The 55089-nt window shown below is 62.8% G+C and carries 57 protein-coding genes, 1 tRNA gene and 1 riboswitch (1 of these 59 only partly in view); of the genes, 29 read left to right on the top strand and 29 right to left on the bottom strand.

Annotated features, from left to right (window positions below):
• Together NKI69_RS30950 and NKI69_RS30945 are read right to left on the bottom strand one after the other, a co-directional pair.
• Nucleotides 1-53, bottom strand: a tRNA-Arg gene (locus NKI69_RS30950) (it extends 24 nt beyond the left edge of the window).
• A gap of 83 nt (nt 54-136) precedes the next feature.
• A complete protein-coding gene (locus tag NKI69_RS30945) occupies nt 137-1300 on the bottom strand; it encodes a M20 aminoacylase family protein (protein WP_352723216.1) in 1164 nt (387 codons plus the stop codon).
• Between the two features lie 211 nt (nt 1301-1511).
• On the opposite strand from NKI69_RS30945, the gene NKI69_RS30940 reads away from it, so the two are divergent.
• Nucleotides 1512-2675, top strand: coding sequence for a D-alanyl-D-alanine carboxypeptidase family protein (locus NKI69_RS30940; protein WP_352723214.1), 1164 nt, complete (start codon nt 1512-1514; stop codon nt 2673-2675).
• A gap of 3 nt (nt 2676-2678) precedes the next feature.
• Complete coding sequence (locus NKI69_RS30935) at nt 2679-3794, top strand: CobW family GTP-binding protein (protein WP_352723213.1); 1116 nt, start codon at nt 2679-2681, stop codon at nt 3792-3794.
• 3 nt (nt 3795-3797) lie between these two features.
• On the opposite strand, the gene NKI69_RS30930 is transcribed toward NKI69_RS30935, so the two are convergent.
• From NKI69_RS30930 to NKI69_RS30910, 5 genes are all read right to left on the bottom strand, one after another.
• On the bottom strand, nt 3798-4040 hold the full coding sequence (locus NKI69_RS30930; RefSeq protein WP_023811061.1) for a sulfurtransferase TusA family protein: 243 nt from the start codon (nt 4038-4040) through the stop codon (nt 3798-3800).
• A gap of 8 nt (nt 4041-4048) precedes the next feature.
• Complete coding sequence (locus NKI69_RS30925; RefSeq protein ID WP_127295953.1) at nt 4049-5347, bottom strand: L,D-transpeptidase family protein; 1299 nt, start codon at nt 5345-5347, stop codon at nt 4049-4051.
• Nucleotides 5348-5564: 217 nt separating this feature from the next.
• Nucleotides 5565-6515 carry an acetyl-CoA carboxylase carboxyltransferase subunit alpha gene (locus tag NKI69_RS30920; protein WP_023811063.1) on the bottom strand — a complete coding sequence of 317 codons (951 nt, stop codon included), beginning with the start codon at nt 6513-6515 and terminating at the stop codon, nt 5565-5567.
• Between the two features lie 99 nt (nt 6516-6614).
• A complete protein-coding gene (locus NKI69_RS30915; RefSeq protein WP_352723211.1) occupies nt 6615-7532 on the bottom strand; it encodes a site-specific tyrosine recombinase XerD in 918 nt (305 codons plus the stop codon).
• Nucleotides 7533-7548: 16 nt separating this feature from the next.
• A complete protein-coding gene (locus NKI69_RS30910; protein WP_013529356.1) occupies nt 7549-7701 on the bottom strand; it encodes a hypothetical protein in 153 nt (50 codons plus the stop codon).
• 210 nt (nt 7702-7911) lie between these two features.
• Here NKI69_RS30910 and NKI69_RS30905 point away from each other — a divergent pair, with 210 nt between their 5' ends.
• Genes NKI69_RS30905 through NKI69_RS30895 form a run of 3 tightly spaced genes read left to right on the top strand, consistent with a single transcriptional unit; the run spans nt 7912 to nt 10552 of the window.
• The gene (locus tag NKI69_RS30905) at nt 7912-8523 is read left to right on the top strand and encodes a shikimate kinase (RefSeq protein ID WP_352554450.1); all 612 of its coding nucleotides are present in this window, start codon (nt 7912-7914) and stop codon (nt 8521-8523) included.
• The gene (gene aroB, locus NKI69_RS30900; RefSeq protein ID WP_352723209.1) at nt 8520-9659 is read left to right on the top strand and encodes a 3-dehydroquinate synthase; all 1140 of its coding nucleotides are present in this window, start codon (nt 8520-8522) and stop codon (nt 9657-9659) included. The genes NKI69_RS30905 and aroB overlap by 4 nt, the downstream gene beginning before the upstream one ends.
• Nucleotides 9656-10552: an HlyC/CorC family transporter gene (locus tag NKI69_RS30895; RefSeq protein ID WP_023811067.1), complete on the top strand. Its 897-nt coding sequence runs from the start codon at nt 9656-9658 to the stop codon at nt 10550-10552. Before aroB ends, NKI69_RS30895 begins: the two co-directional genes overlap by 4 nt.
• A gap of 24 nt (nt 10553-10576) precedes the next feature.
• Here NKI69_RS30895 and NKI69_RS30890 read toward each other — a convergent pair whose 3' ends face one another.
• The 3 genes from NKI69_RS30890 to NKI69_RS30880 are packed head-to-tail and all read right to left on the bottom strand — an operon-like array spanning nt 10577 to nt 15405.
• A complete protein-coding gene (locus NKI69_RS30890) occupies nt 10577-12118 on the bottom strand; it encodes a SpoVR family protein (protein ID WP_023811068.1) in 1542 nt (513 codons plus the stop codon).
• 9 nt (nt 12119-12127) lie between these two features.
• Nucleotides 12128-13438, bottom strand: a complete 1311-nt coding sequence (locus NKI69_RS30885) for a YeaH/YhbH family protein (protein ID WP_352441756.1) — start codon at nt 13436-13438, stop codon at nt 12128-12130.
• Between the two features lie 17 nt (nt 13439-13455).
• Nucleotides 13456-15405, bottom strand: coding sequence for a PrkA family serine protein kinase (locus NKI69_RS30880; RefSeq protein ID WP_352723208.1), 1950 nt, complete (start codon nt 15403-15405; stop codon nt 13456-13458).
• 241 nt (nt 15406-15646) lie between these two features.
• Between NKI69_RS30880 and NKI69_RS30875 the strand changes: the two genes are divergently transcribed.
• Together NKI69_RS30875 and NKI69_RS30870 are read left to right on the top strand one after the other, a co-directional pair.
• Entirely contained in the window at nt 15647-16453 is an 807-nt protein-coding gene (locus tag NKI69_RS30875) for an alpha/beta hydrolase (protein ID WP_352554447.1), read from the top strand.
• A 100-nt stretch (nt 16454-16553) separates the two neighbouring features.
• A complete protein-coding gene (locus NKI69_RS30870) occupies nt 16554-18107 on the top strand; it encodes an acetolactate synthase large subunit (protein WP_352723205.1) in 1554 nt (517 codons plus the stop codon).
• Between the two features lie 30 nt (nt 18108-18137).
• Here NKI69_RS30870 and NKI69_RS30865 read toward each other — a convergent pair whose 3' ends face one another.
• Nucleotides 18138-18440: a BolA family protein gene (locus tag NKI69_RS30865; RefSeq protein ID WP_352723204.1), complete on the bottom strand. Its 303-nt coding sequence runs from the start codon at nt 18438-18440 to the stop codon at nt 18138-18140.
• Nucleotides 18441-18621: 181 nt separating this feature from the next.
• Here NKI69_RS30865 and NKI69_RS30860 point away from each other — a divergent pair, with 181 nt between their 5' ends.
• The 4 genes from NKI69_RS30860 to NKI69_RS30845 all read left to right on the top strand — a co-directional run bounded on the left by NKI69_RS30860 (nt 18622) and on the right by NKI69_RS30845 (nt 23299).
• Nucleotides 18622-19251, top strand: coding sequence for a J domain-containing protein (locus tag NKI69_RS30860; RefSeq protein WP_032909134.1), 630 nt, complete (start codon nt 18622-18624; stop codon nt 19249-19251).
• A 123-nt stretch (nt 19252-19374) separates the two neighbouring features.
• Complete coding sequence (gene cobS, locus NKI69_RS30855; protein WP_023811073.1) at nt 19375-20361, top strand: cobaltochelatase subunit CobS; 987 nt, start codon at nt 19375-19377, stop codon at nt 20359-20361.
• An 11-nt stretch (nt 20362-20372) separates the two neighbouring features.
• Nucleotides 20373-22274: a cobaltochelatase subunit CobT gene (cobT, locus tag NKI69_RS30850; RefSeq protein WP_352441752.1), complete on the top strand. Its 1902-nt coding sequence runs from the start codon at nt 20373-20375 to the stop codon at nt 22272-22274.
• Complete coding sequence (locus NKI69_RS30845; RefSeq protein ID WP_352723202.1) at nt 22271-23299, top strand: esterase-like activity of phytase family protein; 1029 nt, start codon at nt 22271-22273, stop codon at nt 23297-23299. Before cobT ends, NKI69_RS30845 begins: the two co-directional genes overlap by 4 nt.
• An 11-nt stretch (nt 23300-23310) precedes the next feature.
• Here the strand turns inward: NKI69_RS30845 and NKI69_RS30840 are convergent, their stop codons facing one another.
• The 3 genes from NKI69_RS30840 to rpmB all read right to left on the bottom strand — a co-directional run bounded on the left by NKI69_RS30840 (nt 23311) and on the right by rpmB (nt 25201).
• A complete protein-coding gene (locus NKI69_RS30840; RefSeq protein ID WP_352723199.1) occupies nt 23311-23982 on the bottom strand; it encodes a spermidine synthase in 672 nt (223 codons plus the stop codon).
• A 59-nt stretch (nt 23983-24041) separates the two neighbouring features.
• Complete coding sequence (locus NKI69_RS30835; RefSeq protein ID WP_352723198.1) at nt 24042-24722, bottom strand: queuosine precursor transporter; 681 nt, start codon at nt 24720-24722, stop codon at nt 24042-24044.
• Nucleotides 24723-24904: 182 nt separating this feature from the next.
• Nucleotides 24905-25201 (bottom strand): 50S ribosomal protein L28, encoded by a 297-nt coding sequence (rpmB, locus tag NKI69_RS30830; protein ID WP_013529373.1) that lies wholly within the window; start codon nt 25199-25201, stop codon nt 24905-24907.
• Nucleotides 25202-25474: 273 nt separating this feature from the next.
• On the opposite strand from rpmB, the gene NKI69_RS30825 reads away from it, so the two are divergent.
• The 3 genes from NKI69_RS30825 to NKI69_RS30815 are packed head-to-tail and all read left to right on the top strand — an operon-like array spanning nt 25475 to nt 27925.
• The gene (locus NKI69_RS30825; RefSeq protein ID WP_023811078.1) at nt 25475-26263 is read left to right on the top strand and encodes a DUF3108 domain-containing protein; all 789 of its coding nucleotides are present in this window, start codon (nt 25475-25477) and stop codon (nt 26261-26263) included.
• A 34-nt stretch (nt 26264-26297) separates the two neighbouring features.
• Nucleotides 26298-27254 (top strand): aromatic amino acid exporter YddG, encoded by a 957-nt coding sequence (gene yddG, locus NKI69_RS30820; protein ID WP_352723197.1) that lies wholly within the window; start codon nt 26298-26300, stop codon nt 27252-27254.
• Nucleotides 27251-27925 (top strand): lysoplasmalogenase family protein, encoded by a 675-nt coding sequence (locus NKI69_RS30815; RefSeq protein ID WP_352723196.1) that lies wholly within the window; start codon nt 27251-27253, stop codon nt 27923-27925. Before yddG ends, NKI69_RS30815 begins: the two co-directional genes overlap by 4 nt.
• A 13-nt stretch (nt 27926-27938) precedes the next feature.
• On the opposite strand, the gene NKI69_RS30810 is transcribed toward NKI69_RS30815, so the two are convergent.
• Together NKI69_RS30810 and gloB are read right to left on the bottom strand one after the other, a co-directional pair.
• Nucleotides 27939-28367, bottom strand: a complete 429-nt coding sequence (locus NKI69_RS30810; protein ID WP_352675467.1) for a cupin domain-containing protein — start codon at nt 28365-28367, stop codon at nt 27939-27941.
• 19 nt (nt 28368-28386) lie between these two features.
• Nucleotides 28387-29154: a hydroxyacylglutathione hydrolase gene (gene gloB / locus NKI69_RS30805; RefSeq protein WP_352723194.1), complete on the bottom strand. Its 768-nt coding sequence runs from the start codon at nt 29152-29154 to the stop codon at nt 28387-28389.
• A 196-nt stretch (nt 29155-29350) separates the two neighbouring features.
• Between gloB and NKI69_RS30800 the strand changes: the two genes are divergently transcribed.
• The 3 genes from NKI69_RS30800 to NKI69_RS30790 all read left to right on the top strand — a co-directional run bounded on the left by NKI69_RS30800 (nt 29351) and on the right by NKI69_RS30790 (nt 32981).
• The gene (locus NKI69_RS30800; protein ID WP_352723193.1) at nt 29351-30133 is read left to right on the top strand and encodes a class I SAM-dependent methyltransferase; all 783 of its coding nucleotides are present in this window, start codon (nt 29351-29353) and stop codon (nt 30131-30133) included.
• 132 nt (nt 30134-30265) lie between these two features.
• Nucleotides 30266-32092, top strand: coding sequence for an ABC transporter ATP-binding protein/permease (locus tag NKI69_RS30795; RefSeq protein ID WP_352723192.1), 1827 nt, complete (start codon nt 30266-30268; stop codon nt 32090-32092).
• Between the two features lie 85 nt (nt 32093-32177).
• On the top strand, nt 32178-32981 hold the full coding sequence (locus tag NKI69_RS30790; protein WP_023811084.1) for a DUF1194 domain-containing protein: 804 nt from the start codon (nt 32178-32180) through the stop codon (nt 32979-32981).
• A 70-nt stretch (nt 32982-33051) separates the two neighbouring features.
• On the opposite strand, the gene NKI69_RS30785 is transcribed toward NKI69_RS30790, so the two are convergent.
• A complete protein-coding gene (locus NKI69_RS30785) occupies nt 33052-33984 on the bottom strand; it encodes a glycosyltransferase family 2 protein (protein WP_023811085.1) in 933 nt (310 codons plus the stop codon).
• A 368-nt stretch (nt 33985-34352) separates the two neighbouring features.
• Between NKI69_RS30785 and NKI69_RS30780 the strand changes: the two genes are divergently transcribed.
• A complete protein-coding gene (locus tag NKI69_RS30780) occupies nt 34353-34703 on the top strand; it encodes a DUF1330 domain-containing protein (RefSeq protein WP_023811086.1) in 351 nt (116 codons plus the stop codon).
• A gap of 30 nt (nt 34704-34733) precedes the next feature.
• Here NKI69_RS30780 and NKI69_RS30775 read toward each other — a convergent pair whose 3' ends face one another.
• The 4 genes from NKI69_RS30775 to metX all read right to left on the bottom strand — a co-directional run bounded on the left by NKI69_RS30775 (nt 34734) and on the right by metX (nt 38550).
• A complete protein-coding gene (locus NKI69_RS30775) occupies nt 34734-35741 on the bottom strand; it encodes a glycosyltransferase family 2 protein (RefSeq protein ID WP_245273210.1) in 1008 nt (335 codons plus the stop codon).
• A 163-nt stretch (nt 35742-35904) separates the two neighbouring features.
• Nucleotides 35905-36759, bottom strand: a complete 855-nt coding sequence (locus NKI69_RS30770; protein ID WP_352723189.1) for a Stf0 family sulfotransferase — start codon at nt 36757-36759, stop codon at nt 35905-35907.
• The gene (gene metW / locus NKI69_RS30765) at nt 36708-37322 is read right to left on the bottom strand and encodes a methionine biosynthesis protein MetW (protein ID WP_352441742.1); all 615 of its coding nucleotides are present in this window, start codon (nt 37320-37322) and stop codon (nt 36708-36710) included. The genes NKI69_RS30770 and metW overlap by 52 nt, the downstream gene beginning before the upstream one ends.
• 58 nt (nt 37323-37380) lie before the next feature.
• Nucleotides 37381-38550 carry a homoserine O-acetyltransferase MetX gene (gene metX / locus NKI69_RS30760; protein WP_023811090.1) on the bottom strand — a complete coding sequence of 390 codons (1170 nt, stop codon included), beginning with the start codon at nt 38548-38550 and terminating at the stop codon, nt 37381-37383.
• A gap of 114 nt (nt 38551-38664) precedes the next feature.
• Nucleotides 38665-38742: riboswitch (SAM riboswitch) on the bottom strand.
• Between the two features lie 136 nt (nt 38743-38878).
• Between metX and hisC the strand changes: the two genes are divergently transcribed.
• Nucleotides 38879-39988 (top strand): histidinol-phosphate transaminase, encoded by a 1110-nt coding sequence (gene hisC, locus NKI69_RS30755; protein ID WP_023811091.1) that lies wholly within the window; start codon nt 38879-38881, stop codon nt 39986-39988.
• A 6-nt stretch (nt 39989-39994) separates the two neighbouring features.
• Nucleotides 39995-40930 carry a prephenate/arogenate dehydrogenase family protein gene (locus tag NKI69_RS30750; RefSeq protein WP_023811092.1) on the top strand — a complete coding sequence of 312 codons (936 nt, stop codon included), beginning with the start codon at nt 39995-39997 and terminating at the stop codon, nt 40928-40930.
• Nucleotides 40931-40937: 7 nt separating this feature from the next.
• On the opposite strand, the gene NKI69_RS30745 is transcribed toward NKI69_RS30750, so the two are convergent.
• Nucleotides 40938-41861, bottom strand: a complete 924-nt coding sequence (locus NKI69_RS30745) for a sugar kinase (RefSeq protein WP_023811093.1) — start codon at nt 41859-41861, stop codon at nt 40938-40940.
• Between the two features lie 7 nt (nt 41862-41868).
• On the bottom strand, nt 41869-42867 hold the full coding sequence (locus NKI69_RS30740) for a DUF2125 domain-containing protein (protein ID WP_023811094.1): 999 nt from the start codon (nt 42865-42867) through the stop codon (nt 41869-41871).
• A 141-nt stretch (nt 42868-43008) separates the two neighbouring features.
• On the opposite strand from NKI69_RS30740, the gene NKI69_RS30735 reads away from it, so the two are divergent.
• The 3 genes from NKI69_RS30735 (at nt 43009) to NKI69_RS30725 (ending at nt 45317) form a co-directional block, all read left to right on the top strand.
• A complete protein-coding gene (locus NKI69_RS30735) occupies nt 43009-43530 on the top strand; it encodes a gamma-glutamylcyclotransferase (protein WP_352723187.1) in 522 nt (173 codons plus the stop codon).
• A gap of 121 nt (nt 43531-43651) precedes the next feature.
• Entirely contained in the window at nt 43652-44599 is a 948-nt protein-coding gene (locus NKI69_RS30730) for an aldo/keto reductase (RefSeq protein ID WP_352723186.1), read from the top strand.
• Between the two features lie 91 nt (nt 44600-44690).
• A complete protein-coding gene (locus NKI69_RS30725; protein ID WP_352723184.1) occupies nt 44691-45317 on the top strand; it encodes a LysE family translocator in 627 nt (208 codons plus the stop codon).
• A gap of 25 nt (nt 45318-45342) precedes the next feature.
• On the opposite strand, the gene NKI69_RS30720 is transcribed toward NKI69_RS30725, so the two are convergent.
• On the bottom strand, nt 45343-46143 hold the full coding sequence (locus tag NKI69_RS30720) for a lysophospholipid acyltransferase family protein (RefSeq protein ID WP_023811098.1): 801 nt from the start codon (nt 46141-46143) through the stop codon (nt 45343-45345).
• Nucleotides 46144-46262: 119 nt separating this feature from the next.
• Nucleotides 46263-47165 carry a LysR family transcriptional regulator gene (locus NKI69_RS30715; RefSeq protein WP_352723182.1) on the bottom strand — a complete coding sequence of 301 codons (903 nt, stop codon included), beginning with the start codon at nt 47163-47165 and terminating at the stop codon, nt 46263-46265.
• 116 nt (nt 47166-47281) lie between these two features.
• Here NKI69_RS30715 and NKI69_RS30710 point away from each other — a divergent pair, with 116 nt between their 5' ends.
• Both NKI69_RS30710 and NKI69_RS30705 read left to right on the top strand, forming a co-directional pair.
• Nucleotides 47282-47752 (top strand): nuclear transport factor 2 family protein, encoded by a 471-nt coding sequence (locus NKI69_RS30710; RefSeq protein WP_352631955.1) that lies wholly within the window; start codon nt 47282-47284, stop codon nt 47750-47752.
• 21 nt (nt 47753-47773) lie between these two features.
• Nucleotides 47774-48406, top strand: a complete 633-nt coding sequence (locus NKI69_RS30705; protein WP_352612748.1) for a pyridoxamine 5'-phosphate oxidase family protein — start codon at nt 47774-47776, stop codon at nt 48404-48406.
• Here NKI69_RS30705 and NKI69_RS30700 read toward each other — a convergent pair whose 3' ends face one another.
• The 3 genes from NKI69_RS30700 to ftsE form a co-directional block, all read right to left on the bottom strand.
• Nucleotides 48407-49132: a YdcF family protein gene (locus tag NKI69_RS30700; RefSeq protein WP_128304658.1), complete on the bottom strand. Its 726-nt coding sequence runs from the start codon at nt 49130-49132 to the stop codon at nt 48407-48409.
• 133 nt (nt 49133-49265) lie between these two features.
• Entirely contained in the window at nt 49266-50261 is a 996-nt protein-coding gene (locus tag NKI69_RS30695) for a cell division protein FtsX (protein WP_352723179.1), read from the bottom strand.
• A complete protein-coding gene (gene ftsE, locus NKI69_RS30690) occupies nt 50254-50913 on the bottom strand; it encodes a cell division ATP-binding protein FtsE (protein WP_010911739.1) in 660 nt (219 codons plus the stop codon). Before ftsE ends, NKI69_RS30695 begins: the two co-directional genes overlap by 8 nt.
• Before the next feature lie 192 nt (nt 50914-51105).
• Between ftsE and NKI69_RS30685 the strand changes: the two genes are divergently transcribed.
• From NKI69_RS30685 to NKI69_RS30675, 3 genes are all read left to right on the top strand, one after another.
• Entirely contained in the window at nt 51106-51750 is a 645-nt protein-coding gene (locus NKI69_RS30685) for a hypothetical protein (protein WP_352723178.1), read from the top strand.
• Nucleotides 51751-51773: 23 nt separating this feature from the next.
• A complete protein-coding gene (gene hpt, locus NKI69_RS30680) occupies nt 51774-52316 on the top strand; it encodes a hypoxanthine phosphoribosyltransferase (protein ID WP_023811104.1) in 543 nt (180 codons plus the stop codon).
• 198 nt (nt 52317-52514) lie between these two features.
• Nucleotides 52515-52886 (top strand): response regulator, encoded by a 372-nt coding sequence (locus tag NKI69_RS30675; protein WP_023811105.1) that lies wholly within the window; start codon nt 52515-52517, stop codon nt 52884-52886.
• Here the strand turns inward: NKI69_RS30675 and NKI69_RS30670 are convergent, their stop codons facing one another.
• Nucleotides 52887-53834, bottom strand: a complete 948-nt coding sequence (locus tag NKI69_RS30670; RefSeq protein ID WP_023811106.1) for a DMT family transporter — start codon at nt 53832-53834, stop codon at nt 52887-52889. It abuts the gene before it with no gap.
• 221 nt (nt 53835-54055) lie between these two features.
• Here NKI69_RS30670 and NKI69_RS30665 point away from each other — a divergent pair, with 221 nt between their 5' ends.
• A complete protein-coding gene (locus NKI69_RS30665) occupies nt 54056-54937 on the top strand; it encodes a LysR family transcriptional regulator (protein WP_127269182.1) in 882 nt (293 codons plus the stop codon).
• Nucleotides 54938-55089: the final 152 nt, after the last annotated feature.

The raw sequence follows: 55089 nt of genomic DNA, 5'->3' as shown, positions 1-55089 counted from the left end.
CTGTGACCTACAGATTAGGAATCTGCCGCTCTATCCTACTGAGCTACGGGACCACGCGGCCAGACACATAGCCGCTTCGGATCGTTTCGCCAAGAGGCCGGCCGAAGGCAATTCGGCCGACTTTGCGCTGCCGTCGTCAGGCGGCCAGCGCGGTTTCCGCCAGTTTCACCCAGTAGCTCATGCCGTGCGGGATGACCTCGTCGTTGAAGTCGTAGGCCGGGTTGTGGAGACCGGCGGTGTCGCCATTGCCGATGAAGATGAAGGCGCCGGGGCGGGCTTCGAGCATGTAGGAGAAATCCTCGCCGCCCATCACGGGCTGGATGCCGCGGTGGACATGGGCGTCGCCGGCGACACTCATCGCGACATCACCGGCAAACACCGTCTCTTCCGCGTGGTTGAAGGTCACGGGGTAATTTGCCTGGTAGTCGACCTCGATCTTTGCCCCGAACGCGGTCGCCAGCCCGTCGCAGATGCTGCGGATGCGCTCTTCGGACTTCTTCGCGATCTCCTTGCGCAAGGTGCGCACGGTGCCGGCTATTTCAGCGGTTTCGGGGATGATGTTGTAGGCGTCACCGGCGTGGAACTTGGTCACCGACACGACCACGGCCTCGACCGGATCGGTGCTGCGCGAGGCGATCGTCTGCAAGGCGCCGACCAGTTGGCTGGTGATGACGATCGGGTCGATCGTGCCGTGCGGCATCGCCGCGTGGCCGCCCTTGCCGCGCACGGTGATGGTGAACTCGGCGGTCGCCGCCATGATCGGACCCGGGCGAATGGCGAACTGCCCGACAGGCAGGCCCGGCATGTTGTGCATGCCGAACACCCTGGAGATGTCGAAACGCTCCATCATGCCGTCCTTGACCATCTCGTTGCCGCCGCCGCCGCCCTCTTCGGCCGGCTGGAAGATCACCGCCACGGAGCCGGTGAAGTTGCGCGTCTCGGCGAGATATTTGGCCGCGCCCAGCAGCATTGCCGTGTGGCCGTCATGGCCGCAGGCATGCATCTTGCCGGGGATGGTCGAGGCGTAGGGCTTGCCCGATATCTCGTTGAGCGGCAGCGCGTCCATGTCGGCGCGCAGGCCGATGGTCGGGCCTTCGCCCTGGCGGCCGCGGATGACGCCGACGACGCCGGTCTTGCCGAGCCCGGTGACCACATCGTCACAGCCGAAAGCCTTCAGCTTCTCGGTGACGAAGGCGGCGGTCTTGAAGACGTCGAAGTTCAGTTCTGGCGTCTGGTGCAGATGCTGGCGCCAGCCGGCAACTTCGTCCTGCATTTCGGCGGCACGGTTCAGGATTGGCATGATGGTTCCATCTCGCTGTTGGGACAGCGGCGTTGGCCGCTGCCTTGCAATTGTGATCGCCAGGCACTTTGCCATCTTGGCGTCACATAGAGTAAATAGCACCGCAACAATGGGTCCGGTTTTTGAGGGTCGGACCATATGCTGGCGATCGCGTAACGAAATCTTACGGAGCCAGGGGCGACTACGGCAAGAGGCGATTTCGGATTTGATCATGCGGTACAGGCATTTCCTCAAACTATTCTCGGCTGGCACAATCGCGCTGTCGGTCCTGGCCGGGCCGGCGCTGGCCAATCCGGTGGTCGTGTTCGACCTCGGCAGCGGCAAGATCCTGCAACATCAGGACGCGTTCAAGCGCTGGTATCCGGCGTCGCTGAGCAAGCTGATGACCGCTTATGTCACCTTTCGGGCGATCGCCGCCGGCGAGGTTCAGCTTGATTCGCCGATCAAGGTGACCAAGCACTCCGCCGGGGAGCCGCCAAGCAAGATGGGCTTCAAGCCGGGCTCGGTGATGCGGCTCGACAACGCACTGAAGATGATGCTGGTCAAATCGGCCAACGACATCGCCATGGCGGTGGGCGAAAATGTCGGCGGTTCGCAGGCGGCCTTTGCCGACCGGATGAACGCCGAGGCGACCCGGCTCGGCATGAACGGCACGCATTTCGTTAATCCGAATGGGCTTTTTTCGCCGGATCAGTACACGACGGCGCGCGACCTCGCCGTGCTGGTGATGGCGATCCGCCGCGAATTTCCGCAATATGCGCCGTGGTTCTCGATCGAGGGTCTTGCCGTCGGCAAGAAGGCGATCCCCAACTACAATCTCTTGATCGGCCGCTATCCCGGCGCCGATGGCATGAAGACCGGCTTTGTCTGCCCTTCCGGCTTCAACATGATCGGTTCGGCGACCCGCAACGGGCGCACGCTGGTCGCGGTGGTGCTTGGCGAGAAATCGGCCGTCACACGTGCCGAGACCGCCGCGAGATTGCTCGATCAAGGTTTTGACGCGCCGGCCGCCGGCTCGGCCACCGTCACCACGCTGGCGCCCTATGGCGACACTGTCTCGCCCAACGACATGCAGGACGAGGTCTGCAAGAAGAAGGCGCCTGCGGAGCAGTCCGAGGCGCCGCCGGTTGCCGCCAAGAACGTGCCGAAATCGCCCTATCAGGAAAAGCTCGACCATGTGCCGACGCTGATTGCCGTCGGCCTTGGCGGCGCCACCGGTCCGGCGCCGAAGGCCATCCTCGACCAGGGCGGCCAGGAATATGCCGATGTGCCGATCCCGAGCTGGCGGCCCGACAGGCCGGCACCGGCCGGCACCGGTCCGAAGATTGCCGGCTCCGCCGCACAGGGCGACCAGCCGGCCAAGGTCGCGAACTAGCCAATGGCGAGCGGCTTCCCGATCCCCGTCTCGGTGCTGACCGGTTTCCTCGGCGCCGGCAAGACGACGCTGCTCAACCGGCTGCTCAAGGATCCGGCGCTGGCCGATACGGCGGTGATCATCAACGAGTTCGGCGAGGTGGCGATCGACCATCTGCTGGTTGAGCAGTCTTCCGACGGCATCATCCAGCTGTCGGACGGCTGCCTGTGCTGCACGGTGCGCGGCGAACTGGTCGACACGCTGGCCGATCTGGTCGACCGGCTGCAGACCGGCCGCATCGCCCGTCTGGCCCGCGTCATCGTCGAAACCACCGGCCTTGCCGACCCGGCGCCGGTGCTGCAGTCGATCATGGCGCATCCGGCGCTGATCCAGGCCTTCCGGCTCGACGGCGTCATCACTCTGGTCGATGCCGTCAACGGCAACGCCACGCTCGACGCCCATGTCGAGGCGGTGAATCAGGCTGCCGTCGCCGATCGCATCGTGCTCAGCAAAGCCGATCTGGTCGCCGATCCCAATGAGTTGGAAATGCTTCGGGCGCGCCTGCGGCAGATCAATCCGGGCGCCGAACTGCTCGATGCCGGCGACACGGAGACAGGCGTGGCGGCGCTGTTCGACTGCGGCCTTTACAACCCGGCAACCAAATCCGCCGATGTGCGGCGCTGGCTGGGCGAGGAAGCGGCGCGCGATCACGACCACCACCATCATGATGGGCATGATCATGCACATGGCCATGACTACGGTCATCGCCACGATCAGCGCGTGCGTTCCTATTCGCTGGTGCATGACGGCCCGGTGCCGTTTTCGGCGATCGAGATGTTCCTCGACCTGCTGCGCTCGACCCATGGCGAGCGCCTGCTGCGCATGAAAGGCGTTATCGAGTTGCAGGAGGACCCGTTGCGACCGCTGGTGATCCATGGCGTGCAGAAGATTCTGCATCCGCCGGTGCAATTGCCGTCCTGGCCGGATGGCCAACGCGGCACGCGGCTGGTGCTGATCACGCTCGATATGCCCGAAGATTATATTCGCAGGCTGTTCGCCGCCTTCACCAACCGGCCGTCGATCGACACGCCCGACCGCGCCGCGCTGGAAAACAACCCGCTGGCGATTGCCGGGCGTTGAACTCTACGATTGCTGTTCGCCGCGCTCGATCAGAAAGCGATGGCCGCCGGAGACCGCCGCCGTTTCAATCAACTGGTGGCCGCTCTCCGAACAGAATGCCGGAATGTCGATGACGGCGAGCGGGTCCGTGGTTTCGAGCCACAGCCGGCTGCCCGGTTGCATCCCGGCCAAGCGCTTCTTGGCCTTGAGCACGGGCAAGGGGCAGTTCAGCCCCTTGAGGTCATAAATAGCGGCGCGATCATCCACGGGCGAAATCAACCGCCGAACATGCCGAGCAGCTTGTTCTTCAGCTTCGTCACGCGGCTCTCGTCGGCACTCGCCGCTTGCGTCTCAGCCATCGGTGCCGCTTCCGAAGGGGCCGCGATGGTCGCGGTGGCGACAGGGGCTTCCTTGGCGGCCTTTTCGGCCTCCTTTTCGGCCAGAGCCTGAGCCTTGGCGGCTTCCTTGGCTTGCTTGGCCGCCTCTATGGCGGCCAGCCTCTGCTCCTCGGCCTTCTGCTTGGCCGCCTTTTCGGCGTCGAGGGCCGCCATCTTGCGGCCAGCGGGCGAATCGATGCGGCCCATGCGTGCCGTCTCGGTGACCGAGCCGTCATTGTTGAGCGACGGCGGATCGATCGGCACGCGTTCGCCGCGTGCGCGGCGCTTGGACCAGTCGGAGACGATGCTGGCTTCCTTGATACCGGCGATGGTCGGCTTGGGCGCCGGCACGCTGGCCTTGACCGCGCCGCTGAATGCCGCGTCGTAGGTGCTCATGTAGGAATTGTAGGCGCTCTTCAGCGAATCAGGCTGCGTCGTCGCCGGGCAAGCGCCGGTCGGGTCGAATGTCTGACCGTCGGCGGCAACCTGGTTGAAGACATAACGCTTCTCGCAGACATCGACCTTCGGCGGCACCTTGGTGATCTCGAAATTGTCGTAGCCGACCTTCAGCATCTTCCAGAAGTCGTAATTGGGGTCGTTGCGGTAGCGCGCCATGTTGGCGGCAGTCATGCGGAACGGAAACGCCTGGATCTGGAACTCGGTCTGGCCGCCCTGGAAAGCATCGCGGCCGAAGGCATAGATCTGCTCGATCTGCGCATCGGTCATCGAATAGCAGCCCGACGACGAACAGGCGCCGTGCACCATCAAATTGGAGCCGGTACGGCCATTGGCGCGGTCATAGGCGTTGGGATAGCCGATGTTGAAGGACAAATGGTAGTTCGAGCGCGGATTCATCTGCGCCGGGCGCACCGTGTAGAAGCCTTCCGGCGCCTGGCGGTCGCCTTCTGTGTATTTCGGCCCGAGCTTGCCCGACCATTTGCAGATGTCGTAGCTGGCGACCATGTCGTAGCGGCCGTTGGTCTTGGCCTTCCAGATCTCGAGCTTGCCTTCTTCCTTGAAGATACGAGCCATCACCGACGAGGTGCGGACCATGCCCTTGGCTCTCATGTCGGCGAGGATCTTGTCGGGCAGCGGCTTGTTGGCCTCCGGCGCGAAATCCTTCATCGACGAATTGTTGCAGCCGGCAACGCCGAGGGCGGCGATCAGGATTCCGGTGCGGGCAAGCTTGATAAACATGGCTGCGGATATCGTCTTTTCTCTGGCGCCAGGACGTTTCCTGCCCCGGCTGCTGCACTGCGCATCGACGGACCCTAAGCCCGTTAACCCTAACAAATTCCTTACCGCAAGTGCCGACGCATCCCCCTGCGGCAGTCTCATTGAGCCGAATGCAGCGGCATTTTTGTGGCAAAAATGCTCCGCTCCGCCACATTGTGGCCGCCAAGGCTGCATGCGGTCAGAGACTGCGGCCCATGGCCAGGTATTTTTCGCGGCGCTGCTCGCGGAAATCGGTGTTGGCGCCGGCAAAGTCCTTCATCGTCCTGGCGATGAGGTCTCCGGTCGCGCCGATCACGGTTTCGGCGCCGCGATGCGCGCCGCCGAGCGGCTCGGGGATAATGGCGTCGATGATCTTCAGCTCCAGAAGGTCCTGCGCGGTGATCTTCATGTTGGTTGCCGCATCCTTCGATCGCGTCGTGTCGCGCCACAGGATAGAGGCGGCGCCTTCCGGCGAAATCACCGAATAGATGGCGTGTTCGAGCATGTAGACGCGGTTGGCGGTGGCGATGGCAATGGCTCCGCCCGAACCACCTTCGCCGATAACCACCGAGATCGACGGTACTTTCAGGCCGAGGCAGGTCGAGGTTGAACGGGCGATAGCCTCCGCCTGGCCGCGCTCTTCAGCGTTGACACCGGGATAGGCGCCAGCCGTGTCGACCAGCGTCAGCAGCGGGATCTTGAAGCGGTCGGCCAGTTCCATCAGCCGTACCGCCTTGCGGTAGCCCTCCGGGCGAACCGATCCGAAATTGTGCTTCAGGCGGCTGGCTGTGTCGGAACCTTTTTCCTGGCCGATGATGGCAATGGGTTCGCCGCGGAAACGGGCGAAACCGCCGACGATCGCCTGGTCCTCACCGAAATTGCGGTCGCCGGCCAGCGGCGTGAAATCGGTGAACAGGCCCTTGATATAGTCGACGCAATGCGGCCTGTCGGGATGGCGCGCCACCTGCACCTTCTGCCACGGCGTCAGCGCCTTGTAGGCGTCGCGCAGCGCGTCGCGGGAGCGCTTCTCGAGACGGCTGATCTCGTCGCCGACATCGACCGCCTCGCCGTTCTCGGCAAGCTTCTTCAGCTCGAGGATCTTGCCCTCGAGGTCCTGCACCGGCTTTTCGAAATCGAGGTAGTTGTACATGCGTGAGCGGACCGATACGTCGGAAGGCAATGGCTGACGGAACCCTTGAATCCAAGGCTCCGGGCGGTGAAATGTCGTCCTCACATAGCGATATGAGGCCTAGTCGGCAAGCGGATGATGATCGTTGACCAGCCGCACCAGCCGCTCTTCCAGCACATGGGTGTAAATCTGTGTCGTCGATATGTCGGCATGGCCAAGCAATTGCTGCACGACCCTGAGATCGGCGCCGTTCTGCAGGAGATGGCTGGCGAAAGCATGGCGCAGTACATGCGGCGAGATCTTCGCCGAGGCGATGCCGGCCCTTGCCGCCAGCCCCTTCAGGTCACGCGCGAAGACCTGGCGCGAGAGATAGCCGCTGTCGGAGGCGGCCGGAAACAGGAACGGACTGTCGGCAAAGGCGGGCACCCTGGCGCGGGCGGCAAGCCAGGTCTTCATCGCCGTGCGCGCCTTGGCGGAGAGCGGCACCATGCGCTCCTTGTCGCCCTTGCCGCGCACCATGAAGAAACGGTCGTCGCGCTGCGCCACCGTCACCGGCAGGCCGACCAGCTCCGAAACGCGCAGGCCGGTGGCGTAAAGCACCTCGACCAGCGCATGCAGGCGCAGTGACGCCAGACTGTCCCCATCGCCCGACGAGACACCGCCGGCCTCAAGCGCCGCACGGTCGATCAGCCGGCCGGTGTCGGCCTCGCTCATCGTCTTGGGCAGCGGGCGGCCCTTTCTCGGACTGTCCAGCGTGCCGGTCGGGTCATCGCCGCGCAGGCCTTCGGCGTAGAGGAATTTGAAGAACTGGCGGATCGCCGACAGTTTGCGCGCCTGCGAGGTGGCTGCAAAGCCGCGGGCGGCAATGTCGTCGAGATAGGCGCGGATATCGGCGGCGGCGGCACCGGCCAGCCCGCCATCGATCGCGCCAGAAGCGTCCTCGAGGTCGCGGCGGTAGGAGGAAAGCGTGTTTTCGGCCGCGCCCCGCTCGGCGCTCATCATTTCCAGAAAGGCTTCGATGCGGGCGGCGCTGTTCATTCAATTTTCTTCGGGTTCAGCTTTTCTTGGGGTTCAGCTTTTCCGGAGGGATGCGCACGCTCATTTCCCCCTTCTTTGGCTCGACGAACATCACCAGTGCGAACATCGTACCATAGGCAATGCCAGCCAGAATCGCTGTTACCACGACAAAGCGAAACAGTGTCGGCATCAATTTTCGCCCGTCTTCTTGTTCTGCATTTCCAAACCCTGTCCCCTTATGGGACGCCAATCCGGCCAATTCAAGGAAGAAGCTGGGGCCTGTTAGCAACTTCTCATGCAGACCCTGCCGGTCCATATCGGGTTCAAGGCACTTGCCACGCTTGACGCAAACGGGCTTTTCATGTCGATACGCCGGCAAAGAGGGCCTTCGAACAATCCAATGAACGCGCTGCCAGCAAATCCTCCAGACGAGACCCACGCCGCGTTGCTTGGCCGGCTGGGCAGCCGTTCCGTCGTCTTCGTCGGACTGATGGGCGCCGGCAAGACGGCGATTGGCCGCAAGGTGGCGACGATGCTGGCGCTGCCCTTCATCGACAGCGACCAGGAGATCGAAAGCGTCTCGCGCATGACCGTTCCGGAACTTTTCGAGCGCTATGGCGAGACCGAATTCCGGGCGCTGGAGCAACGCGTCATCCTGCGCGTGCTGGAAAACGGCCCGCAGGTGCTGTCGACCGGCGGCGGCGCCTTCATGAACGCGCAGACGCGCGAGGCGATTGCAGCGCACGGCGTGTCGGTATGGCTGAAGGCCGAGCTCGACCTTCTGATGGACCGCGTCTCCAAGAAGCAGAACCGGCCGCTCCTGAAAAGCGCCGACCCGCGCGCCGTGCTGGAGCGACTGATGGGCGAGCGCTATCCGATCTACGCGACATCGGACGTCACCGTGCCGACCCGCGACGACCGCAAGGAAGTCATCGCGACCGAGGTGGTGGACGCGCTGTGCCGGCATTTCGGCATCGATGAGACGACGGCGGCGGGCGAGGTGGAATCGTGAGCATCGCACCCGTTGTCGTCGAAGTAGGCCTTGGCGATCGGACCTATGACATTCTGATCGGCTCGGGGTTGTTGGCCCGCGCGGGCGCGGAGATTGCGCGCCGGCTGCCGGGCACGCGCGCCGCGGTCGTCACCGACGCCAATGTCGCGGCAGCGCATCTCGCTGCCCTTCAGGCCAGCCTCGAAACGGGCGGCATCCAGACCGCCGTGATCACGTTGCCGCCCGGCGAGAAGACCAAGAGTTTTGCTCATCTCGAAGAGGTGGTCGACGGTGTGCTGGCTGCGAAACTGGAGCGCGGCGACATCGTCATCGCCTTCGGCGGCGGCGTTATTGGCGACCTTGCCGGCTTTGCCGCCGGCATTGTGCGGCGCGGGATGAATTTCGTGCAGATCCCGACCTCGCTGCTGGCTCAGGTCGATTCCTCGGTCGGCGGCAAGACCGGCATCAACAGCCCACGCGGCAAGAACCTTGTCGGCGTCTTCCATCAGCCGAAACTGGTGTTGGCCGACACCGGGGTGCTCGACACGCTGCCGATCCGCGAATTCCGCGCCGGCTATGCCGAACTCGCCAAATACGGGCTCATCAACCGGCCGGAATTTTTCGCCTGGCTGGAAGAGAACTGGGCAAAGGTGTTCGCCGGCGGGCCGGAGAGGACGCAGGCGATTGCCGAAGCCTGCCGCGCCAAGGCGGACGTGGTTGCGCGCGACGAATTCGAGACCGGCGACCGCGCGTTGCTCAATCTCGGCCACACATTCGGCCACGCGCTGGAAGCCGCCACCCAATATGACGGAAGCCGCCTCGTCCATGGCGAAGGCGTCGCAATCGGCATGGCGCTGGCCTACCGGTTCTCGTCACGGCTCAATCTGGCCAGCCCCGACGATGCCGCGCGCGTCGAGTCGCATCTGCGCGCCGTCGGCCTGCCTTGGCGGATAGCCGACATCCCGGGCGAATTGCCTGACGCCGAGGCTCTGCTGGCCTTCATCACCCAGGACAAGAAGGTGTCACGCGGCGCGCTGACCTTCATCCTGACGCGCGGCATCGGCCAGGCTTTCATTGCCAAAGATGTTCCGGCATCGGAAGTGCTGTCGTTTCTGACAGAAAACCATCCTGACCAGCAGAAGATGCGGCCGAGATGACCAACGAGCCCGGCTGGATCGTCGTTGCCGTCCTTGCCATCCTCATCGCGCTGCTCGTTGCCGTGCGCACGCGCCTGCTTGCCATGTTCGGATACGAGCTTTCGCGCATCGAGCCGCAGCGTTCCAGCCAGGACGAATTGCGCGGTGCGGTCGACGATTTCCGCCGCGACGGCCAAGTGGTGCGCGAGGATCGCGACCGCGTCGGCGGGCTGTTCGATCTCGCCGAGCTGGAAGTCTCCGACGTCATGGTCCACCGCACCAACATGCGCTCGGTCAATGCGGACAATGCGCCGGAAGCGGTGGTGCGCGAGATTTTGCAAAGCCCGCACACCCGCATGCCGCTGTGGAAAGGCTCGCTCGACAACATCGTCGGCGTGCTGCATGCAAAGGATCTGCTGCGCGCCTTGAACGAAGTCGGCAACGATTTCTCCCGGATCGACGTGATGAAGATCGCCTCGAAACCCTGGTTCGTGCCCGACACCACGACCTTGCAGGAACAGCTCAACGCCTTCCTTCGCCGCAAGGCGCATTTCGCCGTCGTGGTCGACGAATATGGCGAGGTCGAAGGGCTGGTGACGCTGGAGGACATTATCGAGGAGATCGTCGGCGAGATCGCCGACGAGCATGATGTCGACATACAGGGCGTCAAGCAGGAGGCCGACGGCTCCGTCGTCGTCGACGGTACGGTGCCCATCCGTGACCTCAACCGGGCTCTCGACTGGAACCTGCCGGATGAGGAGGCCACCACCATTGCCGGCCTCGTCATCCACGAGACGCAATCGATCCCCGAGGAGAAGCAGGCTTTTACGTTCCACGGCAAGCGCTTCGTCGTCATGAAACGCGACAAGAACCGGATCGCAAGGCTGAGGATCAGGCCAGCCGGCGACACCTGATACGCGCAGGGAGGCCGGGGCACGTCATCCGGCGATCTGGCTGGTCGAGCGTTCGTGGATCGTCGCGCCGGTCTCGGCATCTATGGCCGCCAAGCTGACTTCATAGCCCCAAAGCCTGCGAATGTGACGAAGCGTGGCGTCGCGGCTGGCATCCTCGAGAAGGATGCCGTCATTGACCTTGTGCTGCAGCCGCAAATGGCGGTCGCCGAGCAGATCGACATCCACCACCTGAATGTCCGGCCGGTTCGCGCCGAGATCGTAACTGTTGGCGAGCGCGTCGCGTATCTTGCGGTAGCCGCGCTCGTCGTGGATCGAGGTGACCTGACAATGCGGTTGGTCGGCAGCGTCGCCGAGCACAAAAAACCGCCATTTCCGGATCATGGCCGGACTGAGGTACTGGCGGATAAACGATTCGTCGCGATGATCGGCCCATGCGTCAAGCAGGACCTCGCGCCAGTTGCCCTGGCCGGCGATGTCGGGAAACCAATCGCGGTCCTCGGCCGTGGGTTTGGTCGAGATGCGCTGAATGTCCTGCATCATGTCGAGGCCGAGAGCATAGGGGTTGATGCCTGAAAAGCGCGGATCGTCGAAGGCCGGCTGAAAGACCACGTTGGAATGATTGCGCAGGATTTCGAGCATGGCGCCTTCGCTGATCTGGCCGCGGTCGAACAGCATGTTCATCAGCGTATAGTGCACGAAAGTGGCACAGCCTTCGTTCATCACCTGTGTTTGCCGTTGCGGGTAAAAATATTGCGCGATGACGCGGACGATCCTGATGATCTCACGCTGCCAGGGCTCCAGGACCGGGCTGTTCTTTTCCAGGAAATAGAGCAGGTTTTCCTCAGGCAGGTTGAGCGATTTCTTCCGCTCCGGGTCCTGGCCCTTTTCGTTGGTCGCTTGCTGGGAAGGCGGCAGCGTACGCCACAAGTCGTTGTAGGAGCGCTCCTCGTATTCGAGACGCTCGCGAATTCCTTCGCGTTGCCGTTCGGACGACAGCCTCGGCGGCCGGTGATAGCGAAACACGCCCTGATCCATCAGCGCGTGAGCGGAATCGAGAACAGCCTCGACGGCGGCGAGGCCGTGCCGCTCCTCGCAACGGACTATGTAGCCCTTGGCGAAGTCCAGGTAGCCGAGGATCGCACCCGCATCCGTCCACTGTTTGAACAGCTGATTGTTCTTGAAGAAATGATTGTGCCCGAGCGCTGCATGGGCCGTCACCAAGGCCTGCAGGGCCATGGTGTTTTCCTCCATCAGATAGACGATGCAGGGATTGGAATTGATGACCAGTTCATAGGCAAGCCCTCGCCCGCCTTTGCGATAGAGCAGATCCTGGTGGAGGAAATGTTTGCCGAAAGACCAGTGACGGTACATCAATGGCATGCCGATGGACGAATAGGCGTCGAGCATTTGTTGCGACGAGATGATCTCCATCTGAACGGGATAGGTGTCCAGATGAAGCTCTTCGACCGCAAGTGCCTCGATCGCGTCATAGGCCCGCGACAATGTTTTGAAATCCCAGTCTGACCCTGAGAAAAGCAGACTGGATTTGCTCGCTTGTCTGGCCATCGGGAACCCTCACGCTCTCTTGAGGGAGGCCGGCTGCCTGCCGAAGAGCTGGCGAAAGACCGGGTAGATATCGGCGGGTGTGGCGATGCGGCTCATCTGGAAGTTCGGCCACTTCTGGTCGATGGCGTTATAGGCACGCCACAGCGACGTCCCGTTTTCGGTCGAGCCGAAAATATGGGCTTCACGCTCGTCGATGATCTCGACATAGGCAAAATATTGGCACAGCCGCATGAGTTCGCCGTTGAGCAGCGAAATGCATCGCTCTGAATCGCCGGCGAAATTGTCGCCGTCCGAGGCCTGGGCGGCATAGATGTTCCAGTCGTGGGCCGGGTAACGGCTGGCGATAATACGGTGCATTTCCTCCAGCGCGGTGGAAACGACGGTGCCGCCGCTTTGGGTGTTGTAGAAAAATGTCTCCTCGTCGACCTCCTGAGCCAGGTGCGTGTGGCGGATGAAGACAATCTCGATGCGGTCGTAGCGTCGTTTCAAGAACAGGTGCAGCAGCACGAAGAAACGCTTGGCCAGATCCTTCTCGCGCTCGCCCATGGACCCGGACACGTCCATCAGACAGAACATGACGGCATTGGCGTTCGGCACCGGCCGGGAATCGAAGCGGTTGAAGCGGATGTCGACCGGATCGACATAGGCAATCCGGCGGCGGCGTCGTTCCAGCCGGTCAAGCTCTTCGCGCAATGCCGCGATACGCTGGCGCGCGTCGACGCTGGATGGCGCCGACTCGAGCGAGGCGATTTCCTCGAGGAGGACATCCAGTTCGACCTGCTTGGGGCGCCTCAGCGCAATGCGGCGGCCGTGGCTGTTGCGCATCGTGCGGCCGACATTGATGTTGGTCGGCGAACCGGTGGCGGCGAAGCCGGCTCTGCGCGGCTTGAAGGCAAGGATCTCCTTGAGGTTGAGCTTGACCATGTCCGGGAGCTCGAGATCCTCGAAGAACAGATCGAGCACTTCCTCGCGCGACAGTACGAAACGAAAGTCGTCCTCTGATGCCTTGTTTCCCGGGGACGATGCTCCCCCGCCGCCTCCGCCGGGCTTGGGGATCAGGTCTCCGGCGGAGAAATGCCTGTTGCCCGGCAAGATGTGCTGACGCCTGCCGGTGTCGCCGGCGTTGTTGAAGCTCGGCTCGCTTGTGCCTCTTTCGGGCATGCGCACGGCGTGCTCGGAATCCGCGTCGGCAATCCTGCCGGTGCGGATCTGGTCGCGTATGCTCCGCTTCAATTCCTCGCGCGCGCGTCGGAGGAAGCGCTGGCGATTGCCGAGACTCTTGTCTTTCGGGTTCAGGCGGCGGTCGATGAAGATCGGCATGGAACCATCCGGGTTCTCTAACCCGCCCTGTTCACCCGCATGTACCAGTCCACAAGGCGACGAACCTGCCGCTCGGTGTAGCCGCGCTCGACCATCCGCTGCACGAATTCATTGTGCCGCTTTTCCGTGACGCTGTCCTGCTTGGAGCCGAAACTGATCACCGGCAGGAGGTCCTCGACCTGGCCGAACATGCGTTTCTCGATGACTTCCCGCAGCTTTTCGTAACTTGTCCACGCCGGGTTGCGGCCATGGTTTCTTGCACGGGCGCGCAGCGTGAATTTCACCACCTCGTTGCGGAAGTCCTTGGGATTGGCGATGCCGGCCGGTTTTTCGACCTGCGAAAGCTCGTTGTCCAAAACCTCGCGGTTGAGGATCTGGCCGGTGTCGGGATCCTTGTAGTCCTGGTCTTCGATCCAGGCGTCGGCATAGGCGATGTAGCGGTCGAAAAGATTCTGGCCGTACTCGCTGTACGATTCCAGATAGGCTTTCTGGATCTCATGGCCGATGAATTCGGCATACCGCGCGGCCAGCTCGGACTTGATGAACTCCAGATAGGCGGCTTCCGTCTCCTTCGGAAACTGTTCGCGCTTGATTGCCTCCTCCAGGATGTACATGAGATGCACGGGGTCGGCGGCCACCTCTTCGGTGTCATAGTTGAAGGTCTGCGACAGGATCTTGAAGGCAAAGCGCGTGCTGACGCCGGCCATGCCCTCGTCGACGCCCGCGGCGTCCCGATATTCCTGAACCGACTTGGCCTTGGGGTCGACTTCCTTGAGGTTCTCGCCATCATAGGCGCGCATCTTGGTGTAGAGCGGCGAATTGTCGTGCTCGGCCAACCGGGTCGAGACGGTAAACCGGCTGAGGATGTCCAGCACCTCTGGAGCGCAGGGACTGGCGGCCAATTCGCTCTCCCGCAGCAGTTTCTCGTAGATCTGCCGCTCTTCGGTTATCCGCAGGCAATACGGCACCTTGACCACGAGGATGCGATCGAGAAAAGCCTCATTGTTCTTGTTGTTCTTGAACTGCAGCCATTCCGACTCGTTGGAATGAGCCACGATGATCCCCTGATAGGGAAAGGCGCCGAAATTTTCGGTGCCGTTGTAGCTGCCTTCCTGGGTGGCGGTCAGCAGCGGATGCAGGACCTTGATAGGCGCCTTGAACATTTCGACGAATTCAAGCAGGCCCTGGGTGGTCCGGTTCAGTCCGCCACTATAGGAATAGGCGTCCGGATCGGATTGGCTGAAATTTTCCAATTGCCGGATATCTACCTTGCCAACCAGGGCCGAAACGTCCTGATTGTTCTCGTCGCCGGGTTCGGTCTTGGCGATGCCGATCTGGCGCAGTCGCGAAGGCATCAGCTTGACGACGCTGAACTTGGAAATGTCGCCGGAAAGTTCGTCGAGGCGCTTGGCCGCCCATGGCGAAATGAGTCCGTTCAACCGGCGTCGGGCAATGCCGTATTTTTCCTCCAGCAGGTCGCCCATGCGATCAGGATGGAAAAGACCAAGCGGCGATTCGAAAACCGGGCTGACCTGGTTGCCGACCTTCAGCGTATAGATCGGGCGCTGTTCCATCAACTTCTTCAGCCGCTCGGCAAGGGAGGATTTGCCGCCGCCCACCGGGCCGAGCAAATAGAGGATTTGCTTGCGCTCCTCGAGCCCCTGCGACGCATAGCGAAAATAGCCGGCGATGCGCTCGATTGTGTCCTCCATGCCATAGAAATCGGCAAAGGAAGGATACACTTTCAGGGTCCGGTTGGAGAAAATGCGGCCGAGCCGCTCATCCTTGCTGGTGTCGACCAGGTTCGGCTCGCCGATCGCCTCGACCATCCGTTCAGGCGCTGAGGCATACATCGACTTGTCCTCGCGGCAGGCAAGGAGATATTGCTGGATGCTGATCTCTTCCTGCGTCGCGTTGGTGTAAATTTCCGAAAACAGATCGAAGACGTCAGACTGGTTCTCTCGCATGATGCTTTTGCCCTCGGAGCCGCTGTGGCTTCCATTCGGCTCACCTCGCATTCAACTGTCGGGGGGTACCGTTTGTTCCCTTCATGTGAAGAGGTGGCTACGATCATAAGGATTTGAGGCCACTCCGGGATCAAGGCGCTCGGTGCGGAGCGGTATTCAGCGCGGGTAGCGGGTGTGTGGCGAATCCCTGACTGGACGGCTGGGGCCGCCGCGTGCAGTCTTGCCTCGTCAGGAGACAGTGATGATCGATCGACGAAGCCTGATCATGGCCTCGGTGGCGGCGATGCTGCCATTGGAAGCATCGGCCGCGTCGGAAACACGCCGACCCACGCCAAAAACCTTAGACTACGGGCCGGCCAAGCTCGACATCTATGCGCCCGATGGTGCAATGGACCTGCCGGTCGTGTTTTTCGTTCATGGCGGCACCTGGCAGTTTGGCAAACGCAGTCAGGTCGACGCCAAACCGGCCTTCCTGCTCGCCAACGGCTTCTGCTTCGTCTCTATCGATTACCGCATGTTGCCGCAGGCCGATGTCGCCACCCAGGCCGGTGACGTCGAAAAGGCCTACGCCTACATCAGGGCCAACATCGCCCGGCATGGCGGCGATCCCAACCGCATCGTCGGCATGGGCCATTCGGCCGGCTGCCATCTGATTGCGCTGACCGGCATGCGCGGCGGGTTGCCCGGCATAGCTGCGCTCATTCTCGACGATACCAGGGCCTATGATCTTGCAGCACTTGCCAAGAAGGGCGGCATGGTGCGGGCCTATGCCCGCGTCTTTTCCGATCCCGCGCAATGGGCGGCACTGTCGCCGGCCAGCCATGTCGACGGCCGCAGGCACCCGCCGACTTTCATTGCCTATTCGCGCGCCCCTGGCCGCGGCGAGGACTCCAAGGCCTTTGCCGAGCGCCTGCGCGCGACCGGCACCAAGGTCACGCTGTTCGACGGCAGCGCCTACACGCATATGTCGATCAATCGGGATTTCGGCGAGGATGGCGACGCGCTGACCGCGGCCGCTCTGGCATTCCTGAAATCGACGGTTGGCTGATCTTTACGGCACTGGATCAGATCAAAAGTGGCGGCGGGACATTGCTGTGCGGGCGCGCCAGGGTGCAAGTGCTCTTCGATCGTGAGCGGGAGGGAATTGCATGAACGGTGCCGATGTCCTGTGTGACGTGCTTCTGGCCAACGATGTGACGGTCTGCTTCGCCAATCCCGGCACCTCCGAAATGCACTTCGTTGCAGCACTTGACCGCAAGCCGAAAATGCGTTGCGTGCTCGGGCTGTTCGAGGGGGTGGTGACCGGGGCCGCCGATGGCTATGCGCGGATGACCGATCGGCCGGCCGCGACGCTGCTGCATACCGGTCCCGGCCTGGCCAACGGACTCGCCAACATGCACAATGCCCGGCGTGCCTTCAGCCCGATGATCAACATCGTCGGCGACCACGCCTCTTACCATCTGCCGCTCGATGCCCCGCTCACCAGCGATATCGAAAGCCTTGCGGCGCCGATGTCCAACTGGGTCGGCCGCGTCAAGGGCCCGGCCGATATCGCGCCGGCAGCTGAAGCAGCCTTTCGCGCCTCGCTGACACCACCCGGCGTCGCGACGATGATCCTGCCGGCGGATGCCGCCTGGGGCGAAGTCGACGCGGTTTCGGTCGGCAAGGTGAAGCTGGTGCCAGCGCCGGCCGTCGATATGGACGCCGTGCGCAAGGTCGCCGCGGCGATCCGTGCCGCTCCGGGCCGGGCAGGCATGATCGTTCGCGGAAAGGCCGCACGCGCCGATGCGCTCGCCATCGCCGGGCAAATCTCGACGGGCAGCGACGTCCGGCTGTTCGGCGAGGTTCTGATCGCACGGATGCAACGCGGGCGCGGGCGTGTCGCGCCGGCCCGCATCCCCTATCCGGTCGACGCGGCGATGGCTGTGCTCAGGGATGTCGATGTTCTGATCCTGGTCGGCGCGAAGGAGCCGGTTGCCTTCTTCGCCTATCCGGGAAAACCGGGACGGCTCGTTCGGGAAGGCTGCGAGGTGCTGACACTGGCCGCCCATGGCGAAGATCTGCATGCGGCGCTGGAGGCGCTTCGCGGCGAACTTGGCATCAAGCCGCCGAAACGACAGGTCGTCGCGGCCGCTTTTCCCGACGAGGCAACGCCGAGCGGCAAGCTGACGGAAGATGCGATCGCGCTGTCGGTGGCGCGCAAACTGCCGGCCGATGCGATCATTTGCGATGAAGCGGTCACCTCGGCCAGGCGTTTCTTCGCGCTGTCGGCCTTTGCAGCGCCGCACGACTACATGATGGGCACGGGCGGATCGATCGGCGGCGGCATCCCGATGGCGACCGGGGCGGCAATCGCCTGTCCGGACCGCAAGGTGATCAATCTCGAGGCCGATGGCAGCGGGATGTACACGGTGCAGGGATTGTGGACGCAGGCGCGGGAAAAGCTCGACGTGGTGACGATCGTGTTTTCCAACCGAACCTATGCGATCCTGCATGGCGAGATGAAGAATGTCGGCGTCGGCGCCATCGGCGAGAACGCCAGGCGCATGCTCGACCTCGACTATCCCTCGCTCGACTGGGTGTCGCTGGCCAAAGGCATGGGCGTGGAGGCGGCCCGCGCCGATACGTGCGAGCGCTTCGAGGCGCTGCTGGACAGCGCGCTGTCACGGCGCGGGCCGTTCCTCATCGAAGCGGTGCTCTGAGCGCGGCGAAAAACGATAGGCGGAACCGAGCTACCAGCGGGTCTTTTCGCCGGGAGCCGCCGGTTCGATCGCCAGCGCGTGCACGCCGGCCTTCAATTCATCGGCAAGCAATTCATTGACGGCGCGGTGACGGTCGATGCGGCTCATGCCGGCAAAGGCAGAAGCGACGACGCGGACGCGAAAATGCGTCTCGCCGGTGCCGTCGTAAGTGCCGTTGTGGTCGGAGCCGTGATGGTGGTGACCGGCATGGAGATGGCTCTCGTTGATGATAACCAGCCTGTCCGGCGAAAATGCCTTATTGAGCTTGTCTTCCATGGTCGCCTCTATGGACATCGCCATCTCCCTTCACCAAATATCGCTGGCGTCTCGGCCTGGAAACCGAAAATCGGTTTCGCGAGGGGCCGCCGCCGTGCAACAAAATCCGCCATTCGCCTGCTTTATGCCGCGATTCAGCGGTTAGGGCGATGATCGCGAAAATGTCAATTCTTGTTTCGCATCTGCGAACGCCCCATAAATGGGTAAGATGAAGCCGTACCCCAAATATTTCGAGAAGATTCGCGTCCGCCCCGACAAGGACGCGGAGCTGAAGTCGCACTCGCCGATCTGCCAGTGGGACGGCTGCAAGGAAGCGGGCACCCATCGTGCGCCGGTCGGGCGCATGAAGGAGGGCGAGTATTTCCATTTCTGCTTCGATCATGTGCGCGAGTACAACAAGGGCTTCAACTACTTTTCCGGCGTGCCGGACACCGAGGTCGCGCGCTTCCAGAAGGAAGCCATGACCGGGCACCGGCCGACCTGGAAGATGGGCGCCAACGGGGCCTCGACGCGGTCGTCGCCCGATATGGCCCAGATGCGTTCCGGCCGGGCCGGCTACTATAACCGCATGCGCGACCCGTTCGACCTGTTCAAGGGACCGAAGGATCCGCGCGAGGCGCGCGAGCGCAAGGCCAAGCCGCTTGAGGCCAAGGCGCTGGAAACGCTTGGCCTTGATACAAAGGCGACTGGCAAGGAGATCAAGGCGCGCTATAAGGAACTGGTGAAACAGCACCATCCGGATGCGAATGGTGGCGACAGAGGTTCGGAAGACCGGTTCCGCGATGTGCTGCAGGCGTATCGCGTGCTCAAACAGGCGGGCCTGTGCTGAGCGGCCATACGGTTCGTGTCGTTTTCCAACTTTCATAAGGTTGGAAAAGGCTCTAAGACCGCCCCCGGACAAAATCGATTGCCGGCGAAATCAGACGTTTCGCCCGTGGAGACGTTGAGAGATATGAACAAGGTCGATCGTGACATCGCCAACCTGCCCGACACGACGGTGTCGGTGAAGGAGAAATTCGGCTTCGAGTCCAAGATGGTGGTGCCGGCCTATTCGGTGACATCGGAGCATGTCCCCGACATCGACCCGGACTATCTCTTCGACAAGAACACGACGATGGCGATCCTTGCGGGCTTTGCCTACAACCGCCGCGTCATGGTGTCGGGCTATCACGGCACCGGCAAGTCGACCCATATCGAACAGGTTGCCGCCCGCCTTAACTGGCCTTGCGTGCGCGTCAACCTCGACAGCCATGTCAGCCGTATCGATCTCGTCGGCAAGGACGCGATCGTGGTCAAGGACGGCCTGCAGATCACCGAATTCCGCGACGGCATCCTGCCCTGGGCCTACCAGCACAATGTCGCGCTGTGCTTCGACGAGTACGACGCCGGCCGTCCGGATGTGATGTTCGTCATCCAGCGCGTGCTGGAATCGTCGGGCCGGCTGACGCTGCTCGACCAGAGCCGGGTCATCCGCCCGCATCCGGCCTTCCGGTTGTTCTCGACCGCCAACACGGTCGGCCTCGGCGACACCACTGGCCTCTATCACGGCACCCAGCAGATCAACCAGGCGCAGATGGACCGCTGGTCGATCGTCACCACGCTGAACTATTTGCCGCACGACAACGAAGTCGCCATCGTGCTGGCCAAGGCCAAGCACTATCGCGACAGCAAGGGCAAGGACATCGTCAACAAGATGGTGCGCGTCGCCGACATGACGCGTTCGGCCTTCATCAACGGCGATCTGTCGACCGTGATGAGCCCGCGCACCGTGATCACCTGGGCCGAGAATGCCGAGATATTCGGCAATATCGGCATGGCGTTCCGGCTGACCTTCCTCAACAAGTGCGATGAACTGGAACGCTCGGTGGTGGCCGAGTTCTACCAGCGCGCCTTTGGCGAGGATCTGCCCGAGAGCGCCGCCAACGTGGTGCTGGGCTAAGCAGAGTCTCGATGGCGGGTCCGGGCGACAACACGCGCAACAAGTCGAAGACGGGGTCTGAAGCCGACAGCTTCAAGCGCGCCGTCACCGTCTGCATGCGGGCCATTGCCGGCGACAAGGAGCTGGAGGTCGGCTTCGCCAAGGACCGGCCGGCGCTCGCCGGCAGCCGTGCGCGTCTGCCAGAATTGCCGAAGAAGGCGTCGAAGACCGATATCGCGATCACCCGCGGCCTCGGCGATTCCATGGCGCTGAAGCGCGCCTGCCACGATGTGCGCATCCACACCAAGCTGGCGCCGGAAGGCAAGGCGGCCCGCGCCATCTATGACGCGGTCGAACAGGCTCGCGTCGAGGCGATAGGCTCACGCGCCATGCAAGGCGTCGCCGACAATATCGGCTCGATGCTGGAGGACAAATACGCCAAGGCCAATCTCGTCGACGTCAAGGACAAGGCCGACGCGCCGATCGAGGAAGCACTCGCCCTGATGGTGCGCGAGAAGCTCACCGGCCGTCCGATCCCGAAAAGCGGCGAGCGGCTGGTCGAACTCTGGCGCCCTTGGGTCGAGGAAAAGGCCAAGGCCGATCTCGACGGGTTGTCGGCCAAGCTCGGCGACCAGCAGGCGTTCGCCCGGGTCGTGCGCGAGATGCTCGCCTCCATGGAAATGGCCGAGGAGCTCGGCGACGACCAGGAGACGGAAGATTCCGAGGACAATGACGACAACCAGCCGCAAGGCGAGGAGCAGAGCGAGGAGGGCGGCGAAGAGGATTCCGGCTCCGAGCAGTCGCAGTCCGAGGACGCCGAAGCTTCGGCCGATGACGAACAGTCGGCCGAGACCGAAGCCTCCGACGCCACCGCGGACGACCTGTCCGACGATGACGACGCCGATGCCGAAACGCCCGGCGAGGCGCGCCGCAACGACAATCCCTTCACCAATCTGCCGAAGGAAATCGACTACAAGGTCTTCACCACGGCTTTCGACGAGACGGTCGGGGCCGAGGAGCTGTGCGAAGAAGAAGAGCTCGACCGGCTGCGCGCCTTCCTCGACAAGCAGCTGGCCAATCTGTCCGGCGTCGTCGGGCGGTTGGCCAACCGGCTGCAGCGTCGCCTGATGGCACAACAGAACCGCTCCTGGGATTTCGACCTTGAAGAGGGTTACCTCGACCCGGCAAGGCTGGTGCGGGTCGTCATCGACCCGATGCAGCCACTGTCGTTCAAGCAGGAGCGCGACACCAAATTCCGCGACACGGTGGTGACGCTGGTGCTCGACAATTCCGGCTCGATGCGCGGCCGGCCGATCACGGTCGCGGCAACCTGCGCCGACATCTTGGCGCGCACGCTGGAGCGTTGCGGCGTCTCGGTCGAGATCCTTGGCTTCACCACACGGGCGTGGAAGGGCGGGCAGGCGCGCGAGAAATGGCTGAAGGACGGCAAGCCGCCGAATCCCGGCCGGCTCAACGATCTGCGCCACATCATCTACAAGTCCGCCGACCATCCGTGGCGGCGGGCACGGCGCAATCTCGGCCTAATGATGCGCGAAGGCCTGCTCAAGGAAAATATCGACGGCGAGGCGCTGCTGTGGGCGCACAACCGGCTGATCGCCCGGCCCGAGCAGCGCAAGATCCTGATGATGATCTCGGACGGGGCGCCGGTCGACGATTCGACGCTGTCGGTCAATCCGGGCAATTATCTCGAGCGCCATCTGCGCGCCGTCATCGAGCTGATCGAGACGCGTTCGCCGGTGGAACTGCTGGCCATCGGCATCGGCCACGACGTCACGCGCTACTACCGCCGGGCTGTCACCATCGTCGATGCCGAGGAACTGGCCGGCGCCATGACCGAGCAGCTGGCTTCGCTGTTCGCCGAGGAAAGCGCGAAGGATACGCGACGCGGCGGTGGTATGCGGCGCGCCGGATGATTTCCAGGCGCGGCGGCTTTCAGCAGACGCTTTTCGCCGCCGTCGCCCTGCTTTCCGGCGTGGCTTCGGCGGCAGCCGGTTCGGCCGACTCTAGTTCTGTCGAACCGGTCGAAATCTCGGCCCGCCCGATCACCGAATTCCACATTGGCCGTGCCGGCAAGCAGTTCGGCCCGTTCGAATTCGTCGGCGGGCTGGAGATGACCTCGCCGACACGCGATTTCGGCGCGCTGTCGGCCTTCCGCTTCCTGAAAGCCGGCGGTGACTTCATCGGCGTTGCCGACACCGGCTTCTGGTTCTTCGGCACGGTGGTCCGCGACGCGGAAAAGCGACCCTCCGGCATCCAGAATTTCCGCATGCAGCAGATGGTCGACCAGACCGGCCGGCCGATCGACAGGAAATGGGAGGTCGATGCGGAAGGTCTGGCGGTCAAGGACGGCATCGCCACCGTCGGCTTCGAGCGCAGCCACCGCGTCGCCCAGTTCAAGATCGACTCCAACGACATGAAGGCACCCTTCAAGCCGCTGGATTTCGCCGTTCCGGCCCGCGAGCTGCGTCAGAATCGCGGCTTCGAGACCGTCACCCACGCCAATGCCAACGGCCAGCATGAGGGCGGCCTAGTCGTGGTCTCCGAGAAGAGCCTGGACAAGGCCGGCAACATCTATGCCGCCATCATCGAAGGACCGCACAAGGGCATCTTCACCGTCAAACGCAATGGCGATTTCGACATCACCGACGGGGCCTTCCTGCCGGATGGCGATCTGTTGCTTCTGGAGCGCAGTTTCTCGATGGCCAGCGGCGTCAAGATGCGGCTGCGGCGCATCTATGGCGAAAGCGTCGAGAAGGGCGCGGTCGCCGACGGGCCGGTGCTGCTGGAGGCCGACATGGGCTACCAGATTGACAATATGGAAGGGCTCGACGTCTGGACCCGCGGCGACGGCGCGCTGATGGTGTCGCTGATCTCCGACGACAACCACTCGATCCTGCAGCGCAACCTCTATCTGGAATTCATTCTCCACCAGGATTGAGCCCGCCGGCTTTACGTCTTGGTGGCGATCCAGATGACATGGCGGGCGCCACGCTTGCCGTTGGCGCGCGTACTGACCTCTTCGACCCCGAAGCCTGCCTGCTTCAGCCGCCGCGTGAAGCCGATGTCGGGGCCTTGCGACCACACTGCCAGCACGCCGCCGGGTTTCAGGGCGCTGCGTGCGGCTGCGAGGCCTTGCACGCTGTAAAGTGCGTCGTTGGATTTGTGGACGATGCCTTCCGGGCCGTTGTCGACATCGAGCAGAATGGCGTCCCAGGCCGCGGGCCGCGACCGGATCAACCGCCCGACATCGGTTTCCTGGATGGTGACGCGAGGATCGTCGAGACAGCCGTCAAAGATTTCGGCCATCGGGCCACGTGCCCAGGCGACGACGGCGGGCACCAGTTCGGCGACGACTATTCCGGCATCATTGGCCAATTCTGTGAGTGCGGCGCGCAAGGTAAAACCCATGCCAAGCCCACCGATCAGGATTGTGGGCCGGCTATGGCCGGCAATCCGCTCGCAGGACAGTTTTGCCAGCGCTTCCTCGGAACCGCTGAGCCGGCTGTTCATCAGTTCGTTGGTGCCCAGCATGATCGAGAATTCGGTGCCGCGCCGCTTGAGGCGAAGTTCTTGTGCGCCATCCGGGATCTTGGCCGAATCGAGCTGGACCCACGGGATCATGATCTTTGTCCGACCATGATCTTTTCCGAAAACCGGGTCCCACTTTTCGGGATCATGGTTTAAGCCGCAACCGCCGGCTGGCTCCAGCGGGCCGCGAGCAGACGGTAGGGGATCAACGCCACCACGGCGATGATCAGCTTCACGCTGAGGTCGCCCAGCGCCCAGGAGATCCAACGCATCGCGTCGACATGGAAGATGCCCATCAAGGGTGCGTTTTCCAACGCAAAGCCGTCGTTGGGACCAGCGAAGGCGAAGGCGGCCGAGAACGCGACGGTGAAGAACACGGCGGTGTCGAACACCGACCCGACCAGCGTGCCGATGATCGGCGCGCGCCACCAGCTCTGCTGGCGCAGCCGGTTGAACACGGTGACATCGAGCAGTTGCGCGCTGAGGAACGCCGCTCCGGACGCGGCCGCGATACGCACCAGCCGGTCGGCGGCGGTCTCGAATTCGATCAGGCCATGGCGGAACAGGAAGGGCGGTACAAGGATCGAGCAGATCACCGCCGTCATGAAGCCGACAAAGACGATCCGGCGCGCCACAGTGGGTCCGTAGCGGCGGTTGGCAAGGTCGGTGACCAGGAACGAGAAAGGATAGGTGAAGGCGCCCCAGGTCAGCACGTCGGCCAGCGAGAGGCCGCCGATCTGGCCCTGCATCGGGAATTGCACGAGAATGTTCGATGCCACGACGACGAGCGCCATGGCGGCCACGAATGGCAAATACCGTGAGAAGGAAGTCATTTTTTTATCCTGGGTAATGGAACCAGCCAAGCACCATGCCCATGCGGGCGATGCTTGCCTTCGTATGTGGGCACCGGATTGCCAAAACCTTGCGGCTTCGATCCGATGCTCAGGCCAACAAGTGTTGGCCAGAGGCCAACAAGAGGTTGGCCAGGGCGGTCGTCCCCCGCCTTTGAACTGTTTTAAGCGGCAGCCTGTTCGGCGGTCTTCTTGGCGATCTGCTTTTTCAGCAAACGGGCGCGCTGCGACAATTCCTTGACGTCTGCCTTGGCCAGGAAGGCGTCGAGGCCGCCGCGATGTTCTACCGAACGCAGCGCGTTGGCCGAAATGCGCAGGCGCACGTTCTGGTTCAGCGCTTCCGAAATCAGCGTCACATTGACGAGGTTCGGCAGGAAGCGACGCTTGGTCTTGTTGTTGGCGTGGCTCACATTGTTGCCGGACATGACTGCCTTGGCAGTGAGTTCGCAGGTGCGGGACATTGTTCTAACCTTCAGTTCTCGGGGTCTGCCAAACACTCAAGCCCACGCCGGATGGCGCGCGGTTCTGGTCAGGCGGCCTTATGGAAAAAGTTGGCGTTCCATAGTTGCATTTCGCCGAGGCGTCAAGCTCCGGCTTGCCCAGCCCCTGCATTGCCCACGGCGCGCCCGGCATTTTCATATTAAGGCCGGAATTCATCCTATAAGCGGTTCCATAGGGACATGCCAGACCGGAGTTGCCCGCCTCCGGCCGAAAATCAAGGACCCGATCCCGCCATGCTTCGTTCGCCACATGCCCTTGTTGCCATGCTTGCCATAGCTTTGCCGTCCGCCGCGTCTGCTGCCTCGCCGCAGTCGTTCAAGGGCGAGTACACGGTGTCGTTTCTTGGTCTTTCGATAGCGAAATCAACGTTTTCCAGCCGCTATGAGAACGGCGCCTACGCGATCCAAGGCAGTGTCACCGCGGCCGGTCTCGCCAAGCTGTTCGACGACACGCGCGGCACGATCTCGTCCAAAGGCACGATTGCGGGCAAAAAGATGGTGCCGCAGGCATTCCGCGCCGACTACACCTCCGGCAAGAAGGCATCGGTGGTCGATATCCGCTTTGCCAATGGCAGGGTCACTTCGACGAAGGTCGTACCGGCACCAGGCAAACGCGACCCCAAGAACTGGGTACCGCTCGGTGCCGGCGACCTGGCATCGGTGCTCGATCCTATGGCCGCCACCGTCATTCATGCCGACAGTCTCGACCAGGTCTGCGGCCGCACGGTGAAGTTCTATGACGGCGAGATGCGTGCCGACCTGACGTTGACCTACGCGTCGAAAGGCACGATCTCGGTCCCGGGCTACAAGGGCGACACCGTCACCTGCCAGATGGGCTTCGAGCCGGTGGCGGGTTATCGCAAGGGCCGCAAGGCGCTCAACTATCTCAAGAACAAAAGCCGCATGATGGTGACGTTTGCACCGCTCGGCCAAACCGGCGTATATGCGCCGATCCGTGCCACGGTTGGCACGCAGATCGGCACCTTGACCATCAGCGCCGGGCGTTTCGAAGCCGTACAATAGCCAGGCGCGGAATTGGCGCGCCACTGGAGACAGAATGGGGCGCGCAACACTGATCGGCTTTTCGGCGGTCGCCATGTGGGCGTTGCTCGCACTGCTCACCGATGCGTCGGGCCAGGTGCCGCCGTTCTTGCTGTCGGCGATCACCTTCTCGATCGGCACCGGCGTCGGGCTGGTCGCGCGGCTGTTCATGCCGGCACCCGACAAGAGCCAGAAGATACCGCCGCAGGTGTGGCTGATCGGCATTGCCGGCCTGTTCGGCTATCACTTTTTCTATTTCACCGCGCTGCGCAATGCGCCGGCGGTGGAGGCGAGCCTGATCGCCTATCTGTGGCCGCTGCTGATCGTGCTCGGCTCGGCGCTGATGCCGGGCGAAAAACTTGCCTGGAACCATATCGTCGGCGCGCTGCTCGGCCTTGCCGGCACCGTGCTGATCGTCACCAAGGGTGGCGGGCTGGCCTTCGACGCCCGCTATTCCTTCGGCTATGCCATGGCTGCCGTCTGCGCCGTCCTGTGGTCGGCCTACTCGTTGTTGTCGCGGCGTTTCCCGTCGGTGCCGACCAGCATCGTCACCTGGTTCTGTGCTGCCACCGCGGTGCTGTCGCTCGCCTGCCACCTGGCGCTGGAACAGACCGTTCTGCCCGTCGGCGCCGGCCAGTGGCTGGCGGTGCTTGGCCTTGGCCTGATGCCGGTGGGCGCTGCCTTCTATGCCTGGGACATCGGCGTCAAGCGCGGCAACATCCAGGTGTTGGGTGCCGCAAGCTATGCCGCACCGCTGTTGTCGACGCTGGTGTTGATCGCGGCCGGCGTCGCCGAGCCGTCGCTGCGCATCCTCGCCGCCTGCGTGCTCATCACCGGCGGTGCGGTGCTCGCCGCAAAATCCCTGTTCCTGCGCAAGCCGGCTGCGGTCGAGAGCGGAGCCGCGGCATCCGAAAGCAGAGCCGGGGCATCCGAAGACGGAGCCCGGGCATCCGAAGGCGGAGCCCAGGCATGACGATGCCGTTTGCGGGCGGCATCGACGCCAATGCCAATGCGACACTGATTTTTTCGCTGGCGGCGGCGGTCATCTACGCCTTCACGCTTGGCATGCCGCCGACGCTCGCCCGCTCGGCGGCAAAGACGCTTGCCGTGGCGATGCTTGCCGTTCTGGCGGGGCTGCAGGGCGGCCCGCTGCTGCTGGTCGCCGCGCTCGCCCTCAGCGCCGCTGGCGACGCCTTCCTGTCGCGCGACGGTGAAAAGGCGTTTCTCGGCGGTCTGGCCAGTTTTCTCGTCGCCCATATCGTCTATGTCGCGCTGTTCCTGCGCAGCGGTGGCGGATTGGGAGTGCTTGGCGCCGAGCCGTGGCGCGGAGTGATCGCGCTCGCCATGGCGGTGTTCGTGGTCATCGTGCTGGCGGCGCTGTGGCGTCGTGTCGGTCCCAGCCTGCGTATCCCGATCACCGTCTATATCGCCGCGATCCTGGCAATGGGCATCTCGGCGCTGACAACCAGCAATATGTGGGTGATCGGTGGCGCCGTGCTGTTCATGGTATCGGACGGGCTGCTCGCCACGGAGAAATTCCTTGTCGCCGCCATCTCGCCCCACCGCGCCTTGATGCGCTTCGCCGTCTGGGCGCTATACTACGCCGCCCAGCTCGCGACCACGCTAGGCTTCCTGCTAAATTAAGGTTCTTGCCAAGTTAGGACTGTCCAGGCTGCCAGCCGGGTGCCGCCAGCTCAAAAGCTGCAAATTCGAAGCCCGGCGCGACGGTGCAGCCGACCAGCGTCCATTCGCCCAGGCTGCGCGCCGATTGCCACCATCCTGCGGGCACGACGATCTGCGGCCGCTCACCGGCTGCGAGATCGATGCCGAGGACCTGCTCCACAACGGCACTGCCTTCCTCCCACATCGCCAGCGCCAGCGGGGCGCCGGCATGGAAATGCCAGACCTCGGCGGCATCCTTGACCCGGTGCCAGGTCGAAACCTGATGCTCCTCAAGCAGGAAATAGATGGCAGTCGAATGGCCGCGCGCGCCGCCGGTGCCATCGCGAAAGGTCTCGGCATACCAGCCGCCTTCCGGATGCGGCTTCAGCCCGAGCGTCGCGATAATTTCTGCGGAGCTGGTCATGGCGACGATACCACCGGGCCTAGAAATTGTCCTTGCGCTTGCGGATTTCGGCAAAGACCTCGGCGTCCGAAGCTTTCTCCAGCCCCAGATGCTTGCGGATCGCCGGATCGTGCCAGCGCAGGAAGGGATTGGTCGACAGCTCCTCGCCGATCGTCGTCGGCAGCGTCGGCTTATTGTCGGCGCACAGCTTTTCGATCTTGGCGGCGCGTTCCTTCAATGCCGAATTCGTCGGGTCGACGGTCAGCGCGAAACGGGCGTTGGCGAGCGTGTATTCATGACCGCAATAAATAATCGTTTCGGCCGGAAGCGCGGCCAGCTTCTTCAGCGAATCGTACATCACCGGCGGCTTGCATTCGAACAGCCGTCCGCAACCCAGCGCAAACAGCGTGTCGGCGGCGAACGCCACACCCGAAGCCGGCAAATAGTAGGAAACGTGGCCGGCGGTGTGGCCGGGCGTGGCGATGACTTCGATCTTTTCATCGCCAAGATGGAGAACCGAGCCGTCTTCGACGGTCTCGTCGATGCCGGGGATCTTGGCCTTTTCCGCTTCCGGGCCGACGATGCGCAGCTTGAAGCGCTCTTTCAGCGCCAGATTGGCCTCAACGTGATCCATGTGATGATGCGTGGTCAGGATCATCGTCGGCGTCCAGCCGGTGCGCTTGAGCGCGGCCAGGATAGGCGCTTCCTCGGGCGCGTCGATGATCGCGGTCTGGCCGCTTTTGGGATCATGCACCAGCACGCCGAAATTGTCGCTGCGGCACATGAACTGTTCGATTTCGACCGGCATCGCATCTCTCCGTTTATGGCCGCAGACATAGGGCGCCGGCGCGTGGATGTCATCCTGGATGTTGAAGACATCCTGGATGTTGAGCAACATTCCGGGACGTTGAACGACGTCCCGCAATGTCTAGTGACATTCCCGGAATGCCAGGTCGTCGCGGCCTGTTGTTGAAACCCGCCGATATCGCGGCTACATCCCTGCCATGCATTCCGACATCGTCGATCTTCGCTCCTTCTATTCGACAACACTCGGCCGTTTCGCCGAGCGTTCGATCACCATGGCGTTGTCGTCGATATGGGCGGTCGTGCCCAACGAGCGGCTGGTTGGTCTGGGCTACACCTTGCCGTGGTTGGAGCGGTTCGGCTCCGACGCCGAGCGGGTTTTCGCCTTCATGCCGGCGACGCAGGGCGCGGTGGTGTGGCCGGCGACAGGGCCGACGGCGACGGCACTGGTCTTCGACGAGGAACTGCCGCTGGTCGATTCCTGCATCGACCGCATGCTGCTCGTCCATTCGCTCGAACATGTCGAGAACCCGCGTGAGACGCTGAACGAGATCTGGCGCGTGCTGTCGCCGGCTGGCCGGGTGGTCATCGTCGTGCCCAACCGGCGCGGTGTCTGGGCGCGCTTCGAGCACACCCCATTCGGCAATGGCCGGCCCTTTTCGCGCGGCCAGCTCACCGAATTGCTGCGCGAGGCGAATTTTACGCCGGCCGCCTGGTCCGATGCGCTGTTCTTTCCGCCGTCGAGGCGCCGTTTCATGATGCGCTTCCACAATGTGCTGGAGCGCGCCGGCCGGCGGCTGTGGCCGATTTTTTCGGGGGTCATTGTGGTCGAGGCGCAGAAACGGCTCTATCAAGGCGTGCCCGTCGTCCAGCGCGCCTCGCGCCGCGTCTTCGTGCCGGTGCTGTCGCCGCATGGCGCCACCCGGCTTGGCCGTCACAATGCCGATGCCAAGCCCTCGGCTGCGCAGGTGACGGCTTCGTGATCACGGCAAGCGTGCCTGACGTCGTTTCCCTGCCTATCTGTCGCAAGCGGACCGACAGCCCATCCGGCAGCCCATACGAACGCCTGTCAAGTTTCTCCATCCGGTTTCAGCACTGACGCGAGGACCTCGGCCATGGCTGATCAACCGGACAATGCCGCCGCCGTTCAGCCGGTTGCCGTGGCGGTCGAAGCCAGCAGCCTGCGCGATCAGGTGATGACGATCCGGCGGGCGCTGGCGGGATCGCCGGTTCGCAAATGGTTGCAGTGGACATCGGTCGGCATCATGGCCGTGATCATCGCAACGTCGATCGGCCAGGTTCTGCTCAACCGCTGGAACCAGCCTTTCTACGATGCGCTTGCGCGCCGCGACATGGCGGCCTTCCTGCACCAGCTCCTCGTCTTCGCGATGATCGCCGGCGGGCTGCTGGTGCTCAATATCGGCCAGACCTGGCTCAACCAGATGATCAGGCTCAAACTGCGCGAGGCGCTGACGCTGGATCTGATCGATCAGTGGATGCGGCCGGCGCGCGCCTTCCGGTTGGCCAATGCCGGCGCCATCGGCGTCAATCCCGACCAGCGCATGCAGCAGGACGCCGCGCATCTGTCCGACCTGTCAACCGATCTCGGCGTCGGCCTGCTGCAGTCGTGCATCCTGCTGGTGTCCTTCGTCGGGGTGCTGTGGGAGCTGTCCTCGGGCTTCGTGTTCCACATCGGCGGGACCTCGCTGGCCATACCGGGCTACATGGTCTGGGCCGCCATCCTTTACGCCGGCATCGCCTCCTGGCTGAGCTGGCTGGTCGGGCGCCCGCTCATCCGCCTGAACAGCGACCGCTATACACGCGAAGCCGAGCTGCGCTCCTCGATGGTGCGCGTCAACGAGAATGTCGATGCCATTGCGTTGTATCATGGCGAGGCCGACGCCAGGCGGCGGCTCGAACTCGATCTCGGCACGGTGCTGGGCGCCATGCGGCGCATCTACGCCGCCCAGATCAACCTGTCCTGGGTGACCGACACCTATGGCTGGATCACCGTCGTGGCGCCCATACTGGTCGCTTCGCCGGTCTATTTCTCAGGTGATATCAGCTTTGGCGGGCTGATGATGGCGGTCGGCGCCTTCAACCAGGTCCACTCCTCCTTGCGCTGGTTCATCAACAACATCGGCAGTATCGCCGATTGGCGCGCCACGCTGATGCGCGTGGCCGATTTCCGCATCGCGCTCGATGAAACCGATGCGCTGCACGACACGGAAAAGCGCATCGCCTTCGGCCAAAACGTCAATGGCAGCCTGACTTTCGAGAAGCTCGAAGTGACCTCGCCGGAGGGTTGCACCAGACTCGCCGACTCGCATGTCGAAATCCGCCCCGGCGAGCGCGTCATGATCACCGGCGGCCCCGGTGCGGGCAAGACGCTGTTCTTTCGTGCCATTGCCGGCCTGTGGCCATGGGGAAGCGGCCAGATCGGCCTGCCGGCGGGAGAAACCCCCATATTCGTGCCGCGCGTGCCTTATTTTCCGGTCGGCACGTTGCGCGAAGTCCTCGATCACCCGAACGGGCCCGCGCCGGCGAACGATGCCGACATTTCGGCGGTGCTGGCCGAGGTCGGTCTGGGACGGCTATCCTCGTCGCTCGACCGCGCCGGGCGTTGGGACCATGAGTTGGGCGATGACGAACAACGCTCGCTGGCCTTCGCCAGGCTCGCGTTGCGGCAGCCGAAATGGGTGATCATCGATGAGGCGCTGGATGCGTTCGACGGCCCATCGCTAAGACGCGTGCTGTCGATGCTCGATAAGCGTTTGCCGGGGACAGCGATCCTCAACATCGGGCGCGGCCAGCACAACAACCACTTCTTCCCGCGCGCGTTGACGATCATCAAGGATTCTGGTGCGCCAGCCCTGAAGCCCGCCCGCGTCAGAGCCGGCGCGATCGAACCGCCGCCAGCCGCCGCTCGTCGCAAGAAATGAGCTGATTTCCGGGCGGGGGAAGCAAAGCTTTATTTTGCCGTGATCGCGAGGGAAGCTCCTTGGGAGAAACATCTTGGCGACGGCCATGCTTGATGCTCTGCGCCTGCTTGCCTGTCTTGCCTGCGCCCAGGCTGCCCCGGCCGCCTCGCCGCCGGATGCGCTCGCCGTCGACGTCGAGCTGGTGCTGGCGGTCGACATCTCGCTGTCGATGGACGAGAAGGAGTTCGCCCTGCAGCGGGCCGGTTATGTCGAGGCGCTGCGGCATCCCGACTTCATCAAGGCTGTCCGCGCCGGCGCCAAGGGCCGCATAGCGCTGACCTATTTCGAATGGGCCGGCACGGTGCGCGACGACGCGGTCATCAGCTGGCAGATTATCGATAGTGCCGAGAGCGCGAACAGCTTTGCCGACAAGGTCGCGGCTCGTCCGTTCCGCAGCTTTCGCGGCACTTCGATTTCCGGCGCGCTGGCCTTCGGCACCGAGCTTTTCGACCGCACGTCTTTCCAGGGCGAACGCAGCGTCATCGACATTTCGGGCGACGGACCGAACAATATCGGGCCGCCGGTCACCGCAACGCGTGATGCGGCGACTGCCAAAGGCATCGTCGTCAACGGCCTGCCGATCCTGATCAGCCCGTCGCCCACCTTCAGCCATCTCGACCAGTATTATGCGCAGTGCGTGATCGGCGGACCCGGTTCCTTCGTGCTGCCTATCTATGCCGCCGCGGAGTTTTCGACAGCCATCCGGCGCAAGCTGCTCCTGGAAGTGAGCGGCATTCAGGACGAGGTGGGAAGCATCCCCGTCGACGCGGCGACGCCGATAGACTGCCTGCAAGGCGAACGGGACAGGCGGTTTCTATCGGATCCGTATTTTCCCGAACTTGACCGTTGAGCTCTCGACAGAGGGGTTAACGCGATCCGGAGGAAAAACCGTTCCACAATTTCCCGGAATCCCTCTCGGTTTAAGCGGGCCGGGCACCAAATTGATTGCGAAACTCGTTGGACAGATCGCGGCGCCAGCGCCGGCCGTGGACATAGCCTTGCATCAATTCCGGCAGCGAATAGCCAAGCGTTTTGGATGAACGGTTGGCCATGTAGCCCTGAAATGCCTCCGGTATCCTGCCTCGCAGGATGTCGGCGATGAGCTGCCGCGAGATCATGTAAGGCGGAATGTGCGGGTAGGCATGGGCAATATGCGGATGTTTGCCCATCAGGTTCGCATAGGCCTCGACATAGCCGTCACGGCGGCCGGAAATCGAGTTCTCCGAATTGTATTTCGTCCAGTCCAGATCCCTGGACAACTGCGCACCGAAGCGCCGGGCAAGGCGCAGCAGCAATTCGCGATCCTGCATGCGGGTGATGTCGCTGTCGTAGCCGCCGATGGCCAGCAAGGCTTCGCGGCGAGCGGTGATCGCGGAGCCGGCAATGAAGATGGTCTGCCCAACCAGCGTCCGCTCCAGCATTGCGGGGCTCACGAACGCCTCGGGGTTGACGCAGTTTGTGATGCGATTGCCTTTCAGGGACACGAACGAACTGATCAGCACTTGCAGTGCAGGATTCTCATCGAACCAGGTCAGGGTTCGTTCAAGCCGGTGCGGCATGTAGATGTCGTCGGAATCGAGGAACGTCACCAACGGTGCCCGCGCGCGCTCGATGCCGGCATTCCTGGCAGCGTTGGCGCCTCGCCATTTCGCCCCGACATAGATCAGCCGCGGGTCCTGGATACGGGCCAGCGCCGCTTCGGTTCCATCGGTCGAACCATCGTCGACGACAATGTGCTCAAGCCTCGACATGCTCTGGGAGAGTACGCTTTCCACGGCGCGCAACACCGTTTCGCGTCGGTTGTGGGTCGGCGTAATGACCGTGATGAGAGGTGTCGGTTGGATCCCGGCCATGTCTGTCAGCTGTTTCCTGCGCAGGGTTGCGCGTCTGTCCAGGACTTTTCGATTTTCAGAACGGTCGAATGGATTGGACTTCCCTTCCTCTACACCGCATCACAGTCGGCGCGACGCTACAAAAAACGACTGCCCCTGTCACCCACCGTGCCGGTACTCAATCCGCGCGAGACAACGAATCCCCGCTGCTAGCGTTCCAATTGCAACAGCACCGCCGCACATAGCATTGCGAATCACCATGGAAGCAACCCATCATGACAGGTAGCATACATCTCATTACCTCAGACGTAATCGCTTAGCGCTCGGCGTTTGGTCAGATTGCCCATGCGAGGCCGGCAACTCGGCTTCGATGACAAGGGAGTCCAGTCATGGCCGCTTACGCCGTCGCCCATATGCGCCAAGCCGCAATGGGTCCGCAGATCGTCGAATATCTGCACAAGATCGATGCCACGCTGGAACCTTTCGGCGGCCGTTTTCTGGTTCATGGCGGCGATGTGGAGGTGATCGAGAACGACTGGCCTGGCCATCTGATCATCATAGAATTTCCCGACAGGCAGCATGTGCGTGGCTGGTACAATTCGCCCGCCTACCGGGCGATACTGGCGCTGCGCACGGACAATTCGGAGGCCGATGTCGTGTTCGTCGACGGCGTCGAACATCCGCACAAGGCCACGGATGTTCTGGAACAATCGACGGGTCAAGGATCAATTGGACGCTGAACCGCGGTTCAAGGAATGGCGGTAAAGCGTCTAGCTGTGCCCAACATAGTCGGGCACAGTTTCAATTTTGTCACGAACCATGCCAGTCGCAAAACTGAACTGGCCCCAAAACGCCAAACCATAAAATGCCTGACCGACAATCAGAGAAAAGGGAACCTGCCAAAGCGGCATCCCCGTTTCCCGGGCATGGCCTACGATCCGTCGTGTCGTGCGCCATGACATGGTGAGCCACCGGCTGAAAGACTTGACTATCCGTCGCGCGCGGCTCGGCGAATTGAGCGCAACGAACTTCCGGTCGGCGTCGCGACCTGTAACCAGGGCGCGCCAGTAAAAGAACCGCCAGCCCCGCGGCGAATAGTGATAAACGCGTGCGTCGACATTATGAATTTTGTGGCCCTCCCGCAGCAGTTCGCGCATCAGCAAAGTGCAGGAAACCTTGAAGCCGTTATGTTTTGGAAAAGGATGGCTGACGATCCACTCGCGTCGAAACGCTACATTGTTAGCGTTGATCGCTCGCTTCGAGGCAAATCGCCCGTCTCCACGGGCCATCGGGAAAAACCAGATCAACGCAAACGTTCTTGAAAAGAAATCGTCGTATGAGAGGTATGTATATCCGTTTGCGCAGATAACTTCAGAGTTTTCAAAGGGCTCAAGCAGTCCTGGTAGCCATCCTGGTTCCGCGACCACGTCGGAATCCATAAAGATGACGATATCTCCGTCCGATGCCAGCATGCCGTTGTTCTTCAGGTCGTAATATCGGCCGCCAGGGAAAGCCGTGAAGACGAGTTCGGCAACCTGACCGAGCTGCGGGGCCTCATTCGAAATCTCACGACGCAACGCATCCTCGTCCGACTCTGCTCCCCCGTGAGAAATAACGATCCTTGGTCGCACTAAACCGGTTGCTGAAACCGATGTGATTTCCCGAGCCAAGGCCTTCATCCCAACGCCGATCTCGTCCCAGTCGATCGATTTTGCATTCTCCATTTCGACGACGAGTGAATACGTTGGACGCTCTTGAGCCATATCTGAACCGATCAAGTTATTAGTGCCGATGTGGCTATAACGCTCTCGGCGGGCTGTCAAACCAGCGTGCAATAAGAATTTGTGCTCGTGATCGCCATGGACGGCGATGCGCTTTGATCAATAACATCGCATCTCTGGCGCCCCTGGATGCTTCGTGTTCTCGTACAATGCCGTTCGATCAGATCGAGAACCTTGAGCTCCTCTTTTTAAGAAAACCGCGACGGCAATTGTTGGCATGGAAGTTCGACGTGTCAGAATATTCCGCCAAGAACCGCTCTCTCCACTCCTCATTGATGGTGTCTCGTTGAATATCGAGGCCCGAATCGAGATCAGACCCGGGTTTCAAGACAAGCTTGGCGTCGACCAGAGATGCAGCCCTTTCAAGGCAGGTCCGTGGATGTTCAAGGAGTTCTTCGTATGTCAGTGATAGGAAGGACAATCCGTTTTTTGCAAACCAGACATCCCAGGCCAGATTTTCCAGGATGATTTTTTCAAGCGAGTCCGCGATTGCTTTGCCGTCGTAGCATGGTCTCTTCTGATCGGCCTCGGTAGAGCGGAACCGACCACTCTGACGAGCGCGGGTCCACGAAACTGCTTGACCAACGAGGTCCCCACGCGTCAACCGCATATAGCGCAGCTTTGGAAGGCTTGCGGGGAGATCCACGGTTTTGGCAACCTGTGAAAACTGGCTGGCAAACAGTTTGACCGCGTAAATCCCGGAGGGAGACCGCCCGTCCTTCAGTGCACGCAAAACCTGGGCACGGGGGTCGCGGGGATAGTTCGGCATTTCTAGAACACGGCGGCCCCCGAACCACTCGAGTGGGTTGCCAAGCCCGGTGGCTGCCATCAATCCGGCTAGGTGGTTGCTGCCGCTGCGCGGTGAGGTGCAGATGAGAATTCCGGCTTTCAACCCAGCCCGCATGTCCGGTGGGATTTCAACTGGCAGAGGGCGCCTACGAAAGAGATACATGGCGATCAATATTACCGTTTCAGCAAGAACACTGCCTGCTGGCCGAAGAAGTTCCAGAACCACCACGGCATCGACAGGCCGATCTTCTGCCCGGCAGCGTCGAGGGCGGTTGCCTTCTCGACTGTCGCGCCGAGTTCGTCGCACAGATTGACGAAATCGCGGATGGTGCAGAAGTGGATGTTGGGCGTGTCGTACCAGGAATAGGGCAGGTCCTTGGTCACCGGCATGCGGCCGTTGACGAACAGCGACAGGCGCACCCGCCAATGGCCGAAATTGGGGAAGGAGACGATGGCGCGGTTGCCGATCCTGAGCAGTTCGTCGAGCACCAGCTTCGGGTTGCGGGTGGCCTGCAGCGTCTGTGACAGGACGACGAAGTCAAAGCCCTTGTCGGGATAGAATTCGAGATCCTTGTCGGCATCGCCCTGGATGACCGAGAGGCCGCGCGCCACGCATTCGTTGACGCCGCGCTGCGACAGCTCGAGCCCACGGCCGTCGACCTGCTTGGTGTCCTGCAGCAATTCGAGCAGCGAGCCGTCGCCCGAGCCGACATCGAGCACGCGCGACTGTGGCGGGATGAGGTTGGCGACGACCTCGAGGTCGACGCGCTGGTCGCGGTTGACGCTCATGGCTTCGCCCCCTGCCTGGCGCACGATCCCGATCCGAAAAGCCTGCAATTTTTCGAGGTCATGCGCTGAGCCCTCTCGCCCGGGCCGCCGAGCCGATGAAGCCGTTTATGGCGGCAAACAGTTCCGGCTCGTCGAGCAGGAATGCGTCGTGGCCGCGGTCGGTTTCGATCTCGACGAAGGATACCGATGCGCCGGCGGCGTTGAGCGCATGCACGATCGAGCGGCTCTCCTCGGTCGGAAACAGCCAGTCCGAGGTGAAAGACACCAGGCAGAAGCGGGTTTTCGTTCCGGCGAAGGCATCGGCCAACCGGCCGCCATGGTCGGCGGCAAGGTCGAAATAGTCCATCGACCGCGTCATGTAGAGGTAGGAATTGGCGTCGAAGCGATCGACGAAGGTCATGCCCTGGTGGCGCAGATAGCTTTCGATCTGGAAGTCGGCGTCGAAGCCGAAGGTCAGCGCCTCGCGATCCTGCAGATTGCGGCCGAACTTGCGGTGCAGGGCGGCTTCCGACAGGTAAGTGATGTGGGCGGCCATGCGCGCCACCGCCAGGCCTTTTTCCGGGCGTTTGCCGTGCTCGAAATATTTGCCGCCATGCCAGTCCGGATCGGCCATGACAGCCTGGCGGCCAACCTCATGAAAGGCGATGTTCTGCGAGGAATGGCGCGCGCCGGTGGCGATCGGCAGCGCCGAGAAGACGCGCTCCGGATAGCTCGATGCCCATTCCAGCACCTGCATGCCGCCCATAGAGCCGCCGAGCACGCAGAACAGCTTTTCGATGCCGAAATGGTCAATCAGCATCTGCTGCGCCCGCACCATGTCGCGGATGGTGATAATGGGCAGGTCAAGCCCATAGGGCTTGTCGGTGGCGGGATTGGTCGAGGCCGGACCGGTGGACCCAAGGCAACCACCGATGACGTTGGAGCAGATGACGAAGAAGCGATTGGTGTCGATGATCTTGCCGGGGCCGATCAACACTTCCCACCAGCCAGGCTTGCCGGTCACCGGATTGGTGCTGGCGACGTGCTGGTCTCCGGTCAGTGCATGGCAGACGAGGATGGCGTTGGAGCGGGCATCGTTCAGCGTGCCGTAGGTCTGGTAGGCGATCTGGAACGGTGACAGCAGCGTGCCGGCGTCCAGCTTGAGCGGCTTGTCGGATCCAAAACGCAAAACCGGGCTCGACGGTTGGTCGACCTCGTTGTTGGTTTTGCGGGCACGCAGAACGGCCATGACATCCATCTCACACTTTGAGCCCACGCATCGCGCTTGTCGAAAGTCGATGCCGACCCGGGTGTCCGGCCGGCGCGGACAACAAAAAACCGGCATTGCGGTTGCAAAGCCGGTTACAGGATGCAAACGGCCCTTTAGCAAGTTGTTTAACGTGGCTGCAAGCCGACCGGCCAAATCACCACGGAAGTCCGCTCCCCTTCTAGGGCTGTGGCGCGCCGGCGTCAACGGCCAGCCTTGGGCGGTGGCTGTCGCCTCTCGACATTGCAGGCCACGGCTTGTATTTCCGCTGCGGCTTCCCTCAGGAAGCGTTCTCGACGGATTTTGCGACATGAGCCAGACACCGGACCAGGCACGTCCAACCCCGCGCGCGGGCATCATGGACATAGACGCCTATGTGCCGGGCAAGAGCACGGCGCCCGCGGGCGTCGCCAAGGTTCACAAGCTGTCCTCGAACGAGAATCCGCTAGGGCCCTCGCCGAAAGCGATCGAAGCCGCGCGCGAGATTGCCGGAAAGCTCGACGTCTATCCAGATGGCACCGCCAGGCGGCTGCGCGAAGCGATCGCCGAGGTGCATGGTCTCAACCCGCAGAACATCATTTGCTCCAACGGCTCCGACGAGATCCTCGGCCTGCTGGCGCAGACTTATCTGGCGCCCGGCGACGAGGCTGTCATCACCGAACACGCCTTCATGGTCTACAAGATCTACATCCAGTCGGCAGGTGCCGTTCCGGTGACGATCAAGGAAAGAGACGAGCGCGCCGATATCGACGCCATCCTCGCAGCCGTCACGCCGCGCACCAAGATCGTGTTCCTGGCCAATCCCAACAATCCGACCGGCACCTATGTGCCTTTCCAGGAGGTGCGCCGCCTGCATGCCGGCCTGCCCAGGCACGTGCTTCTGGTGCTAGACGCGGCCTATGCCGAATATGTCCGCCGCAACGACTATGAGGCCGGCATCGAGCTGGTCGGTGCTGCCCAGAACGTGGTGATGACCCGTACCTTCTCCAAGATCGGCCTCGGCGGAGCGCGGATCGGCTGGATGTATGCGCCGATGCATATCGTCGACGCCATCAACCGCGTGCGGGGTCCCTTCAACGTCAATGCGACGGCGATCGAGGCCGGTATCGCAGCCATCCGCGACCGCGCCCATGTCGAGCGCAGCGTGGCGCACAACGAGACCTGGCTGGCCTGGCTGAGCGAGGAATTCACAAAGCTCGGGCTGCGGGTAACGCCGAGCGTCGGCAATTTCGTCCTCGTTCATTTTCCTGACGATCAGAAGCATTCGGCGGCGGCGGCGGACGACTATCTGACGGCGCGCGGCTATATATTGCGGCGCGTTTCGGGCTATGGCTTTCCCAACGCGTTGCGCATGACCGTCGGCACCGAAGAAGCCAATCGCGGCGTTGTCGCCGCTCTCACGACATTTCTGAAAAGCTAGAACGCCATGACATCACCGATGTTTGAAAAGATCGCGCTGGTCGGCATCGGCCTGATCGGCTCGTCGCTGGCCCGCGTCATCCGCCGCGAGGGGCTGGCCCGTCACGTGGCCATATCAACGCGCAGTGCGGCGACGCTGGCGCGAGCCGAGGAACTCGGGCTCGGCGATAGCTATACCACCGATGCGAAAGAGGCGGTCCGCGATGCCGACCTAGTCGTCATTTCGGTGCCGGTCGGCTCATCCGGCGCGGTGGCCGAGGAAATCGCGCCGGCGCTGAAGAAGGGCGCGATCCTCACCGATGTCGGCTCGACCAAGGCGTCTGTCATCGCGCAGATGCAGCCTTATGTCCCTGAAGGCGTCCATTTCATTCCCGGCCACCCGCTGGCGGGCACGGAAAAATCCGGCCCCGACGCCGGCTTCGCCGACCTGTTCGACAATCGCTGGTGCATCTTCACGCCGCTGCCCGATACCGACGCGGACGCGCTGGAGCGGCTGTCGGAGTTCTGGCGCCGCTGCGGCGCCAACATCGATACCATGGACCCGCAGCATCACGACATGACGCTGGCCATCGTCTCGCACCTGCCGCACATCATCGCCTACAACATCGTCGGCACCGCCGACGATCTGCAGTCGGTGACCAAGTCCGAAGTGATCAAATATTCGGCTTCCGGCTTCCGCGACTTCACGCGTCTTGCCGCTTCCGATCCGACCATGTGGCGGGATGTGTGCCTGCACAACAAGGACGCCATCCTCGAAATGCTGGCGCGGTTCTCGGAAGATCTGGCGTCCCTGCAACGCGCGATCCGCTGGGGGGACGGCGAAAAACTCTTCGACCTGTTCACCCGCACCCGCGCTGTGCGCCGCTCGATCATCGAGGCCGGCCAGGACATCGACGTGCCCGATTTCGGTCGCCAGGCCGTCGAGCATCCCGCGAAGGGCTAAGTCAGTTTCAGGCTGGCCAGGTCTGCGCAACCATGGCCAGCGTCTCGGCCCGGTTCGGCGCACCAAGCCTGCCGCCGAAGCGCAGGCATTTGAGCGCGGCGGCCGCACTGGCAAAGCGCAAAGCCTGCTCGACCGGCATGGCTTCCGCCAGCCCGACGGCGAAGGCGCCGTGAAAGACATCGCCGGCGGCCAATGTGTCGATCGCCTTGATCTTCGGTGCCGCGACATGGCGCACGCAGCCTGCGCGACGGTCGTGCCACCAACTGCCCGCCGCGCCGCCTGTCACTGCGACAAAAGCGTCGGTGCGGCTGGCGAGATCGGCGCAAGCCGTTTCTGGATCGAGCGCCTGGCCGCAGACAATGCGCGCCGCCGTTTCCGAAGCGACGATGTGCGTGGCGAGCGGCAACAGCTGTTCCAGGATCTGCAACGGTGCGGTATCGGCATCGAGGATTGCCGGCCGGCCGAGGGCGCGCGCCGCTCTCAGGGCAAGGGCTGCCGCACCTGGCCAGCGGACATCGACCAGTACGGCGTCGAATGCCGTGAGGTCGGCGACCGGCAAGGCTTCGGGATCGGCCTGGGCAAGCCCGTCATAGAACGGCACGATGATGCGCTCGCCATACGCGTCGACCAGGATCGAGGCCAGCGCCGAGCGGGCGCCTCTGACGCGGCGCACAAAGGTGCAATCGACGCCTTCGGCCTCGATGCCGGCGATGAGCTGGTCGGCGACGGCATCGTCACCCGCGCTCGCCCACAGCGATACCTCGGCCCCCAGGCGATGCGCGGCGCAGGCAGCACTCGTGGCCATGCCCGAGGCGATCTGGACGCCGTCGGAGGCAATGAACTTGCCTTGATGCACGGGCAGCGTCTCGACGCGCAGGATGGTGTCCAGCGTCAAAGCGCCAACGCTCAGCAGCTTCACGGGTCTTGCCATCGCAGCGCTATTCCACCGGCTTGATCTTGCCCAGCGGAATGAAGCCGAGCGAGGCCTTGCCCCTGACCACCTTCAGCGGCATCGACGGTTCGTTGCCGAGCACCGCCAGGGCAGCAAAGCCCTGCTCGATCTGGCTTTTCTGCTCGGGTATGGCGGCGCCGAGAATGGCCGCCACCGCCTTCGGGTCCTTCAGCCTGATCATCAGATCGGCGTTGATCAGGCCCTCGGCATCGACCGAGAGCGGTCCCGAAACGGTGACGCGCGCCGTCCCCGACGACAGGTCGAGGTTGCGGATTTCGATCGCCTGGCCACGAAGGCTCTTCACCTGCGTGCCGATCAACGCGACACCGTTCTTCAGCGTGACGTCGCCACTGGCATCGAGCGCCGGAAGCACGCGCCCGCCAATTGCGTCGGGGTCGATCTCGAGATCGCCGAAACTGCCGAGATAGTCGATATCCTCACCGTTGGGCTGCAACTGACCCGATGCCTTGCCGGCGCTGAACAGTTGCACCGGATCGGTGTCGTCGGCCGGGTCGGTCTGGCCGGAAAGGCCCTCTGCCTCCAGCGAAATCCGCTGCGGCAGCGGCCACCACAATTTGAAATTGGCCTGCAGATTGTCCCAGTCTATCCACAGCGGCACCATGTCCGGAACGGAGGTCCTGAGCGGGCCGCGCAGATTGGCAACCGGCGACAGAGGCTGGATGATCTGGGCGGCTGCGTTGAAACTGCCGGCTGAAGCCGCAATGTTCTTGGCATCGTCCTCATAGGCGAGGTTGTCGCAGGAGACGGTAAAGCTCAAGGGATAGCCGCTGACCTGGAGATTGCCGCAGCCGGCCTCGACGCCATTCTTGTTGAGCGTGGCAACCGCCTTGTCGGCTTCGCTCCTGACGCGGTCAGCCAGATAGAACCAGCCGCCGCTGTAGAGGGCGAACAGCACGACGATGAATGCTGCAAGCCAGACCACACGGCGACGTTTGTTCGGCTGGCGTTCGTCACTTGACGTCATGCTTTGGCTCTCGTTAACGCATGGGTGTTGCGGACGGGTAGGCGATTCCGCCAGGTAGACAGACGAATAGTTAGACGGGACGGGCGGAAAAAACACCGGTCCGGTTCGGTGTTGGCATCTTTTGCAATCAGGCGCGGCGATATGGGCGATTTTTGGGTGTTTGGCTATGGCTCGCTGATCTGGCGGCCGGGATTCGCGCATGTCGAAACACAGCGTGCCCGCCTGCATGGCTACCGGCGCTCGCTCTGCGTCTATTCCTTCGTGCATCGCGGAACGCGCGAGCGGCCGGGGCTGGTGCTCGGCCTCGACCGTGGCGGGTCCTGCGTCGGCCTCGCATTCCGCGTTCCCGGCGACTTGCACGACGAGGTCATGGCCTATCTTCGCGAGCGCGAACTGGTCACCAATGTCTATCTGGAGCGCATGCTCAAGATTCGCCTCGACGGGGGCGGTACGGTCGACGCGGTGGTCTACATTGTCGACCGCCACCACGAGCAATATGTCGGAGCGCTCGACGCGGCGGATGCGGCGGCCGTGGTGCGCGGCGCGGTCGGCCAGTCCGGCAACAACGAGGACTATGTGCTGAGCACGCTTGAGCATCTCGAGGCGTTGGGCATCCGCGACCACTGGCTGGAGGATGTCGCCAGGCAGGTCGCGCCTTTGTGAAGCTGGCTCTGCGGAAAAAGGCGGCCAGGCCTTTGACCTCGTTCAGGCAAGACCTAGGTTAGGCTCCGACTCTCAGCCCGCGGGCGCCATTTGCCCGCCCCAATCATCCCGGAGATACGCCTTGCAGAAACGTCGTCTCGGTCGCACCGACCTGTCCATCGCGCCGCTGGTTCTGGGCGGCAACGTCTTCGGCTGGACCGCCGACGAGAAAACCTCGTTCGACCTGCTCGACCGCTTCGTCGGCGCCGGCCTCAACGCCATCGATACGGCGGATGCCTATTCGCGCTGGGTTCCCGGCCACAAAGGCGGTGAATCGGAAAACATCATCGGCAAATGGATGAAAGACCGTGGCAATCGCGACAAGGTCGTGGTGATCACCAAGGTCGGTTCGGATATGGGGCAGGGGCACAAGGACCTGTCCGCCGCATACATCGAAAAGGCCGTCGATGCATCGCTGAAGCGGCTGCAGACCGAGTTTATCGATCTCTATCTGTCGCATTGGCCGGACCCTGCAACGCCCTATGAAGAAACGCTTGGCGCCTACGAGAAGCTGCTCGCCAAGGGCAAAATCCGCTATGCCGGCTGTTCGAATCTCGACGCCGGCCAGTTGCGTGCCGCACTCGATGTGGCGAGCTTGCGCAGCCTGCCGCGCTACGAGGTGCTGCAGCCGGAATACAATCTTTACGATCGCTCGTCCTTCGATGGGCCGTTGCGCGATCTATCCGTGGCCGAGGACATCGGCGTCATCACCTATTTCAGCCTGGCCAAGGGTTTCCTCAGCGGCAAATACCGCAGCGAAGCCGATCTCGGTCAAAGCCCGCGTGGCGGCGGGGTGAAGGACTATCTCAATGCGCGCGGCATGCGCATCCTTGCGGCACTCGACGCGGTTTCATCAAGGCATTCGGCCAAGCAGGCGGAAGTGGCGCTTGCCTGGGTTATCGCTCGGCCGGGCGTCACCGCGCCGATCGCCAGCGCCACCAAGCCTGAACAGATGGACAGCCTGATCAGGGCAGCGTCGCTGAAACTGACCGCCGACGACATGGCCGAACTCGACAGAGCGAGCGGCTGAAGCTTCAGGCGCCACGCCTCGCACGAACGTCCAAGACGCCCCTCTGGTCCTGCCATACCGTCTCCTCGCGCAAGGCAGGACAGAGGATAAAATGGCTGAGCCGCTTCTTTCGCAGCCGGATTTTTGGGGACAACTTCTCGCGCTGATGCTTGCCGCCCTGGTGATCATGGGCAGCCCGGGACCGGCGACGATAAGCGTTACCGCCGATGGCGCTGCCTTCGGTTTGCGCCGCTCGCTGGGTTATGCCTGGGGAATCATACTGGGCACGATCGCCGTGCTTCTGGTTGTCGCGACCGGGGTCGTGGCGGTGCTCACCGCGATGCCGAGGCTGGCGCCGTTGCTGGCTTTCGCTTCCGCGGCCTACATCCTCTATCTCGCCTTCAAGATCGCCACGGCGCCGCCCATGGCAGCACGCGGCGCCGAGGCTTCGTGTCCAACATGGCTGGCTGGATTCCTTCTCGCGGTCGCCAATCCAAAGGCCTATGTGGCGATCGCCGCCGTGTTCGCCGGTGCTTCGTCCAAACAGGGCGCCACTGAGCTTGGTCCATGGCTGAAGCTGACGGCTCTCGCCCTGATGATCGTTGCCATCCATGCTCTGTGGCTTGTCGTGGGAGCATCGTTCGCGCGCTTCCTGCGCCGGCCGGCGGCCTCGCGGATCATCAATCTGGTCTTTGCCGCGACGCTGGTGTTGACCACCACGCCGGCCGTGTTCGGTTGAGAACTGTCGGCCGGAGACTTCCGATTCAGGCTTTGGTTCTTTCAGCCGCGTCCAGCTCTTGCAGCCTTTTCACCGCTGTCGGAGGCAAGGCAGGCGGGCTCGGACCGCGCGCCACATCAATCAGGAATTGGTCGCAGGCAGCCTCGGTCTCGCCGATCAGCCGGGCCATGAATTCGTCCTTGCTCAAGCCGGGCGGGATCGGCGGCAGGAAGCGTGCCTTGATGGTGCCGGGGTAGCGCAGGAATTTCCGGCGCGGCCAGTACAGGCCGGCGACATGGGCAACCGGCACCACCGGAACGCCAAGCTGCGCATAGATTTCGACGATGCCGTATTTGTAGGCCGGTTCGTCGCCCGGTGCCCGGCGTGTGCCCTCGGGATAGATGATCAGCTGGCGAGGGTTGCGCGCCATCTCCTCCTTGGTCGCGGCGACCACGGCCTTCAGCGCCTTCGAGCGGCTGCCGCGGTGAACCGGGATCATCCGCATCTTCATGATGTACCAGCCGAAGAACGGGATCCAGGTCAGCTCTCGTTTCAAGATGTAGAGCGGGTCCTGGAGGAAGGGGAAGAAGGCGATCGCGTCCCAGAACGACTGGTGCTTGGGCGCCAGGATGAACGAGCCTGCTGGCAGGTTTTCCTGGCCAGTGATGTCGCTCTTCGTTCCAGCGATCTTGTCGAAGAGCCACATCGAGGTGCGCGACCAGAATTTCGGCACGAACCAGGCGCGGTGACGGGGCGACAGGAAATAATAGGGGGTCCAGAGGATCATCTGGACGATCAGGTTGACGTAGAAGACGAAATTGAACGTCAGCGATCTGGCATAGAGCATGGGGGAGGCCCGGTGAGGAGGTGAGCGTTGGTTACACCAAGCGCGGGGAAAAAGGAAATGGCCGCAGGGCGCCTTGACCGACGAAGAAAGCGGTCGCCGATTGGGGAGACCCGGTTCCGCTACTTCAGCCGCGCCAGCCGCTCCTTCAGGCGCGGGCCGGCAAAATCGAGGAAGGCACGCAGCTTCACCGGCAGCAGGCCATGGCCCGCATGCACCAGGCTTACCGGCCATGGATTTGGCTCGAACTCCTCCAGCAGGACGCGCAGCATGCCGGACCGCAGCGCGGCCTCGATCTGGTAGGAGAGCACTTTTGTGAGCCCGACGCCGGCAATCGCCGCATCGATGGCCGCTTCGGCGGTGTTGACCTGAAGCCGTGAATGGACCTGAACCGGGATTTCTGCCTTGCCCTTGATGAAGCTCCAGGTGGCGGCGGAAGCAAGTCCCTCAAAGGTGATGCAATCGTGTGTTTCCAGATCTTCCGGGGTGATCGGCGTGCCGTGTTCAGCCAGATAGGCGGGGCTGGCGCAAACGACGCGGCGGATCGCGCCGACGCCCATGGCGACCAGGCTCGAATCGGGCAACCGGCCGATGCGGATGGCGAGGTCGAAATGGTCCTCGACCAGCTGGGTTATGCGGTCTGCCAATATCAGGCGGATGTCCACGTCGGGATAGGCTGCGAGAAAGCCGGTGACGACCGGCAGCACGTGCAGGCGGCCAAAGACGACCGGCGCGGTGATGGCCAGTTCGCCGGTCGGAGCACTGTATTCGCCGGCTGCCGTGCGTTCGGCCTCGCCGACGTCGTCGAGGATGCGGCGGCAGGCGGCAAGATAGGTCTGGCCGGCATCGGTCGGTGTCAGCCGTCGCGTCGAGCGATTCAGGAGACGTGTGTTCAGATGGCGCTCGAGATCGGAAATCTTGCGGCTGACCGTCGCCAGCGGAATGCCGAAACGGCGGCTGGCCGCGGAAAGGCTGCCGGCCTCCACCGCGGCGACAAAGAGCGACATGGCTTCGAGACGATCCATAACTTCTTCCGGAAAATGGAAGGATGAGTTGCAAATATGCCATCTGCATTGGAAGGATGGAAGGCTTTATATTGGGTATCGGCCTGCCTGCAGCATGGCCTCGCAAAGGAGTTGCCATGTCCGAAGCCCGGCCGCCACTGCCGCCCTTCACCGCAGAGACATCAGCGCAAAAGGCGCGCATGGCCGAGGACGCCTGGAACTCCCGTGATCCGGCACGGGTCGCGCTTGCCTACACAATGGACAGTCGCTGGCGCAACCGGGCCGAATTCCTGCAAGGGCGCGATGCCATCCAGGCGTTCCTGACACGCAAATGGAGCCGCGAGCTTGACTATCGTCTGATCAAGGAGGTCTGGGCCTTCCACGGCAACCGCATCGCCGTGCGCTTCGCCTATGAATGGCACGACGACAGCGGTTCATGGTTCCGCAGCTACGGCAACGAGAACTGGGAATTCGACGAACATGGACTGATGCGCCTGCGCATCGCCAGCATCAACGACCTGCCGATCGGCGAGGCTGACCGCAAATATCACTGGCCGCTCGGCCGGCGGCCGGACGATCACCCAACACTGTCGGAACTCGGGCTTTAGAGCAATTCCAGGAGGCTTTCGATGAACGCGCATGCTTTCACCAGCGACGTCGCCTTCACGCCGACCGTCAAGGCGATCCAGGCACGCAAGGGCTCGCGTCAGTCCTATGCCCGCGTCGAGGAGCGTGGCGGCTGGCAAGCTGTCATCACCCCTGACCTTGCCGCCTTCATCGAGATGCAGACCAGCGTTTTCCTGTCGACGGCCAATGGCGATGGCCAGCCCTACATCCAGCATCGCGGCGGACCCGCCGGCTTCCTCAAGGTGCTGGATGAACACACGATCGGCTTCGCGGATTTTGCCGGCAACCGGCAGTTCATCACGCAGGGCAATCTGGCCGACAATCCAAGGGCGTTCCTGTTCCTGATCGACTATATGCACCGCCAGCGCATCAAGATCTGGGGCACGGCGCGGGTCGTCGAGAGTGACGCCGAGTTGATGGCGAAACTGATGCCGCAAGACTACAAGGCGCGCCCCGAGCAGGTCATCCTGTTCACGGTCTCGGCCTGGGATGCCAATTGCCCGCAGCATATCCCGCAACGGTTCGAGGCGGCCGACGTGGCGGCGGCACTCGAAGAGCGGGACAAGCGTATCGAACGCCTTGAGCAGGAGATCGCACGGCTCAGGGGAAATTCGGGCGCGGCCGCAGGGGAATAATCAGCCGCCGGCCGCGGTTTCGGCCAGTGCGATGCCGTTAGGCGTCGGCTTGACCGGCACGATGCCGCGCGCCAGCGCCAGCAGATATTTGTTGTATTCGGTGAACAGCACGCGCAATGCCCGCGGCTTGGTCAGCCAGCCGCCATTGTCGAGGTTAGAATTGACCACCGGATAGGGCTCGAGCTTGGCGCCATGCAGCAGCCTGCCCATTTCCAGCAGGCTGCGGGGCATGTGATAATTGTTGGTGACGAGGATCACCGTGCCATAGGCGTGGCTCTCGACCCATTTGGCGCTTTCCTCCGCATTGCCGATCGTATCGAGCGCGGCGCGGTCGATGTCGACGCAACAGGAAAACAGCTTCTTGTCGCCGCCGGTCGCTGCCTGCAGCTGGCGACGGCTGGCCGAAGGGTGCACGCCGCTGATCAGCAGCCGTTCGCCCTTGCCGGACGCCAGCAGATCCATCGCCGCATCGAGGCGGGACTGGCCGCCGGTCAAGACAATGATCGCGTCCGCCCTGGCCGGATTGGCGGGCGTCGTCAGATGGCTTACCTTGTTGGCGAACCAGCCGAAACCGCCGGCAAACAACGTAGCGAGGATGAGCAGAGACAGAGCCGAGAGGCGCAACGCGGCTCTTAGACGGCTCACAGCGCGGCGGTCATGCGAACGGGCAACCACCACTGGCATCTGCCCAGCCGTACCGGTCGAATCCCGCGCGTCCATCGCCATATGGTTAATCCTGAAATGCGGCTTTGGGTAGGTAAAAGACGCACTTTGCGTTACGTGAATTCTCCATCCGTGATCACCCTGTTTTATCCATGGCGTTGTCCCAAAACCGGTTCCCACTTTTGGGCGACATGAATTAGCCTGCATCCGGTTGGCGGACATCGATGTCGCTGAGATAGGCAACCACGGTGGCGTGGGACGTGGCAGCCGTCAGTCCGCCGATCACCAGCACCATCAACACGACACCGAGATAGCCTGCCGAACCGATGGCGAAATTGCCGAACAGGGCGGCCGCCTGGTCGGCCTGCGGCGTCGCCATATTGCGCGACGACCACCAGGAAAAGACGATGAACACGAGCACTGCGGCGGCACCGCCAGCCGCTGCTCCCTTCATGCCGGTGACCAGGAAATGCCGGCGGAATTCGCGCGCGATGAAGCGTGCCTCGGCGCCGACGAAATGCAGCACCTCGATGATGTGACCGTTGCCGGCCATGGCGCCGCGCGTCGCGAACACCACGGTCAGCACGGTCGCCGACAGCATCAGCGCCAGCACGGCAATGCCGATGGTCACCGTCGTGCGGGCCATCGCCACCAGCCGGTCAACCCAGGTGCGGTGATCGTCTAGCGATGCGCTCGGCAGTTTCGGCGTGATCGCGGCGCGCATGGCGGCGAAATCGGGCGGGCTGTTCTCGTCGATGGTGACGATGATCAGTCGCGGCACCGGCAATTCGTCGATGTTGAGGCCCGAGCCCAGCCAGGGCTCCAGGAGCCTCGCGGTCGCCTCGCGGTCGATGATCCGGGTCCCCTTCACGCCGGGAAATTCGCCGGCGATCTGCGAGGCCTGGGTCAGGGCCGCCTCCATGTCGAGGCCGTCGACCGGCTTGATCTGGATCGTTGCCTCGCGTGAAATCTGGTTCTCCCAGACGGACGCCGTGTCGCGCACCAGCGTCACCGCGCCGAAAGTCAGGCAGGACAGGAAGGTCATGATGGCGATAACCAGTACCAGTGCCCGGCCGGCGATGTTCTGCGCCGGCACGATCGGCGCCATCCTGCGCTGGGCGCGGGGCTTTGCCTCGGTCGCCTCGGCGTCCTGCTCCCGTTCCACAAAATGTTCGGCGGACAGTTCAGTCATAGATGTCCAGCCTTCCGCCGGCCAGGATCATGCGGCGCGCGTCGACCTGTTCCATCAGGCCAAGGTCGTGGGTGGCGATCACCACCGCGGTGCCGAGGCGGTTGAGCTCGATAAACAGCCGCAGCAGCCGTCGCGCCAGAGGCGGATCGACATTGCCGGTCGGTTCGTCGGCGAGCAGGATTTCCGGCTGCTCGATCAGCGCCCGCGCGATCGCGGCGCGCTGCTTCTCGCCGCCGGACAGAACCGGCGGCAGCACATGCATGCGCTCGCCCAGCCCGACCCACTTCAACAGCTCGGTGACATCGGTGCGGTAGCTCGCCTCCTCGCGCCCGCGCACGCGCAGCGGCAGCGCGACGTTCTCGTAAGTGGTCATGTGGTCGAGCAGGCGAAAATCCTGGAACACCACGCCGATCCGGCGTCTGAGATGCGGCAGCTCGGTGCGCGAGATACGCGAGCGATCCTTGCCGAAGATGGTGATCAGCCCGCGCGTCGGCTTCAGCGACATGAACAGCAAGCGCAGCAAGGTCGTCTTGCCGGCGCCCGAAGGCCCGCTGAGGAACTGGAAGGAGCGCTCCGGGATGTGCAGGGAGATGTCGCGGAGGATTTCCGGACCCATGCCATAGCGGAGGCCGACATTTTCGAAACGAATCAATTTCGACGACCTGAATTTCGGCACGGCGGCGAGCCGGCCTGTTCTGGGTAAAGACCATCGGCCGGCATGGTTAACCGGCGGTTAATTTCTGGGCTCTTTCGGCTCGTCACGAGGGCTCCGGTGGGGAAGCGTTAACCATTTGTGTTTACGCAAAAGAAACGAAAAGCGAACACGTGCTGCAATGCTGGGGCCATGATGGCTGACGATCGAACCGCGCGCCCGGTTTCCGGCGAAATCATGACCGATTCGGCGGCAATTGCCGCAGCGGACAGGTTCATGCGTGGTTCGGCCGGCGACATCGTCGATGCCCACTACGTGGTGATGCCGCGCCTTGCGCCTGCGGTGGAAAGCGTTTCGCCGCTGCCGCGCGCGATCGTCACGCCGCCCATCGAAGGCATGGACATGCTGCGCAAGCCCGAAGCCTCACCGGAGCGGCTACCGGCCTCGCGCGGCGGGCCGATCTTCTGGGTCGCTGGTATCGGCGCTGCCTTGGCCGCGTTCTGGGTCTCCGGTGGGCACGCGCTGGTGCGCCAGGCGCCGTTCCTGTCCAGCGCGCAGGCGTCGGCGCTCAGCATTTCGGGCGTCACGTCACGCGTCGACGCTACCGGGCCGAACGCCGCACTGTTCGTCGATGGCGAGGCCGTCAATGATGGTGCGAAACCGACGCAGCTGCCGCTGCTTGAAATCCGGGTGACCGGCAATGACGGGCAGACCACCCGCTATACGTTGGGGACATCCGGCCGTTCGCTGGCGTCGGGCGAAAGATTCGGCTTTGCCAGCAGGCTCGACGTGCCTAGAAACGGTGTGAAGACCGTGTCGGTCACTTTCGCCGAATAGGCGATCACCGGGGAAGACCATCAATGCCCATCGTACGCGGCAAGGACATCGAGGTTCTGTTTTCGGCATCGGCGATCGCGCGGCGCAATCTCGAGCTCGCCAAGGAGATTGCCGGACACGATTATCACGATCTGCTGGTGATCTCGGTGCTGAAGGGCTCGTTCATCTTCGCCGCGGATCTCATCCGGGCCATGCACGATGTCGGCCTGTCGCCGGAGGTCGAATTCATCTTCATCTCCAGCTACGGCGCCGGCACCAGCAGCGGCGAGGTGAGGGTGCTGCGCGACATCGACAATGAGGTCGCCGGCCGCGACGTGCTGCTGATCGACGACATTCTCGAATCGGGGAAGACGCTGAGCTTTACCCGCGAGCTGATGTTGTCGCGGGGCGCCAAGAGCTGTTCGATCGCCGTGCTGCTCGACAAGCGCATGCGCCGCCAGACCGAGCTCAATGCCGATTATGTCGGCTTCGACTGCCCCGACTATTTCGTCGTCGGCTACGGCATGGATGTCGCCCATGCTTTTCGCGAATTGCCGTTTGTCGGTGTCGTCAAAGGGGATGTCTGAGCGGCATCAAAAAGGTTTGCTGACGCTTAGAGCGGGTCGTCGCTTCACGAAAACGCCGAACCGCTCTAGTTTTTTGTTTTGACGCAATTCCCAAGGGAAAGCGCTTTGCACTTTTCCCGGGAAAACCGTCTCACACTTTTCCTGAATTGCTCTGGGCTTTCAGGAAAAGTCAACTTTTGGCGGCCAAATATGCCGGCCATGGCAAAGCTTCTGATCGTCGAGGACGATGAGTCCGTCCGCACCCTGGCCGCCCGCGCGCTTGAACGCGCCGGGCACACAATCGATATCGCGGCGGACGGCGCGCAGGGGCTTTCGCTGATCCAGGCCGCGCGTGGCGGCTATGATCTCGTCGTCTCCGACATCCGCATGCCGGAGATGGACGGCATCGAGATGGCGATCGCGGCTGCGGCACTGTTTCCGGCGATCAAGATCGTGCTGATGACCGGCTATGCCGACCAGCGCGAGCGCGCCGAGGAATTGAACGGCATCATCCTCGATGTCGTGCAGAAGCCCTTCACGCTGGCCGAAATCCGCTCGCGCGTCGAACGGGCGCTGATCTGCTTCGCCTGATCAGGCTGGATCGGCAGTAGCGAGCACGGGGGCTGCGCTCTTGCGTCGTTCGGTGTTGAGCGCCAACAGGCCGGCGCCGATGATCAAGGCGGCCCCGATGACGGTCGTCGACCGCGGTACTTCGGCGAAGAACAGGAAACCCCACAGCGGCGACCACAGGATGCCGGTGTATTCGAAGGTGGCAACGCGGTTGGCCTGCGCCATCCGGTAGGCCTGCGACAGCAGGATCATGCCGGCGGAGGCGACGAAGCCGCAGGCGGCCATCTTGAGAAAATCCGGCAGCGTCGGCCAAAGCCATGGCCTTACCAGGAATTCCAGGCTCGGGTGGACGGCGTGGGTGATGCCGGCTAGATGAAACGCCCCGGCAACCACGGCGGCGCCGACCAGATAGGCGCCGTTCTGATAGAAGGCCATGACGGTGGACGATTCAGTATCGCCGATCTTGCGGGCCATCAGCTGCGAAAAACCATAGAGCGCCGCCGAGCCCAGCGACAGCAGCGCTGCCCAGTCGAACAGTCCTGCGCCGGGACGCAGCATCACGAGGACGCCGAACAAGCCGATCAGCACGGTTGCCAGTGTCTGCCAGGAGACGCGCTCGCCAAGATACGGCCCGGCCAGCACCATGATGAACAGCGGCGCCATGAAATAAAGCGCCACCGCATCGGCAAGCGGCAAGGCAGCGATGGCTAGGTAGTACATCGTATAGGAGGTGAACTGAATGAAGGCGCGCACCGTCAGCATGCCGAATCGCTTCGACAGGATCGCCCGCAAGCCGACATCGGCATGGACCAGAACGATCAGGATCGGCAGGGCGACGATCGAGCGGATCGCCATCACCTCGGTCACTGGATAGCCGCTCGACACGGCTTTGACGAGCGGATCCTGCAGCGAAAAGACCAGCACGCCGAGGCACAGGCTCAGGATGCCGCCCACCATCCGATTCTGCATCTGCATCCAGGCTCCTGCGCGTACGATCCGAAGCTGCCGCTTGCGGGTAAAAAGAACCCGCCACCGTTTCGGGCAGCGGGCACGAGTGAGGACTCTTGATTGGTCCGCGGCTGATTTCGCAGCCGCATATCCAATGGGTGAGGCCACTATCGTCCGCCGTTTGACATGTTGCAAACGAATTGGAATGATGCCAGCAATCAAATTCTCTTATGGCGGGTTTCATGCGGCCGACCCTCGACAGCGACCTCCTGCGCACCTTCGTGGCGATTGCCGAGACCGGCAATTTCACCAAGGCGGCGGAGCAGGCCGGCCGCACCCAATCCGCGGTGTCGATGCAGATGAAGAAGCTCGAAGAGCTGATCGGCGCCAGCCTGTTCGAGCGCGGTTCGCGCGGCGTCGCGTTGACGCGGCGCGGCGGCGAACTCATCGTCAACGCCCGCCGCATTGTCTCGCTGCTCGACGAGACGTCGGCATCGATGGCGGCAGCGCCGCTTGGCGGTCCGGTTCGCATCGGCATTCCGGAGGAATATGGCCACGCCATCCTGTCGCGCGCTCTTGGCGCCTTCTCGAAGCGTCATACGCAGGTCGAAGTCACTGTGCGCTATGCCCATTCCGGGGCACAGATGGCGGCGCTCGCCGCCGGCGAGCTCGATCTGTGCGTGGTGTTCGAATGGCAGGATCCTGCCGGCGGCGAAGTGCTGATGCACGACCCGACCGTGTGGGTGACGTCGACCCTGCATCACATGCATGAGGAACAGCCGGTGCCGATCGCGCTCTACAACCGGGCCGGCTGGTGCAAGGACTTTGCCATCAAATCACTGGAGCAGCGCGATCTTGCCTATCGTGTCGCCTATACCAGCGACACCACCGGCGGCCTCAAGCTCGCCGTCACCTCCGGACTGGCGATCGCGCCGATTTCGCGAAGCAACATTCCGGACGGCTGTCGTGAACTGACCACGGCAGACGGATTCGGCGCCATCGATTCCTCGAACGTGGTGATGCACCGCAACCCGAATGCGTCAGGCGAGGCGATCGACGGCATGCAGGATGCTATCCGCGAAGCCTTCGTCAACAGGCTCAGTCAGCCGGCGGCATCCTCGTAGAAATGCAGCCTGTTGCCGAACGGATCGGCGACCGATATCTCGCGGGTCTTCCAAGGCGTCTCTTCCACGCCTAGAGCGATTCCTATTTTGAGAGAATCGTAGGATTCCCAAAGCCGGATGTTTGTGATTCAAGATGCTGGCTGGATTGGAGG

Origin of the sequence: Mesorhizobium sp. M0491, from assembly GCF_040321265.1 — a bacterium.
Taxonomy (GTDB): domain Bacteria; phylum Pseudomonadota; class Alphaproteobacteria; order Rhizobiales; family Rhizobiaceae; genus Mesorhizobium.
This window is presented reverse-complemented; position numbering and strand designations above follow the sequence as displayed.

Excerpts from the sequence above, each read along its gene's own strand:
- NKI69_RS30945 (WP_352723216.1), bottom strand. The coding sequence starts at position 1,300 with ATGCCAATCCTGAACCGTGCCGCCGAAATGCAGGACGAAGTTGCCGGC.
- NKI69_RS30940 (WP_352723214.1), top strand. The coding sequence starts at position 1,512 with ATGCGGTACAGGCATTTCCTCAAACTATTCTCGGCTGGCACAATCGCG.
- NKI69_RS30935 (WP_352723213.1), top strand. The coding sequence starts at position 2,679 with ATGGCGAGCGGCTTCCCGATCCCCGTCTCGGTGCTGACCGGTTTCCTC.
- NKI69_RS30925 (WP_127295953.1), bottom strand. The coding sequence starts at position 5,347 with ATGTTTATCAAGCTTGCCCGCACCGGAATCCTGATCGCCGCCCTCGGC.
- NKI69_RS30920 (WP_023811063.1), bottom strand. The coding sequence starts at position 6,515 with ATGTACAACTACCTCGATTTCGAAAAGCCGGTGCAGGACCTCGAGGGC.
- NKI69_RS30915 (WP_352723211.1), bottom strand. The coding sequence starts at position 7,532 with ATGAACAGCGCCGCCCGCATCGAAGCCTTTCTGGAAATGATGAGCGCC.
- NKI69_RS30910 (WP_013529356.1), bottom strand. The coding sequence starts at position 7,701 with ATGCCGACACTGTTTCGCTTTGTCGTGGTAACAGCGATTCTGGCTGGC.
- NKI69_RS30905 (WP_352554450.1), top strand. The coding sequence starts at position 7,912 with ATGAACGCGCTGCCAGCAAATCCTCCAGACGAGACCCACGCCGCGTTG.
- NKI69_RS30895 (WP_023811067.1), top strand. The coding sequence starts at position 9,656 with ATGACCAACGAGCCCGGCTGGATCGTCGTTGCCGTCCTTGCCATCCTC.
- NKI69_RS30890 (WP_023811068.1), bottom strand. The coding sequence starts at position 12,118 with ATGGCCAGACAAGCGAGCAAATCCAGTCTGCTTTTCTCAGGGTCAGAC.
- NKI69_RS30885 (WP_352441756.1), bottom strand. The coding sequence starts at position 13,438 with ATGCCGATCTTCATCGACCGCCGCCTGAACCCGAAAGACAAGAGTCTC.
- NKI69_RS30880 (WP_352723208.1), bottom strand. The coding sequence starts at position 15,405 with ATGCGAGAGAACCAGTCTGACGTCTTCGATCTGTTTTCGGAAATTTAC.
- NKI69_RS30875 (WP_352554447.1), top strand. The coding sequence starts at position 15,647 with ATGATCGATCGACGAAGCCTGATCATGGCCTCGGTGGCGGCGATGCTG.
- NKI69_RS30870 (WP_352723205.1), top strand. The coding sequence starts at position 16,554 with ATGAACGGTGCCGATGTCCTGTGTGACGTGCTTCTGGCCAACGATGTG.
- NKI69_RS30865 (WP_352723204.1), bottom strand. The coding sequence starts at position 18,440 with ATGTCCATAGAGGCGACCATGGAAGACAAGCTCAATAAGGCATTTTCG.
- NKI69_RS30860 (WP_032909134.1), top strand. The coding sequence starts at position 18,622 with ATGGGTAAGATGAAGCCGTACCCCAAATATTTCGAGAAGATTCGCGTC.
- cobS (WP_023811073.1), top strand. The coding sequence starts at position 19,375 with ATGAACAAGGTCGATCGTGACATCGCCAACCTGCCCGACACGACGGTG.
- cobT (WP_352441752.1), top strand. The coding sequence starts at position 20,373 with ATGGCGGGTCCGGGCGACAACACGCGCAACAAGTCGAAGACGGGGTCT.
- NKI69_RS30845 (WP_352723202.1), top strand. The coding sequence starts at position 22,271 with ATGATTTCCAGGCGCGGCGGCTTTCAGCAGACGCTTTTCGCCGCCGTC.
- NKI69_RS30840 (WP_352723199.1), bottom strand. The coding sequence starts at position 23,982 with ATGATCCCGTGGGTCCAGCTCGATTCGGCCAAGATCCCGGATGGCGCA.
- NKI69_RS30835 (WP_352723198.1), bottom strand. The coding sequence starts at position 24,722 with ATGACTTCCTTCTCACGGTATTTGCCATTCGTGGCCGCCATGGCGCTC.
- rpmB (WP_013529373.1), bottom strand. The coding sequence starts at position 25,201 with ATGTCCCGCACCTGCGAACTCACTGCCAAGGCAGTCATGTCCGGCAAC.
- NKI69_RS30825 (WP_023811078.1), top strand. The coding sequence starts at position 25,475 with ATGCTTCGTTCGCCACATGCCCTTGTTGCCATGCTTGCCATAGCTTTG.
- yddG (WP_352723197.1), top strand. The coding sequence starts at position 26,298 with ATGGGGCGCGCAACACTGATCGGCTTTTCGGCGGTCGCCATGTGGGCG.
- NKI69_RS30815 (WP_352723196.1), top strand. The coding sequence starts at position 27,251 with ATGACGATGCCGTTTGCGGGCGGCATCGACGCCAATGCCAATGCGACA.
- NKI69_RS30810 (WP_352675467.1), bottom strand. The coding sequence starts at position 28,367 with ATGACCAGCTCCGCAGAAATTATCGCGACGCTCGGGCTGAAGCCGCAT.
- gloB (WP_352723194.1), bottom strand. The coding sequence starts at position 29,154 with ATGCCGGTCGAAATCGAACAGTTCATGTGCCGCAGCGACAATTTCGGC.
- NKI69_RS30800 (WP_352723193.1), top strand. The coding sequence starts at position 29,351 with ATGCATTCCGACATCGTCGATCTTCGCTCCTTCTATTCGACAACACTC.
- NKI69_RS30795 (WP_352723192.1), top strand. The coding sequence starts at position 30,266 with ATGGCTGATCAACCGGACAATGCCGCCGCCGTTCAGCCGGTTGCCGTG.
- NKI69_RS30790 (WP_023811084.1), top strand. The coding sequence starts at position 32,178 with ATGCTTGATGCTCTGCGCCTGCTTGCCTGTCTTGCCTGCGCCCAGGCT.
- NKI69_RS30785 (WP_023811085.1), bottom strand. The coding sequence starts at position 33,984 with ATGGCCGGGATCCAACCGACACCTCTCATCACGGTCATTACGCCGACC.
- NKI69_RS30780 (WP_023811086.1), top strand. The coding sequence starts at position 34,353 with ATGGCCGCTTACGCCGTCGCCCATATGCGCCAAGCCGCAATGGGTCCG.
- metW (WP_352441742.1), bottom strand. The coding sequence starts at position 37,322 with ATGAGCGTCAACCGCGACCAGCGCGTCGACCTCGAGGTCGTCGCCAAC.
- metX (WP_023811090.1), bottom strand. The coding sequence starts at position 38,550 with ATGGCCGTTCTGCGTGCCCGCAAAACCAACAACGAGGTCGACCAACCG.
- hisC (WP_023811091.1), top strand. The coding sequence starts at position 38,879 with ATGAGCCAGACACCGGACCAGGCACGTCCAACCCCGCGCGCGGGCATC.
- NKI69_RS30750 (WP_023811092.1), top strand. The coding sequence starts at position 39,995 with ATGACATCACCGATGTTTGAAAAGATCGCGCTGGTCGGCATCGGCCTG.
- NKI69_RS30745 (WP_023811093.1), bottom strand. The coding sequence starts at position 41,861 with ATGGCAAGACCCGTGAAGCTGCTGAGCGTTGGCGCTTTGACGCTGGAC.
- NKI69_RS30740 (WP_023811094.1), bottom strand. The coding sequence starts at position 42,867 with ATGACGTCAAGTGACGAACGCCAGCCGAACAAACGTCGCCGTGTGGTC.
- NKI69_RS30735 (WP_352723187.1), top strand. The coding sequence starts at position 43,009 with ATGGGCGATTTTTGGGTGTTTGGCTATGGCTCGCTGATCTGGCGGCCG.
- NKI69_RS30725 (WP_352723184.1), top strand. The coding sequence starts at position 44,691 with ATGGCTGAGCCGCTTCTTTCGCAGCCGGATTTTTGGGGACAACTTCTC.
- NKI69_RS30720 (WP_023811098.1), bottom strand. The coding sequence starts at position 46,143 with ATGCTCTATGCCAGATCGCTGACGTTCAATTTCGTCTTCTACGTCAAC.
- NKI69_RS30715 (WP_352723182.1), bottom strand. The coding sequence starts at position 47,165 with ATGGATCGTCTCGAAGCCATGTCGCTCTTTGTCGCCGCGGTGGAGGCC.
- NKI69_RS30710 (WP_352631955.1), top strand. The coding sequence starts at position 47,282 with ATGTCCGAAGCCCGGCCGCCACTGCCGCCCTTCACCGCAGAGACATCA.
- NKI69_RS30705 (WP_352612748.1), top strand. The coding sequence starts at position 47,774 with ATGAACGCGCATGCTTTCACCAGCGACGTCGCCTTCACGCCGACCGTC.
- NKI69_RS30700 (WP_128304658.1), bottom strand. The coding sequence starts at position 49,132 with ATGGCGATGGACGCGCGGGATTCGACCGGTACGGCTGGGCAGATGCCA.
- NKI69_RS30695 (WP_352723179.1), bottom strand. The coding sequence starts at position 50,261 with ATGACTGAACTGTCCGCCGAACATTTTGTGGAACGGGAGCAGGACGCC.
- NKI69_RS30685 (WP_352723178.1), top strand. The coding sequence starts at position 51,106 with ATGATGGCTGACGATCGAACCGCGCGCCCGGTTTCCGGCGAAATCATG.
- hpt (WP_023811104.1), top strand. The coding sequence starts at position 51,774 with ATGCCCATCGTACGCGGCAAGGACATCGAGGTTCTGTTTTCGGCATCG.
- NKI69_RS30675 (WP_023811105.1), top strand. The coding sequence starts at position 52,515 with ATGGCAAAGCTTCTGATCGTCGAGGACGATGAGTCCGTCCGCACCCTG.
- NKI69_RS30670 (WP_023811106.1), bottom strand. The coding sequence starts at position 53,834 with ATGCAGAATCGGATGGTGGGCGGCATCCTGAGCCTGTGCCTCGGCGTG.
- NKI69_RS30665 (WP_127269182.1), top strand. The coding sequence starts at position 54,056 with ATGCGGCCGACCCTCGACAGCGACCTCCTGCGCACCTTCGTGGCGATT.